At 57.0% G+C, this 57,227-nt stretch carries 54 protein-coding genes and 3 tRNA genes (1 of these 57 running past the window's edge); 34 read left to right on the plus strand and 23 right to left on the minus strand.

Translation table 11 applies throughout. The features are described 5' to 3' along the window. Positions 1-96: IS3 family transposase (locus JHC09_RS10140; RefSeq protein ID WP_199530998.1), on the plus strand; the 96-nt coding region annotated here is incomplete at its 5' end. A 2-nt stretch (positions 97-98) separates the two neighbouring features. After that, complete coding sequence (locus tag JHC09_RS10145) at positions 99-539, plus strand: hypothetical protein (protein WP_199531859.1); 441 nt, start codon at positions 99-101, stop codon at positions 537-539. A gap of 399 nt (positions 540-938) precedes the next feature. Here the strand turns inward: JHC09_RS10145 and JHC09_RS10150 are convergent, their stop codons facing one another. The 5 genes from JHC09_RS10150 to JHC09_RS10170 all read right to left on the minus strand — a co-directional run bounded on the left by JHC09_RS10150 (position 939) and on the right by JHC09_RS10170 (position 6,495). After that, positions 939-1,916, minus strand: a complete 978-nt coding sequence (locus JHC09_RS10150) for a site-specific integrase (RefSeq protein WP_199531860.1) — start codon at positions 1,914-1,916, stop codon at positions 939-941. A gap of 846 nt (positions 1,917-2,762) precedes the next feature. Then, positions 2,763-2,838 (minus strand) — tRNA-Phe (locus JHC09_RS10155). 204 nt (positions 2,839-3,042) lie between these two features. Continuing rightward, on the minus strand, positions 3,043-4,002 hold the full coding sequence (locus JHC09_RS10160; protein WP_199531861.1) for an ABC transporter permease: 960 nt from the start codon (positions 4,000-4,002) through the stop codon (positions 3,043-3,045). A gap of 1 nt (position 4,003) precedes the next feature. Continuing rightward, positions 4,004-5,527 carry a sugar ABC transporter ATP-binding protein gene (locus JHC09_RS10165; RefSeq protein ID WP_199531862.1) on the minus strand — a complete coding sequence of 508 codons (1,524 nt, stop codon included), beginning with the start codon at positions 5,525-5,527 and terminating at the stop codon, positions 4,004-4,006. Positions 5,528-5,568: 41 nt separating this feature from the next. After that, on the minus strand, positions 5,569-6,495 hold the full coding sequence (locus JHC09_RS10170; RefSeq protein ID WP_169195397.1) for a substrate-binding domain-containing protein: 927 nt from the start codon (positions 6,493-6,495) through the stop codon (positions 5,569-5,571). 125 nt (positions 6,496-6,620) lie between these two features. Between JHC09_RS10170 and JHC09_RS10175 the strand changes: the two genes are divergently transcribed. The 4 genes from JHC09_RS10175 to JHC09_RS10190 all read left to right on the plus strand — a co-directional run bounded on the left by JHC09_RS10175 (position 6,621) and on the right by JHC09_RS10190 (position 10,445). Further along, positions 6,621-8,069 (plus strand): FGGY-family carbohydrate kinase, encoded by a 1,449-nt coding sequence (locus JHC09_RS10175; protein WP_199531863.1) that lies wholly within the window; start codon positions 6,621-6,623, stop codon positions 8,067-8,069. Positions 8,070-8,236: 167 nt separating this feature from the next. Next, the gene (locus tag JHC09_RS10180; protein WP_169195395.1) at positions 8,237-8,959 is read left to right on the plus strand and encodes a Bax inhibitor-1/YccA family protein; all 723 of its coding nucleotides are present in this window, start codon (positions 8,237-8,239) and stop codon (positions 8,957-8,959) included. 62 nt (positions 8,960-9,021) lie between these two features. Then, positions 9,022-9,657 carry an exopolysaccharide biosynthesis protein gene (locus tag JHC09_RS10185; protein WP_169195394.1) on the plus strand — a complete coding sequence of 212 codons (636 nt, stop codon included), beginning with the start codon at positions 9,022-9,024 and terminating at the stop codon, positions 9,655-9,657. A gap of 44 nt (positions 9,658-9,701) precedes the next feature. Continuing rightward, entirely contained in the window at positions 9,702-10,445 is a 744-nt protein-coding gene (locus JHC09_RS10190; protein WP_199531864.1) for a fumarylacetoacetate hydrolase family protein, read from the plus strand. A 338-nt stretch (positions 10,446-10,783) separates the two neighbouring features. Here the strand turns inward: JHC09_RS10190 and JHC09_RS10195 are convergent. The 6 genes from JHC09_RS10195 to JHC09_RS16920 form a co-directional block, all read right to left on the minus strand. Then, positions 10,784-10,859, minus strand: a tRNA-Phe gene (locus JHC09_RS10195). A gap of 95 nt (positions 10,860-10,954) precedes the next feature. After that, positions 10,955-12,379 (minus strand): FAD-binding oxidoreductase, encoded by a 1,425-nt coding sequence (locus tag JHC09_RS10200; RefSeq protein WP_199531865.1) that lies wholly within the window; start codon positions 12,377-12,379, stop codon positions 10,955-10,957. Positions 12,380-12,574: 195 nt separating this feature from the next. After that, positions 12,575-12,651: transfer RNA gene (locus JHC09_RS10205), tRNA-Met, on the minus strand. Positions 12,652-12,688: 37 nt separating this feature from the next. Then, positions 12,689-14,185: a UdgX family uracil-DNA binding protein gene (locus JHC09_RS10210; RefSeq protein ID WP_199531866.1), complete on the minus strand. Its 1,497-nt coding sequence runs from the start codon at positions 14,183-14,185 to the stop codon at positions 12,689-12,691. Between the two features lie 5 nt (positions 14,186-14,190). Beyond that, a complete protein-coding gene (locus tag JHC09_RS10215; RefSeq protein WP_199531867.1) occupies positions 14,191-15,438 on the minus strand; it encodes a putative DNA modification/repair radical SAM protein in 1,248 nt (415 codons plus the stop codon). A gap of 222 nt (positions 15,439-15,660) precedes the next feature. Further along, the gene (locus JHC09_RS16920; RefSeq protein WP_248305980.1) at positions 15,661-15,915 is read right to left on the minus strand and encodes a hypothetical protein; all 255 of its coding nucleotides are present in this window, start codon (positions 15,913-15,915) and stop codon (positions 15,661-15,663) included. 87 nt (positions 15,916-16,002) lie between these two features. On the opposite strand from JHC09_RS16920, the gene JHC09_RS10225 reads away from it, so the two are divergent. From JHC09_RS10225 to JHC09_RS10240, 4 genes are all read left to right on the plus strand, one after another. Continuing rightward, on the plus strand, positions 16,003-16,359 hold the full coding sequence (locus JHC09_RS10225) for a DUF2200 domain-containing protein (RefSeq protein WP_199531868.1): 357 nt from the start codon (positions 16,003-16,005) through the stop codon (positions 16,357-16,359). A 138-nt stretch (positions 16,360-16,497) separates the two neighbouring features. Further along, positions 16,498-17,499: a DUF4344 domain-containing metallopeptidase gene (locus JHC09_RS10230; protein WP_199531869.1), complete on the plus strand. Its 1,002-nt coding sequence runs from the start codon at positions 16,498-16,500 to the stop codon at positions 17,497-17,499. Positions 17,500-17,519: 20 nt separating this feature from the next. Continuing rightward, positions 17,520-18,524 (plus strand): DUF4344 domain-containing metallopeptidase, encoded by a 1,005-nt coding sequence (locus JHC09_RS10235; RefSeq protein ID WP_199531870.1) that lies wholly within the window; start codon positions 17,520-17,522, stop codon positions 18,522-18,524. 184 nt (positions 18,525-18,708) lie between these two features. Further along, positions 18,709-19,659 (plus strand): ring-cleaving dioxygenase, encoded by a 951-nt coding sequence (locus tag JHC09_RS10240; RefSeq protein WP_199531871.1) that lies wholly within the window; start codon positions 18,709-18,711, stop codon positions 19,657-19,659. A gap of 41 nt (positions 19,660-19,700) precedes the next feature. Here JHC09_RS10240 and JHC09_RS10245 read toward each other — a convergent pair whose 3' ends face one another. From JHC09_RS10245 to JHC09_RS10260, 4 genes are all read right to left on the minus strand, one after another. Continuing rightward, positions 19,701-20,423 (minus strand): hypothetical protein, encoded by a 723-nt coding sequence (locus tag JHC09_RS10245; protein WP_199531872.1) that lies wholly within the window; start codon positions 20,421-20,423, stop codon positions 19,701-19,703. Positions 20,424-20,511: 88 nt separating this feature from the next. Then, complete coding sequence (locus tag JHC09_RS10250; protein WP_199531873.1) at positions 20,512-20,937, minus strand: hypothetical protein; 426 nt, start codon at positions 20,935-20,937, stop codon at positions 20,512-20,514. A gap of 45 nt (positions 20,938-20,982) precedes the next feature. Continuing rightward, on the minus strand, positions 20,983-23,013 hold the full coding sequence (locus JHC09_RS10255; RefSeq protein ID WP_199531874.1) for a VWA domain-containing protein: 2,031 nt from the start codon (positions 23,011-23,013) through the stop codon (positions 20,983-20,985). Further along, positions 23,010-23,561: an RNA polymerase sigma factor gene (locus JHC09_RS10260; RefSeq protein ID WP_199531875.1), complete on the minus strand. Its 552-nt coding sequence runs from the start codon at positions 23,559-23,561 to the stop codon at positions 23,010-23,012. The genes JHC09_RS10255 and JHC09_RS10260 overlap by 4 nt, the downstream gene beginning before the upstream one ends. Positions 23,562-23,666: 105 nt before the next feature. On the opposite strand from JHC09_RS10260, the gene JHC09_RS10265 reads away from it, so the two are divergent. Next, positions 23,667-23,861: a hypothetical protein gene (locus JHC09_RS10265; protein WP_169195368.1), complete on the plus strand. Its 195-nt coding sequence runs from the start codon at positions 23,667-23,669 to the stop codon at positions 23,859-23,861. Between the two features lie 45 nt (positions 23,862-23,906). On the opposite strand, the gene mnmA is transcribed toward JHC09_RS10265, so the two are convergent. Continuing rightward, positions 23,907-25,058: a tRNA 2-thiouridine(34) synthase MnmA gene (gene mnmA, locus JHC09_RS10270; protein ID WP_199531876.1), complete on the minus strand. Its 1,152-nt coding sequence runs from the start codon at positions 25,056-25,058 to the stop codon at positions 23,907-23,909. A 250-nt stretch (positions 25,059-25,308) separates the two neighbouring features. Here mnmA and JHC09_RS17185 point away from each other — a divergent pair, with 250 nt between their 5' ends. From JHC09_RS17185 to JHC09_RS10325, 11 genes are all read left to right on the plus strand, one after another. Then, positions 25,309-26,814: a flagellar hook-length control protein FliK gene (locus JHC09_RS17185; RefSeq protein WP_199531877.1), complete on the plus strand. Its 1,506-nt coding sequence runs from the start codon at positions 25,309-25,311 to the stop codon at positions 26,812-26,814. Between the two features lie 10 nt (positions 26,815-26,824). Then, positions 26,825-27,517 (plus strand): flagellar hook assembly protein FlgD, encoded by a 693-nt coding sequence (locus JHC09_RS10280; RefSeq protein WP_182394347.1) that lies wholly within the window; start codon positions 26,825-26,827, stop codon positions 27,515-27,517. 139 nt (positions 27,518-27,656) lie between these two features. Further along, positions 27,657-27,935 (plus strand): DUF1153 domain-containing protein, encoded by a 279-nt coding sequence (locus JHC09_RS10285; RefSeq protein ID WP_035085775.1) that lies wholly within the window; start codon positions 27,657-27,659, stop codon positions 27,933-27,935. Positions 27,936-28,241: 306 nt separating this feature from the next. Next, complete coding sequence (fliF, locus tag JHC09_RS10290) at positions 28,242-29,870, plus strand: flagellar basal-body MS-ring/collar protein FliF (RefSeq protein WP_199531878.1); 1,629 nt, start codon at positions 28,242-28,244, stop codon at positions 29,868-29,870. A gap of 5 nt (positions 29,871-29,875) precedes the next feature. Next, complete coding sequence (gene fliG, locus JHC09_RS10295; protein WP_199531879.1) at positions 29,876-30,952, plus strand: flagellar motor switch protein FliG; 1,077 nt, start codon at positions 29,876-29,878, stop codon at positions 30,950-30,952. Between the two features lie 2 nt (positions 30,953-30,954). Continuing rightward, positions 30,955-31,641, plus strand: coding sequence for a FliH/SctL family protein (locus JHC09_RS10300; RefSeq protein WP_199531880.1), 687 nt, complete (start codon positions 30,955-30,957; stop codon positions 31,639-31,641). A gap of 41 nt (positions 31,642-31,682) precedes the next feature. Then, on the plus strand, positions 31,683-31,973 hold the full coding sequence (fliN, locus tag JHC09_RS10305) for a flagellar motor switch protein FliN (protein ID WP_248308976.1): 291 nt from the start codon (positions 31,683-31,685) through the stop codon (positions 31,971-31,973). Positions 31,974-31,983: 10 nt separating this feature from the next. After that, on the plus strand, positions 31,984-33,348 hold the full coding sequence (locus JHC09_RS10310; protein WP_199531882.1) for a sigma-54 dependent transcriptional regulator: 1,365 nt from the start codon (positions 31,984-31,986) through the stop codon (positions 33,346-33,348). A 98-nt stretch (positions 33,349-33,446) separates the two neighbouring features. Next, positions 33,447-35,609, plus strand: a complete 2,163-nt coding sequence (gene flhA, locus JHC09_RS10315; RefSeq protein WP_199531883.1) for a flagellar biosynthesis protein FlhA — start codon at positions 33,447-33,449, stop codon at positions 35,607-35,609. A gap of 33 nt (positions 35,610-35,642) precedes the next feature. Continuing rightward, entirely contained in the window at positions 35,643-36,098 is a 456-nt protein-coding gene (locus tag JHC09_RS10320; RefSeq protein WP_199531884.1) for a GNAT family N-acetyltransferase, read from the plus strand. Between the two features lie 364 nt (positions 36,099-36,462). Then, positions 36,463-37,137 (plus strand): PRC-barrel domain-containing protein, encoded by a 675-nt coding sequence (locus tag JHC09_RS10325; RefSeq protein ID WP_248305979.1) that lies wholly within the window; start codon positions 36,463-36,465, stop codon positions 37,135-37,137. 68 nt (positions 37,138-37,205) lie between these two features. Here JHC09_RS10325 and fliJ read toward each other — a convergent pair whose 3' ends face one another. Together fliJ and fliI are read right to left on the minus strand one after the other, a co-directional pair. Continuing rightward, entirely contained in the window at positions 37,206-37,616 is a 411-nt protein-coding gene (gene fliJ, locus JHC09_RS10330) for a flagellar export protein FliJ (protein ID WP_199531885.1), read from the minus strand. Between the two features lie 60 nt (positions 37,617-37,676). Further along, a complete protein-coding gene (gene fliI, locus JHC09_RS10335) occupies positions 37,677-39,005 on the minus strand; it encodes a flagellar protein export ATPase FliI (RefSeq protein WP_169195358.1) in 1,329 nt (442 codons plus the stop codon). Positions 39,006-39,442: 437 nt separating this feature from the next. On the opposite strand from fliI, the gene ctrA reads away from it, so the two are divergent. Both ctrA and JHC09_RS10345 read left to right on the plus strand, forming a co-directional pair. Then, positions 39,443-40,150 (plus strand): response regulator transcription factor CtrA, encoded by a 708-nt coding sequence (ctrA, locus tag JHC09_RS10340; RefSeq protein WP_169195357.1) that lies wholly within the window; start codon positions 39,443-39,445, stop codon positions 40,148-40,150. A gap of 131 nt (positions 40,151-40,281) precedes the next feature. Next, the gene (locus tag JHC09_RS10345; RefSeq protein ID WP_199531886.1) at positions 40,282-41,415 is read left to right on the plus strand and encodes a hypothetical protein; all 1,134 of its coding nucleotides are present in this window, start codon (positions 40,282-40,284) and stop codon (positions 41,413-41,415) included. On the opposite strand, the gene JHC09_RS10350 is transcribed toward JHC09_RS10345, so the two are convergent. The 3 genes from JHC09_RS10350 to JHC09_RS10360 form a co-directional block, all read right to left on the minus strand. Beyond that, positions 41,412-41,780: a response regulator gene (locus JHC09_RS10350; protein WP_182394349.1), complete on the minus strand. Its 369-nt coding sequence runs from the start codon at positions 41,778-41,780 to the stop codon at positions 41,412-41,414. The genes JHC09_RS10345 and JHC09_RS10350 overlap by 4 nt on opposite strands. 64 nt (positions 41,781-41,844) lie before the next feature. Next, positions 41,845-42,549: a histidine phosphotransferase family protein gene (locus tag JHC09_RS10355; RefSeq protein WP_169195354.1), complete on the minus strand. Its 705-nt coding sequence runs from the start codon at positions 42,547-42,549 to the stop codon at positions 41,845-41,847. 68 nt (positions 42,550-42,617) lie between these two features. Next, positions 42,618-43,118: a YHS domain-containing (seleno)protein gene (locus JHC09_RS10360; RefSeq protein ID WP_199531887.1), complete on the minus strand. Its 501-nt coding sequence runs from the start codon at positions 43,116-43,118 to the stop codon at positions 42,618-42,620. A gap of 96 nt (positions 43,119-43,214) precedes the next feature. Here JHC09_RS10360 and JHC09_RS10365 point away from each other — a divergent pair, with 96 nt between their 5' ends. Together JHC09_RS10365 and JHC09_RS10370 are read left to right on the plus strand one after the other, a co-directional pair. Beyond that, a complete protein-coding gene (locus JHC09_RS10365) occupies positions 43,215-43,784 on the plus strand; it encodes a DUF1134 domain-containing protein (RefSeq protein ID WP_199531888.1) in 570 nt (189 codons plus the stop codon). Between the two features lie 163 nt (positions 43,785-43,947). Beyond that, positions 43,948-44,844 (plus strand): hypothetical protein, encoded by an 897-nt coding sequence (locus tag JHC09_RS10370; RefSeq protein ID WP_199531889.1) that lies wholly within the window; start codon positions 43,948-43,950, stop codon positions 44,842-44,844. A gap of 3 nt (positions 44,845-44,847) precedes the next feature. On the opposite strand, the gene JHC09_RS10375 is transcribed toward JHC09_RS10370, so the two are convergent. Continuing rightward, on the minus strand, positions 44,848-45,195 hold the full coding sequence (locus tag JHC09_RS10375) for a hypothetical protein (RefSeq protein WP_169195350.1): 348 nt from the start codon (positions 45,193-45,195) through the stop codon (positions 44,848-44,850). Here JHC09_RS10375 and JHC09_RS10380 point away from each other — a divergent pair. The 5 genes from JHC09_RS10380 to JHC09_RS10400 all read left to right on the plus strand — a co-directional run bounded on the left by JHC09_RS10380 (position 45,194) and on the right by JHC09_RS10400 (position 51,806). After that, complete coding sequence (locus JHC09_RS10380; protein ID WP_199531890.1) at positions 45,194-46,222, plus strand: RluA family pseudouridine synthase; 1,029 nt, start codon at positions 45,194-45,196, stop codon at positions 46,220-46,222. The genes JHC09_RS10375 and JHC09_RS10380 overlap by 2 nt on opposite strands. A 220-nt stretch (positions 46,223-46,442) precedes the next feature. After that, entirely contained in the window at positions 46,443-47,312 is an 870-nt protein-coding gene (gene rpoH / locus JHC09_RS10385; RefSeq protein ID WP_169195348.1) for an RNA polymerase sigma factor RpoH, read from the plus strand. Between the two features lie 212 nt (positions 47,313-47,524). Next, a complete protein-coding gene (gene ftsH / locus JHC09_RS10390; protein ID WP_199531891.1) occupies positions 47,525-49,453 on the plus strand; it encodes an ATP-dependent zinc metalloprotease FtsH in 1,929 nt (642 codons plus the stop codon). Positions 49,454-49,573: 120 nt separating this feature from the next. Next, positions 49,574-50,917, plus strand: coding sequence for a phosphoglucosamine mutase (glmM, locus tag JHC09_RS10395; RefSeq protein ID WP_199531892.1), 1,344 nt, complete (start codon positions 49,574-49,576; stop codon positions 50,915-50,917). Between the two features lie 151 nt (positions 50,918-51,068). Beyond that, positions 51,069-51,806, plus strand: a complete 738-nt coding sequence (locus tag JHC09_RS10400) for a hypothetical protein (RefSeq protein WP_199531893.1) — start codon at positions 51,069-51,071, stop codon at positions 51,804-51,806. A 93-nt stretch (positions 51,807-51,899) separates the two neighbouring features. Here the strand turns inward: JHC09_RS10400 and JHC09_RS10405 are convergent, their stop codons facing one another. Beyond that, on the minus strand, positions 51,900-53,198 hold the full coding sequence (locus JHC09_RS10405) for a sorbosone dehydrogenase family protein (protein ID WP_182394353.1): 1,299 nt from the start codon (positions 53,196-53,198) through the stop codon (positions 51,900-51,902). Between the two features lie 186 nt (positions 53,199-53,384). Between JHC09_RS10405 and JHC09_RS10410 the strand changes: the two genes are divergently transcribed. From JHC09_RS10410 to serA, 3 genes are all read left to right on the plus strand, one after another. After that, on the plus strand, positions 53,385-54,389 hold the full coding sequence (locus JHC09_RS10410) for a YihY/virulence factor BrkB family protein (RefSeq protein ID WP_199531894.1): 1,005 nt from the start codon (positions 53,385-53,387) through the stop codon (positions 54,387-54,389). Positions 54,390-54,537: 148 nt separating this feature from the next. Then, positions 54,538-55,719, plus strand: a complete 1,182-nt coding sequence (locus JHC09_RS10415; protein ID WP_199531895.1) for a phosphoserine transaminase — start codon at positions 54,538-54,540, stop codon at positions 55,717-55,719. Between the two features lie 163 nt (positions 55,720-55,882). Continuing rightward, positions 55,883-57,227 carry the 5' portion of a phosphoglycerate dehydrogenase gene (gene serA, locus JHC09_RS10420; protein WP_169195341.1) on the plus strand. The gene runs 239 nt beyond the window's last position, so only the first 1,345 of its 1,584 coding nucleotides appear in the window; it begins with the start codon at positions 55,883-55,885; its stop codon lies beyond the right edge, outside the window.

Raw genomic sequence — 57,227 nt, forward strand, 5'->3', positions numbered from 1 at the left:
GACTATATCGAGCGCTTCTATAACCCGAGGCGCCGGCACTCTACACTGGGTTATCTGAGCCCCGTAGACTACGAAGAAAAAGCTAAGTTAGCCTAACCGTGGGTCCACCGAACCGGCAGCAGCTCAAGCACACCGTTCCGGTGAAGGTTCTGACGGACCGTTGGAAGGCGTTTCGGGCAGAACGTGCGCCAATGCTAGTTGATGTCTACGCGTGGACGCTTGTGCACTCGGTCTCTGCTGGTGTGCACATGTCCGAAAAGGGCGGCCTCGGCCCCTATGAAAAGAAGACAGACGCCTTCACAGCAGATCACGCGCACGTCGGTCTGCCATTCATGCGCTATAGTTATCACGCAGCGCCGCCAGTGATTTGGAATGTGATGACGGGTGAGAGGGTTGAGTCGGCGAGGTGGACTTTCAGAGACCATGTTGAGAGCATTGAAGCGCTGCTGAGAGAAGTTTGCGGCGATCAGTCAGAAGTAGTCCAGCTAAGGGCGCGGATGCAGGAGCTGCTGACGATTTTGCCGGGTGGTGGAGCTTAAGCGAAATCGAGATGTATTAGGTATGAATGGAGTATTGGTGCCTATGAATGCACCAACAAGCTTCTGCAAGCCTGCTGACGGGCCGGAGAACGGACCTTACTCCTCGCAATAGCTGTCATTTGATGAGCGCATGGTGTCCCTTAGCAGCCTCTACTCTGCCGTTTCAGAAAATCTAAGACCAGAGTATCCGTTGGCCGTGACGCCGCTGGCAAAAGCGGTCTGTCGGCATACGTTGCCACCCGCGCCGTCGGCGACACGGGACCGAATGGCTGCTTTCCATCATGCGGTCACAGAGAGCGGACAGGCTGGTTACGGCCCCATAACTGCCGTCGGCGAAATCTGCTATAAACAATTCCACGACGAGCATTGCGGAGAACACCGCAGCCGCACACCGTTGACTCAAATCCTGAAAATTGACTTATTCCTGTTTGCAGCGACGCTTTCGTCACGTGACGTTCGGTATGCGTCATCTTGCACCGCTAGCACGCTTTCTGCCGACGGGCGTGCGATAACCTTGCTCTTCCAACCACTTGAACGCTTCGCATAGTGCCTTGTTGCGGTTACGCAAGATGCATGTCCAGCAAGCGCCGCTACTTGCCTTACCGACAATTCTCGTTTTGCAGTCGCCAGCGCAACATGTCGTATCGTGTAGAGACAAACGCGTTTTATTCTCAGCCTTGCGCATACACGCGCCAAACGTGCTGAGAGTCGATTGAGCAGCGCTCGGCCAGAACCGGCAGCGATCGAGGCCTGCTTTAAATTTTCCAAGAAAGCTAGTAACGGCGCCATCAGGTTGTCACTAAACGAAGAAAGGTCGAGTGTCCTCGTCACACCGTTACCGCGCCCATTCGAAGACTTAGCATTGAGGACCACAAGATACTTTTCCTCGACTTTCGCAGTCAAATATTCCATCGGCCTCAACCCAAGTCGCCGGCCAAGCTCCAGAAAGCAGGCAATCAGGAAATCATCCTGCTTACTCTTGTTCAAAGACCGCAGAATAAGTTGATGCTCATCTCGTGAAATAGACTTCCGTTTACCGCTCGCAGTCCCCTTATTCGCCTTCGCCACGGGTTCAACCTGAGTATCAAGTAAATCCATAATCTGGGAGTAACGTTCAGGATTTGAGACACATCTCTCGACTGCCCATTTCAGAGCGCGTCGGTATGACTTGATTGTTGATTTAGCCCATATCGTATTTTGAGCAACAAACCATCGGGTTGCACTTTCAAGACGAAAGGCCGTCCAATCTTTCTCAGAAATATCGTTTTCATTGGGCAATGCGAAAGCGAGCAATGTTCTGACGTATCCCGCGTATTGTTGTTCGGTACCCTTAGATCTAGTGACAGCTGCTCCTGTCACATCAGTGAGCGTCTCCATGTTTCTCTACCTGCGTTAGTCGACGAAACATGAGTATCTTTTAAAACCATGAAAGTAACAAACGAGCGACGATCTCGGAGAAACTAAAAAACAGAAATGCATTTCGCCGTACTAGAAAATTTCATCAACGCCGAAAACAAACATACTCACCAAAGACGACACTTTTGATCTTCACGTTGCACCAAAATCTCGAAGTATGACTTAGAGCAACCAAACATACAGCTCAGGCTTTCAAGCCACACTCCGTCACAACGCTCACCCGAGCATGTCTACAGGATGCAAACATGCCCTACGGCACCTACACCGTATCGGGAGGACGACCGTAGGAGTTAGAGACTACTGCCGCGCAGCACACAGCATTCCTGAAGGGTGTCCCACGAGATATTGATGCCCGGAACCTTTGACACAGAATTGCTAGTTGAAGGCTTTGCCGGCTCGCGGAGATGAACTGTCTCGTCATCATACATTTGGAGACTGGCCCAAAGGCCCAGCTAGACAAGTCACGCATCTTACAATCGGCAGAATTAGTAGCCGCGCGTAGATTCTAGAAAACAGCACAATTGGGAAACAGACTGAGGTTTCTAGCTTCCCGCAGTGATAGGTCGACAGGGGCGATGATAATTAGATAATCGGCAACCTCGAGGGTGCATTCAATCGCAGTAGAAACACAATCGACCGCAACAACAACTCGAAGTCTGCCTGTCGCAGTTTTGCTGCACGGCGGTTCTGGCCGTATTTGTCTATTGCAGTCTCAGCAAGGACTTAGCCGACTGTGACAGACAGCAACATGCCTAAGCTCTGAAACAAGCCAGCAATCACTAACATATTCATGTTTAGGAGGAAAAGTGGTGCCCGGAACCGGAATCGAACCAGTGACACGCGGATTTTCAATCCGCTGCTCTACCAACTGAGCTACCCGGGCAACCTGCTCGCCTTACGTCTGCGAACACCCGCTTTCTAGGGCATCATTTCGCGCTTCGCAATTGCTAGACGCGTGTGTGAACACAAGTTTTTTCGCTGTCCACAGGCTTCCATCATTTTGCCGCCCACAACGCCGCCAACTGCCCCGCAACCAACAAAAAACGCCGCGTCATCAACGCGGCGTTTGGTTCGTGTCTGCGCTGGCTTAGCGTCGAGCCTTGCTCAGCGAGCCCATGCCCACCGCCAGCAAGATGAGCGCCCCCACCAGAATCTGGCGGATATAGCTATCAACGCTCATCTGCGTCAGCCCATTGTCCAACACCCCGAGCACCAACACGCCTACAACTGTCGCCAAAATGCGCGGTTCGCCGTGGCGCGACATGGTCGAGCCCAAAAACACCGCCGCAATCGCATTGAGCATCAGCCCCGAGCCCTGCACCGGATTGGCCGATGCCACGCGGCTGGCATACATAATGCCCCCCACCGCCGCAGCAAAACCGGTGAGCGCAAAGGCAATCGTGCGCAACCGCTTGACCGGAATGCCACCCAAATGCGCCGCTTCCATATTCCCGCCAATGGCATAGAGGCGACGACCGAACGTTGTCTGCTCCAACAGCACCCACACCGCAAAGACCACCAAAATCGCGATAATGGAGAGGTTCGGCAGGTTGATCGCCACCCCGCCCCATTCACCCAGCGGAATGCCCCCACGCGCAAACGTGCCAAACTCTTCCGGAATAGCCCGTCCCGAAATCGTCTTACCGCCACTGACGACAAAGGCGAGCCCTGAGAACATGGTCATGGTCGCCAGCGTCGCGATGAAGGGCAAAATCCCGACAAAGCTCACCATCACGCCATTGACCACCCCGCCAAGCAAGCCGATCGCCAGCGCCCCGAGCACAGCCATGCTCACTGGCATCCCCGCCGCCATCATCAGCGCGGCGACAATCCCCGCCAGCGAGGCAGTCGAGCCCACCGAGAGGTCAAAATCCCCCATGGTCATGACAATGGTCATGCCCGCCGCCACCACCATCAACATCGACACCTGCTGGGTGATATTGAGCCAGTTGCGCGCGGTCGGGAATGTACCCGGCAGCATGATCGAGAAGAACAGAACGATAGCGATAAAGCCGATCAGCGTGCCGTAGCGACGAATGTGCTGCATATTAGGCCACCTTCACGCCGGAGGCCCGGCCGTAGCAAAGATTAATAAGAGTATCTTCCGCGAGCCCTTGAGCCTCGACAATGGTGTCGAACTGCCCCTCGCGCATCACCGCGATCCTGTCGCTCATGCCCAAAAGCTCAGGCAGATCGGTCGACACCAGAATAATGGCAGTGCCCTTGGCCGCCAAATCGCGCAGGATGGTGTAAATATCGAATTTTGCGCCCACATCGACGCCGCGCGTCGGCTCTTCCAAGAGCAGCAGTTTTGGCGGCCCCGCCACCACGCGGCCAAAGACAACCTTCTGCTGATTGCCGCCTGAAAGCTCATAAACCGGCTGGCCAACACTGGCCGCCTTAAGGCGCATCGCCGCGCCGGTTTCGCTCGCATAGGCTTTCTCATGCCCCGGCTTGAGCCACACGCCCGCCGCGCTATGGCGCTTCAAATGGGCAACGGTAATATTCTCATAGATCGGGCGCTGCATGAACAGCCCCTCAGCCCGTCGCTCGCGCGGCACATAGGCAACGCCCGCTTCCCAGGCCGCCCCCGGCGATTTCGGCGCATAGGCCACTCCGTCGAGAGTTAAGCGCCCGCTCGTGATCTTCTGGTCGCCAAACAGCGCCCTGATCAACTCCCCCTGCCCGGAGCCCGACAGCCCGGCAATGCCGAAAATCTCGCCGGGACGGACCGCAAATTCAATCGGTCCAATACCCTTGGCCATCAGCCCTTTTGCAATAAATGCCTCGCCCTCGCCCGGCTGCGACACCGCCTTTGGGAAAGCCTCGTCCACCCGCCGTCCGATCATCATGGCAATGAGATCGTCCTGCGTAATATTGCTCATCGCGCCGCTGTCGATGGAGGTGCCATCACGCAAAACCGTGGCCTTGTCACACAGCGCCATAATCTCATCGAGCCGGTGCGACACATAAAGGACCGAGCTGCCCGATGCGCGAATCTCGCGCAAAACCTTGAACAGCCGCTCGCTCTCGTCGCGCGTCAGCGCCGCCGTTGGCTCGTCGAGCACATAGACCTTGGCGTCATCGAGCAGCGCCGCCGAAATGCGTACGAGCATCTGATCGCCCAGCGACAGCTCGCCAAGCGTACGGCGCGGATCAATATGGTCGATCCCCAGCCGCGTCAGCGCCCGCTGCGCTTCCGAGTTCAGCGCGGCCCAATCGACAAAAACACCCGCCCGGCGCGGATAGTCGCGGCCAATGAAGATGTTCTCGGCCACCGACAGGGTCGGCACAACATTGAATTCCTGATGGATAAATCGCAGGCCCAGATTATAGGCCGCCTTGGTGCTTTCGATGCTCACCAGCGCGCCATCAACACGGATCTCAGCGCTATCGGGCGTCACCACCCCAGCGAGAATTTTGATGAGCGTCGATTTCCCCGCTCCATTTTCGCCCATAAGCGCATGGATTTCGCCGGGAGCGACCACAAGGTCCGCCCCTTTTAACGCAGGCACGCCCGCGTAGGATTTCGTAACTCGGGTCGCGGAAAGAAGCGGAGTGGGAGAGGCCATAATGGCCACTCCCTTAACGCGGAAATTTGAGCCCGCGCAACTTATTCGGCAGCGTTTGCCGAAGTTACGAGCTTGGTTGGCACATAAATCGCCGACTGACGGATGTCTTCGCCGGCAAGAACACGCGCAACTGCGTCAGCCGTTGCCGCGCCAATGCCCGCAAAGTCCTGCGCCACCGAGGCTTCGAAATTGCCACCAGCAGCAATCGCTTCCTTGGCCTGTGGGTTGGCGTCGATCCCGGTGATGATGATGCCTTCGCCTTCGCGCCCGGCCGCTTCGATCGCCTGTAGCACGCCCAGTGCTGGCTGATCCCAAGCCGCCCACACAGCCTTGATGCTGCCTGGCTCTGGGTTTGCCGCAAGGATTGCTTCCATCTTGGCGCGGCTATCGGCGATACCACCGTCCGACACGTCTGGGGTTACGCGGTCGATCACCTTGATATCGGGGAAGTTCCCAAACACGGCATCAGCCACAACGCCACGCACCTGCACCGGTGGGAAGGCTTCAAAGATGAACATCACCACATTGCCTTCGCCGCCGATACGATCAGCAACATAGGTCGAGGTTTCGGCCGCCATGGCGTAGCCATTGGAGGTCACATTGGTCACGAGCAGGCTATCTGCGCCCGCATCCATGCCGAACACTGGAATGCCAGCGTCCTTGGCGGTCTGCAGCCCTGCGGTCACCTGTGCCGGGTCAACGTTGATCACAATGGCATCAACGCCCTGAATGACGAGGTCTTCAATGCGGCTAATGACAGCGGCGACGTCGCCTGCAGTGTCGATGACGTTGACATCCCAGTCCTGCCCCTCGGCATAGTCTTGGAAGGCTTCAACGTAAAATTGCGTGCCCGGCTGCGCCATATAAGGGGTGACAATCGCCACCTTGCTCGCGGCGAATGCGGCACTCGAAGACAAAACTGCAAGCGTAAGAGCCAAGCCGGATACGGCGAGCTTTGTGCGCGACATTGGAAAAATTCCCTCCACATAATTTCCGGAGGCAAACCAATTGCCTACGGTTGTTTTCCTTTGTGGTGGGGGCACTATATGAGCCAAATAGCGCTGAGCAAGTAGCGAATTGGACGGAGACGAGCATGGCCCTGACCCTAATCGGTATTGACGTCGGGACAACCGCGACCAAAGCCATCCTCATTGATGCCTCCGGCCAGCAAATTTCGAGCTTTTCGCGCCCCCACCCAATGGATCGGTCAGAGGCTGGCAAGGCCGAGCAATCCCCTGATACTTGGGTCGAAAGTGTCCTCGCCGCCCTCGCCCAATTTGCCAAGGTAGCGGATTTGTCTGAGCTAGCGGGCATTGGCCTCACCTCGCAGGTCAACTCCCATGTGTTTGTTGGCAAAGACAGAAAGGCACTGCGCCCAGCCCTCACGTGGCAAGACACCCGTGCCGCCGACGATGCCGCCAAGCTCGACGACGCCGTCACCACCGAACAGAAAACCCGCTGGTTCGGCGGCCCCGTGCCGATTGACGCCAGCCACGCTCTCTCGCGCATGGCCTATATTGCCCGCACCGAACCTGAAGTTTGGAACCAGACTTGGCAGGTCCTGCTCCCCAAAGACTACATTGCTCTCCAGCTCACAGGCGCACTCGCGTCCGATCCTGTGGCCGCTGTCGGCCTCGTCAACGAGGCTGGCGCCTATGTCTCCGAGCTGCTCGATCTGCTCCCCGGCGCAGAGGCGCGCCTCCCCCCGCTCTTTTCCTATGAACACGTCGTCGGCACGGTAAAGTCGGACCTTCCCGGTGCTGGCGCGCCGGTCTGCGTTGGCGCCATGGATGCTTGGGCAGGCATGTTCGGCTGCGGCGTCGTTGAACACGGCGACGCCATGTATCAATCCGGCACCAGCGAAGTCATGGGCATTGTCTCCAACACAATTGTGCCAACCACCGGCGTCATTCTCTTCCCGCCCTATCAGGGCATTCGTATGCATGCTGCCCCCACCCAATCGGGCGGCGCTTCGCTCACATGGCTTTCGGGCCTCCTCAATCGCCCCATCGGCGAGTTGGCGGCACTGGCGAAAGATGTCGACATCACCGCCCAAACCCCGCTTTTCCTTCCCCATCTGGCGGGCGAACGCGCCCCGATCTGGGATGCGCAATCGCGCGGTGTTTTCGCCAATCTCTCCTCGGCCACAACGCCCGGCGACATGGCCATTTCCGTACTCGAAGGGGTCGCCCACTCGGCCCGCTGGGCCCTTGAAGCCCTCATCAGCTCAGCCGATTTCGCCCCCCAAACCCTGCGCATTGGCGGGGGTGGCGCACAGTCCGATTTGTGGTGTCAAATTCGCGCCGATGTCTTGGGCATCCCGCTTGAGCGCGCCAACGGCGACGCCACTGCAGCGCTCGGGGCAGCAATTATCGCTGGCGTTGGCAGCCAGGTTTTCGCCTCCCTGCCTGCGGCCGTCCGCAGTCTCGTCCACTTCGACAAAACCTTTGTGCCCAATGCCGAAAAGTCAGCGTTTTACGCTGCCCGCCACAACCAATTCCGAACGCTCTACCAGCAGATGAAAGCGCTCAATTTCGCGTAAGCAAGGGTCTGAAATGGCGCGACACAGCGCGTGCCGCCGGAAAATCCAAATTTCTGAACTTCCGCGCGCCTTTAGCCTATGCCCTTGTCAATTCACGAGATAAACCAAAACCAGTGATTGCGGCGCTCACACGCGCTGAAAGCATATTTGAATGGAGTACCAATAAGATGTCATCTCAGCCCAATATGCGGTGGGGCACTGCGGCCGCGACCCAGAGCAACGCCGCTTTTGACGAAGGCCTCCGCCAGCACATGCTGCGCGTTTATAACTACATGGGTCTGGGCTTGGTCATCACCGGGCTGGTTGCCTTCTTCGTTGGCAATACGCCAGCGCTCTATGTCCCGATCTTCTCGTCGCCGCTCAAGTGGGTTGTGATGTTCGCGCCACTGGGCTTCGTGATGTTCTTCTCGTTCAAGATCAACACGCTCTCGGCCAGTGCGGCACAGGCCATGTTCTGGGCCTTCTGCGGCATCATGGGCCTTTCGATGGCCTCGATCTTCCTCAACTTCACCGGCGCGAGCATCGCCCGCACCTTCTTCATTTCCGCGGCCATGTTCGGCGTGATGAGCCTTTATGGCTACACCACCAAGGCAAATCTGGCCAAGTTCGGCTCCTTCCTGATCATGGGTCTGATCGGCGTGGTCATCGCCTCGATCGTCAACATTTTCCTCGGCTCGAGCGTCCTGCAGTTCGCGGTCTCGATCATCGGCATCTTGGTTTTCCTCGGCCTCACCGCTTGGGATACCCAGTCGATCAAGGACCAGTATTCCGAACATAACGGCGTTGAAGGCAATCAGAAGCTCGCTGTGATGGGCGCGCTCTCGCTCTACCTCAGCTTCATCAATATCTTCCAACTGCTGCTCAGCCTGACCGGGCAACAAGAGGACTAATCTTTTGGCGCGCTGTAGGGTATTGATCTTACAGCGCTCCTCCTTTCGGCCAAGGATTGCCAATGTTGAATGAAGATCCCAGCGCGCGCGTTACCGACGAAGCCTATAGCCTCTCTACCGCTCTGCAGCGGATCGCGGACCGCACCGACCGTGACCGCATCTTCATTCGCGATCTTCTAGCCGAACTCGACCAGCGGGCCATTGCGGCCATGCTCTTTGTTTTCGCCGTCCCCAACACCATCCCCGTGCCACCCGGCGTTTCGGGCGTTTTGGGTGCGCCGCTGCTGTTTCTGGCCGCGCAGCTCATGCTGGGCCGCGCCCCTTGGTTGCCTGCCCTGATCGCTGACCGCTCGTTTGCGCGGGCCGACTTCGCCCGCATCCTCAATAAAATTGGCCCGTGGCTGGCAAAGGCCGAACGCCTTATGCGCCCGCGCCTCACTGTCCTGACCAAGCCGCCCGCCGAATACATCATCGGCGCGATCATGCTCGTTCTGGCGATCGTGCTGTTCCTGCCGATCCCGCTCGGCAACATGCTCCCCGCCATTGCCATCTGCATTCTGGCGCTCGGGCTCATCCAGCGTGATGGCCTTTGGGTCATCGCAGGCACGGTCACAGCCATAGTTTCAGTCATTATCGTTTCAGGCGTCGTTGCAGCCTTTGCCTTCGCCGCCTGGCTGGCCTTAACGGCCATATTCTGATCGCAAAACCTGCTCCCCCGCGCGCTAGACCACGAGGAAATTCTATGTCGCTTGCCTTGTCCAATCTTCTGCTTGCCCAGCATAATGCCGGAACACTGATCGAAACCCTCGACGAAAACCTCGTCCCCAAAGACCGCGCTGAGGCCTATGTGGTGCAGTCCGAAGTCGTCGCCTCGCTCGGGCCGATTGGCGCATGGAAAGTGCAGCCTTATCCTACCGACGCTGAGCCGCTCGCCTCCCCTATTCCTGCCAGCTTCGTCTTCCCAGCGGGCGACTCAATCGCGCTCAACACCAAAGCCGCTCTGCTAGTCGAGGCTGAAGTTGCGGTGACGCTCAAGAGCGACCTACCAGCGTTTGATGGCACCTATGGCCCCGCGGACGTGCTCGCCGCCATTGGTACCACGCAGCTGGCCATTGAAATCCTCGCACCCCGCTTTGCCAATCCAGCAGCCACCCCATCGCTCGCCGGCATTGCCGATCTGCAAAGCAATGGTGCCGTGATTTTCGGCGCGTCCCGCTCCTTTGATGATCTGGCTGAACTGGGCACGCTGGAAATGGCTCTGCTGGTTGATGGCGCGTCCATCGGCAAGGTCACCGAAGGCCCAACCACCGAACGCACGCTGCGCTCGCTCGCTTGGCTCGCCAACCACGCTGTTTCGCGCGGCACCCCACTCAAGGCAGGCGACGTGATCATCACCGGCGCGCGCATTGGCGCTCTGCCGCTCAACGGCAAGGCCATCACCATCACCGCGCCGGGTTTTGAAACCATCACCGCAACGCTCGTCTAATCGAGTTTAGACGTCACGCATTTTCTCAAGGGCTGCACCTCGGTGTAGCCCTTAGTTTTGAGCGCCATCCCCGCCCTATCAATGTGAGGTATTATCGAGAAATCGCCAGTCGAATTTCGACGGCCAGCACCGCGCCAGCTGCGCAGTTTGAAATCCCCAACATGTCTCAAGCTTTAGCGCACGTAGCCGCCTCGTTTGCGGCCATCAACAAGCCCCCAACGGCCTATCCCGCGCCCAAGCTCAAGCCCATAAGTGCCAGCCAAAAGCCACAGAAACGCCCATGCGTGCCGCACGAGCGACCAGCGTCACTGATCATGTTTTCAATTTAGGAAAATAAGTGGTGCCCGGAACCGGAATCGAACCAGTGACACGCGGATTTTCAATCCGCTGCTCTACCAACTGAGCTACCCGGGCAACCATAATTCGCAACATTGCTGCGAACCGAGGGCCTTATAGGACATGTCTTTTTTCCGCGCAAGCAAGAACACCCGCTGTGGAAAAGAAACATTTCATCCCGCAGTGATCCGCGCCAATTCAAAGTTCTTGGCGTTAATTTTCGGCACATCCCCGGCGACCAGATCCGCCATAAGCTCCCCCGCGCCAAGCCCCTGCGTCAGGCCGAAAGTGAACCCGCCCATGACAAACAGCCCCTGCGTGCTCGGCACCGGGCTGATGACCGGAATCTCGTCCTTGGCGACATCGACCATGCCGCCCCAACGCTCGATAACACGCCCCTCCCTGAACGCCGGAAACTCGTCTTTCAGCCAGCCGAAAGAGGCATCCAGCGTGCCATCATTATGCGTCGGCGCCACAATGCGCGCCCGCTCAAACGGCGTTTGCTGATCGAGCTTCCAAGAGCGCTCAATGCCAAAAGATCGAGGCAAATCAGAGCCTAACGTCATATCAAGCGGCGTATCACCGGAGAGCATTTCCGGCAGCACCGGCAGAAAATCAAAGAGCAGCGAGAAGCTATCGCGCAAGATCGGAGCGGTCATGAAACGGGGCCCGTTTGAATAGCTCCCGTCCACTTCCTTGCGCCAAACCACCCTTCCCGCAGCGCCCACAGCTGGCGGCCCCTCAACGCCCGCAATGCGTTGCTGGGATAGGTAAACCGGCAGAACCGGGAAGTTGATATCGGCGTTACCGAGGAACAGCCGCGACCAGCTCCCACCCGCAACCACCAAGGCCTTGGTCCGCACCACCCCCTTTTCGGTGATGACATGGGACACCGCTCCACCCTCAGTTTCAAACCCACGCACCGCACACTCGGTAACAATTGTCACGCCCCGCGCCATCGCCCCTTCGGCAACAGCAGGCGCAGCAAACGCAGGCTCCATCCCGCCATCATCGTCTTGATAATACCCAGCTTTCCACTCCGATTGCGCCCCGGGCAACAGTTGCTCCAGCTCTGCTCCCTCGACAAATCGCGCCCGAATAGGAGCCTGAACAGGCGCCACGGCTTCGGCCTTTGCCAGCCACGCACGCGCCTCTTCGATCTCGCTGTCTTCCTTGAAAGCCTGCACCCGCCCGTAGGCCCGATAGCTCGTATCTTGCCCAATCCGGGCGTTCATCCCCTGCCAGAGAATTTTGCTCTGCTGACCAAGCTCGACAACCTCCTGCGGCAGGCCAAAATTGGTGACCTGCCCATAGGCTCGACTCGATTGCTCCGCGGCCACTTGACCCTTTTCGCAAACGACGACGGAAAGGCCTTTTTCGGCCAGAAAGAATGCCGTGGAGACGCCCATGATCCCCGCGCCGATAATGACCACATCGGCTTCCGCCGGCAGGGTTCGTTGCCCGCTCACAGGCCGGGCGCGCGACGTGGACGCCTGCAAACTGCCCGGACGCAACGCCATGGGGATTGTGATCACGCCAGCACCCGCCAGAAGAAGAGCTCCCGATCCGAGCAACACATTCCGTCGCGTCAGCTTCATCCCGACCATCCTAAAATCACGTCATGACAACAAAACCTCAGGCGACGTGGGTGGTTCCCCCTGATAACAATTGTGCAAGTTTGAGCAGCGCATAGCGTCGTCCCCTGCCGCGAAAACCGCAGCATAAGCCGACCAAAAAACAGAACGCTGAATACCAAAAGGCCCCGAAAACTTTCGTTTTCAGGGCCTTAAAATTGGTAGCGAAGCCCAGATTTGAACTGGGGACACACGGATTATGATTCCGCCGCTCTAACCAACTGAGCTACTCCGCCTCAAGGGCATCAGCGTTGTGCGCCGATGAGCGACTTACTAAAACCGTCTGCTTTTGAAGTCAAGCGCTTCAGCACCAAGGCTGTGAATATCCTTTTCCATCATGAGGTTTCGCACAAGTGTCAGATCCGATTGGAACTTTTCCAGTTCCTCCTGCCGCACTGCAGGGTCCGGCAGCCTTAGGAGATAGGAGGGGTGATTGGTCACAAAAAGGAGCGCACCATTGTCCAATGCGAACGGCTTCCCGCGGCTCTCGGCAATAGAAACGCCGCGCCGACCGAGCAAGCTCTCGGCCGCTGTCGCGCCCAAGGCCACGATTACTTTGGGCTTCACCATAGCAATCTCCATATCGAGCCAGAACCGACACGCTTGAACTTCGCCAGCGTTAGGCCTTTGGTGGATCCGGCGCTTGCCCCGCGGTTCAAATTTGAAATGTTTGACCGCATTGGTCACATAGATCTTTTTTCGGTCGATCCCGACCCGACCCAAAACCTCATCAAACACTTGCCCCGCAGGCCCAATGAAGGGTTTTCCCGCCAGGTCCTCGCTGTCGCCGGGCTGTTCCCCGACAAACAAAAACTCTGCGTTTTCCGGACCTTCGCCAAACACGGGCTGGGTGGCGAATTCGTGAAGCGGACAGTTTTTACAAGAATGAATTGCCTCCCGCGCGCCGGCCAAGGTTTCAATATCCACCGGCTGCGTCGCCACAACGCGGTCCTGCATCCGCATATGGCGCGCTGGCGGTTGCGAGCTTGCCTGCGCAATCATCTGCAATTCCATTGCCTTGGCATCACGGATGAGGCTTCCAATCTCTTCGGCCTCAGGCAGGTTCTTCCAATATTTGACCGGCATCTCCGATTTCATCATCGACACCTTCAACCGCGCCGGATTGAAAATGGACCGATAATAGGTGCGCCAATCGTCCTCGACGCTATCCTCTTGCGGAACATCGCTCTTTTGGCCACCGGGCCCAAAAGTGAGCGTCTCCGTATCCCAAAAGGCGCTGGCAGAGGGTGTGATAATGGCCCAATCCATGCTGGCAAAGCGGCGTACGAAAAAGGGCGCCGTCGCCTCGAGCACAAAGTGTTCCGGCTCAAACCACGAGACAAAATGTTCGCCATTGGCGCAGCTCTCGTCTTCGAGCCGCCGAAACCGCACAAAGGCTTTCATTTTGTGGCTGTCTCGTCTCACCCCGGAGGCGAGCCGCGTCAGCAGAAGCATGTCGCGATCAGAGGCGACATGCACCAGAGAGCGGTCTTTTTGCAGCCGCCACAACAATCGATAAAGCCCGTCGAACCGCGCAGGATCGGAGTGCTGTATCGCGCCACGCGCCAGCTCAATAAATTCCTTCGGCACGGATCCCACGGGGCCATTGCCTTCCGGCAACAGCTCCTCCCCCGCTTCGAACAGCCCGTTTTGGTCTGTCCCATAGCGCCAAACAACGTCATGCGGCGCAACGCCTGCCGCCAACAGGCGACGCGCCTTGCCGCGCCATTCTTCAAGATCGTTGGGCTTGCTCAGTCGGATCGCCAACATAGCGCTTAAAACAGGCTCATTTGCTCAGGATGCGGGGCGAGCCTTTCGCGAAGCTTTGCGTCGTCGGTCAGCCCGCTCGGCGTCCAATCGGAGGCAGCGATGAAGGGGCGAACCTTGTCGATAGACGCGGCCATCCTCGCCACATCTTCAAGCCGGAGGCGCTGGAACCGACGCGAAGCGATGATGCGATCGACGCTACGCACGCCAAGCCCAGGCACGCGCAGCAACATTTCCCGATCGGCGCGGTTCACATCCACGGGAAAATTCTGTCGCTGTTTCAGGGCCCAAGCCAATTTGGGGTCAATCGCAAGATCAAGCAGCCCCTGATCATCCCCACCCGAAACAATTTCAGGAACATCAAATCCATAAAACCGAATAAGCCAATCGGCCTGGTAGAGCCGATGTTCCCGCATCAGCGGCGGTGCCTTCAGCGGCAGGCGCGACGATGCGTCGGGAATGGGCGAAAATGCAGAGTAGTACACCCGCTTCAGCCGATAGCCCGAATAAAGCCCGGCCGCGCGGGTAAGGATTGCGCTGTCATTGGCCCCGTCTGCGCCCACGATCATCTGCGTGGACTGCCCGGCAGGCGCGAATTTCTGCTTTTTGGCCTTGCTCAACAGCGGCTTTTTATCGGGCTTGGCCTCGTCCAATTTGCCCCGCAAATTGGCCATGGCCGTGCGGATTTCCGATGGTCGCTTTTCGGGGGCCAAAGTTTCCAGCGCCACGTCGGTCGGCAGCTCAATATTGGTCGAGAGGCGATCGGCCCACCGCCCTGCCTCAATAAGCAGTTCCGGCGCGGCATTTGGGATCACCTTAAGATGGATATAGCCCTTGAAATGGTGCACTTCGCGCAGCGCTTTGGCCACGCGCACCATCTCCTCCATCGTATGGTCCGGCGATTTAATTATCCCCGATGATAGAAAAAGGCCTTCAATATAGTTGCGACGATAAAAATCGAGCGTGAGGTTGACCACCTCTTCGACAGAGAACCGCGCGCGCTGAACATTGGAGGACGAACGATTGATGCAATAAGCACAATCATAGATGCAGAAATTGGTCAGGAGCAGCTTGAGCAGGCTAATGCAGCGGCCATCGGGTGCGTAGGAATGGCAAATGCCGCTCCCCTCGGTCGAGCCAAGCCCCTTGCCGTCCGAACTATTGCGTTTCTCCGTGCCGCTCGACGCGCAAGACGCGTCATACTTGGCTGCATCGGCGAGAATAGCGAGCTTTCGGTTGAGAGTCAGCGGAGCCATTGTTCATCCTTTGTTCTCACTCTTGTAGCGCGACAAGCGGCGGGATGAAAATAGGATTGCAGGAATGTGAAGTGGACTTATCCCCTCCCCTTCACAGCCTGTCAGAATGTCGACCCACAAAAAGACGCAGGATCAATCAACCGAAGTCAGAACCACAATTCAACGACATTACCGGCGCGAATGGAATGGTCAGCCGGCCGATGTCACGAACTATAGCCGCCTTCACACCTTCGATCGACGCCAGCCTGCGGCCCGAGCTTCTTGTTCGGAACAAAACCAGCGCTCTCCATGCGACGCGCTAATGCGGGTCTCGGCGTAATAACGCTGCCCGGGAACGTGGTAGATCTTCTCGCCACGAGTGCTGACGTTGCCCTTAATGTTGCAACGCGTTCCTTCTTGCGCAAAGCTGTCAGATACCGGAAAACAGAAAACAATCGCGATAAGCGCGAGAGCCACAATAGAAATATTCTTCGTCATGAAATCCTCCGCAGGGATTTCATCATAGCCAATAATGTCTCGCAAGTTTTGTGAAACACCATACTCTTAACTGGGACGAGCCAGAACATGGATAGCGATCACACACGCCTATTTAATTACACATTCGGCAAAATCTATGTGCTCTATCTGCAAAAAATTGAGCGTAAAGGACGCTCGAAAGAGGAACTCGACCAGGTCTTGTTCTGGCTCACCGGCCACAATGCGCAGAGCCTGGCCGAGGCGATAGCAGATGAACGCACGCTTGATGCTTTCTTTGCCCGAGCGCCAAAACTCAATCCTGCTAAGTCACTCATAACGGGCGTGATCTGCGGTATCCGCGTTCAAGACATCGACAATGAGACAGTCCAGAACATCCGCGTCATGGACAAATTGGTCGATGAATTGGCCAAGGGCAAAGCACTCAATAAAATCATGCGAAGCTAAGCCAAGCCCGTACTCAATCCTAACACACTGCATACCGGCAAAAATCAGTAAGTACTATTTACAGAACATCCTTGACCGCGCCCTAGGCGATCAGCGTAAATCACTGAGCGAGCACAAATTGCGGGCAGGAGAATAAGTATGAGACTTGCGTGTTTCGGCGCAGTGGGGATGTTGGCTTTGGCCCTAAATCCGGCTTTTGCGCAAGCAGAGCCAAGCGAGACCAATCAAGATTTCATGGTTTTAGAAGCCGGTGTCCCGCTCGAACTACTCCCCGGGGAAGTCGTCGGTGATGCACTTGGCCAATATAGATTCACCTTAGAGTTCGCTCCGACACAAAATAACGAACTCGCTCTGATCAAAAATATGCTTGAACGAACAGGCGTTTTTGCCAGCGTTCTCGATGAGCTTTCTGACCAGATCGCCCTTCCTGAAACCGTGCCCGTGATTTTCCAAGAGTGCGGCGAACCCAATGCCTACTGGAGCCGCAACGACCATACCGTAACCATGTGCTACGAACTCGCGGCCCAGTTTTTTGATGATTATTCGACGCTGGACAACAAGTTCGCACCAATTTTCCCATGGGCGGACCACCGCCAAGTCACCATTGGCTCAACGCTTTTCGTGCTCCTGCACGAAATCGGCCATGGAATGGTGACACTCTTCGACCTGCCCATCACCGGCCGCGAAGAAGATGTGGTCGATCAGTTTGCAATCTTTATCGTCACCAACTCCGATGAGGAGGATCAGGCTCTGGCGGAGCGCCCGTCGCGCTTAGCCCTCTTGGCCGCCTATGGGATGATGAGGACAGAACTGCCGATGGAACGTGCGCCGCGCCACTACTGGGGCGATGAGCACAGCTTAGCGCAACAGCGCGGCATGGACATGCTCTGCATGGTATTTGGCTCCGATCCCGACGCTTACTCCCTACCAGTAATGCCCGGTTTCACCATGATCGCCGACTACGCCGAGCAGAACCCAGACGCCTTCACAGGTCCTGCACTGGTTGAAGCGCTGAACCGAGCGGACGATCTCAATCTCATCCCGTGGATGCGCGCTCGGCTGTGCCCTATGGACTATGCCAAATATGAGGCGAGCTGGGACTATTTGATTGAAACTTTCATGACCCCGAAGTCGAACTGAGCGGGAACGAGGAGACACACATGAAACTCACATCTCTCGTTCTTGCCACAGCAGTTCTCTCCCTTGGCGTAACCGCAGTCTTGGCTCAGGACCCCGGCGCCGCAGATAATGTTGAAACGCCAACCCTGATCGAAAAAGCTGACCTTGAGGCTCTCGAACCTGGTGCAGCGGCCGGTCAGCAACTCGGCGAGCACCGGTTCATCGTCTCCTTCGAGGAACCGACAACGCGCGCAGAAGCGCTCGTGCGCACGACGCTACAGAACGAGCCAGCCTTCACTGGCTTGCTGGACTCTCTTGCCGATCAGATTGCCCTACCGCAGGACGTGCCGGTCCGATTCAAGAACTGCGGGGAATCCAACGCGTACTGGAGCCCGGCCCTAAAAGAAATAAATATGTGCTACGAGCTCTTAACCGGGTTCAACCAGAGCTTTCAGGAGAAAGAGGACGCCTATCGGAACGCCTTTAAGTGGGCCGACCAGGTCGAAGTTCTTCTCGGCTCAACGGCATTCGTAATGCTTCACGAGATCGGCCACGGCATGGTCGATTTGTTCGAACTACCCGTCACGGGCCGCGAAGAAGATGCCGTAGACCAGTTCGCCACCTTCCTTTTGCTCGCGGCAGATGAACCCGGGCAACCCCTGCAGGAGCGCTCCTCACGCCTCGCTCTACTGGGTGCCTACTTCTTTGAAAGCTTGCTTCCGATCGGGGTGGAGGTGAACCAAAAATATTGGGCCGATACCCATACGTTCGGTGCCAAGCGCAGCATCGACATCATGTGTCTGCTCATGGGTGCCGCCCCGGAAACCTATGCCGAGATCGTGGTCTCGGGCGGCACGATGCTCAATAGTTTCTACAATGACCATCCCGAATTCATCGTCGGTCGTGAAGCCGAATGGATCGCTAAAACGGATGATCTCAATCTTGTCCCGTTCAGCCGTGTCAGCAAATGCGCTCAGGAATACGCGCGCTACTCTGGCGGCTGGAAATATCTCATTGAGACGTTCATGACCCCACAGGCGAACTGATCCGTCTCATAGTCCCCAATCACAAAGCCCCGGCCTCGGTCGGGGCTTTTCTGTTTCTGATGCGCCCGACTGTTCATCAATCGACACCAATCCGTTGCTTATTACGCAGTTTCTGAACCCCTAATCCTGACATACATTCAGTCTCGAACAACGGCGCACTGGCGCCGCGCTAGGAGAATACAAAATGACCCTGGAACTTGGCGGCATTCACCATCTGACGGCAGTGACGGCAGATGCACCGCGCAACCTGAAATTCTACACGAAGACCCTGGGCATGCGTCTGATCAAGAAGACGGTCAATCAGGACGACACCTCGTCCTATCACCTGTTTTATGGTGACGGCGTTGCCTCGCCGGGCGCAGACCTGACCTTCTTCGACTTCCCCACCATGCGTGAACAGCGCGGCAATCACACCGTCGGCCGCACCGGCCTGCGTGTTGATAGCGAAGCGACCTTGCAATGGTGGAAGGAGCATCTGGCTGATCAGAATGTTGCGACCAGCGGCATCAAAGAACGCTTTGGCCATGTCTCGATGGATTTTGAGGATTTCGAAGGCCAACGCTTCCGCCTCCTCGTCGACGACAAGAACAAGGTTGTTCCTTGGGCGAAGTCGCCGGTCCCAGCCGACAAGCAGATTATCGGCCTTGGCCCGATCACGCTATCTGTGCCGGAGTTGGCGCCAACCGATGCCATGCTGACCCGCGTCATGAACATGCGTCAGGTCCGCAACTATCCGGCCCGCGACAGCAAGGGCGAGGTCTTCGTCTACGAAATGGGTCCCGGCGGTCCGGGCGCTGAAGTGCATGTCTCCGTCAACCCAGATCTGCCACGGGCTCGCCCGGGCGCTGGTGGGGTGCACCATGTCGCCTTCCGCACCAAGGATCAGGATGATCTGCGCGCCTGGATCGATCGCATCAACAGCTTCGGTATTCGCTCGTCGGGCGAAGTGGAACGCTTCTACTTCACCTCGCTCTACTTCCGTGAGCCGAACGGTATCCTGTTCGAACTGGCGACAGACGTTCCCGGCTTTGCTGCCGACGAACCAATGGAAACTCTGGGCGAAAGCTTAGCGCTACCACCATTCCTTGAGCCGCACCGCGCTCAAATCGAGGCGGGCCTGAAGCCGCTCGAATAAAAACGAAAGGCCGGAGGAAACTCCGGCCTTTGCTTTTGGCCCTATGGCCGAGCGGGCGGGAGCCCATCGTCTGCAGCGCGCCCTCCCATGCCAAGTCCCATTCCCATCCCGCCGCCAGTGCCACCGGCGCCCCCTCCCCCTTGGCCACCACCACCGCCTCCTTCACGTCCACCTTCTGAACCCGCGCCACGCCCGCCACGAGCACCGCCAGCGGCAGGACGTGTGGGTCCTTGCATTGGAATTTCGAGGTCTTTGGGAATGGGATCCAGGTCAAGCGCATCGCGAATATAATTGCGCAGCGACACCACAAGGTCATGGGTATGGATTTGATTGCCAGCGACCAACTCTCGCGCCGCCTTCTCGGCAAGCCGAACCTGTTCATCAGTGCCCAAAAGAATAATGTCCGACAGTGCGGCCTCCACCGCATCGCGCACCTGGCGCACCCGTTCGAACATTTCGTCACTCATCGTACGCGGAGAGCTTTCGACCTCCCCACTTTCGGCAGCGGCTTTTTCTGCTGCACGGATGTCACGCAAATGGCGCGGATCAACCGATAGGCGTCCCGTAAAGGAGCCACCCAAAACCTTATAGGCAGCGATCAGCGTTTTAAGCCGCTCATTGATTTGCCGGTTCATTCGCTGCTGGCGCTGCTGAATAGTCGTCATCATCACCAGCCGAATGCCAATACCAACCAGAGCAAACAAAGCGATGCCAATCAGACTTGTGAGCACTCCCTGCCAAGTCGAAAAATCAAATCCCCGCACAGTCCGCTCTCCTCCGTCTAGGCTTCTGCCAGCATAACCAAAAAACAAGGGGCCGGTTTGTCTGGCCCTTATATTTTGTGACGAACTGTCAGCATTTTGCGACCAAAGTGGCCACCTTGGGAATTAGTGTTCCAACCTTTTGGCTGGACCAGACCACGATACGATCTTGCAAGTCAAAGGTGTATATATCCGCGTACGATCCAATCAAAATGGCACTGACCATTACAAATCTTTCGGTGATTGCGAGCGGTATAACGGTTGCTCCATCCTTACGATAACTACTCCCACCAATGGTATCGTCGAAGCCAATATCCCATTCTTCGCCCAAGCGAATGAGCGATATTTTGCCATTGCCAATCCGATCCTCCTCCCACCCCGGACCTTCTGGATTGAGGAAATTATCCCGGAAGAAATATCCATGACCTTCGGAATGACCGCATGAAATAAGGACCCCGTCTTGCGCTAGTACTTGAACCGGAAAAACCAAAAGGAAAATCGCAATAATGAAGCGCATATCGACGCCCTCATAAAACCGTTAAACTCTGACCTTCTCAAAGTTTTACCTAGAAGAAATATTTCGTTCAACCTCTCCACGGTCTGGCTGTAGCGCTGCCGCGTCGCCGATGAGGCGGATAAACTCAGCACGATACCCGCCCTCGTCATTGCCTCGCCCAGCTTGCGCGAGGGTTTTGATCTCATCCCAACTCATGGTTTTTCCATAAGATGAGCCTCGCAGCTTCTGACCAAAGGCGGCAACAGCGGCGGAAAACTGTGCATCAACGCCAGCATCGGCAATGTCGCCATAAACCACCTCGGGCGTAATCGGCACTTCGATTAGCTCGGAAACCGCGCCCTCAGGCGCCTTATAACGCATTTTCAAAAAGGCGATTTCCTCGGCCGCCCCAGTTGGCGAGGTCTGCCCATAGCGCAACGGGTCAACGTGCTCCCCACCCGATCCCACCGGGGTAATTTCATAAAGCGCAGTCACGGTCGTCCCAGCACCAACCTCGCCCGCATCCACCGCATCATTATTAAAATCCTCGCGGTTCAATGCACGGGTCTCGTAACCAATCAGACGATACTCAGCGATGACTGCTGGATTGAACTCGACCTGAACTTTGACGTCCTTGGCTATGGTGTGGAGCGTTCCACCCACCTCCTCGACCAACACTTTTCGAGCTTCAGCAAAGCTCGAAATATAGCTGGCATTGCCGTTCCCATTTTGGGCGAGCGCCTGCATGGTCGCATCATCTAGATTGCCCCGCCCGAACCCCAAAACAGACAGGCTAATGCCACTGTCGCGCTTGATCGCGATGAACTTCTCAAGGGCACGCGGGTCATCAATACCCACGTTGAAATCACCGTCCGTGGCGAGGATCACCCGATTGGTGCCCCCTGCAATCTTGGCTTGCTCAGCCAGCTTATAGGCGAGCTCAATCCCTTCTGCCCCAGCCGTACTGCCTCCGGCGTAGAGCTGATCAAGTGCGTCCATGATCTTGGCTTTATTGTTCGCGCTCGTAGGCTCGAGCGCCACGCCAGCAGAGCCCGCATAGGTGACGATGGAGACCGTATCGTCACCCGACAGCTGATCCAGCAAAAGCGCTAAGGCGCGTTTGAGCAGCGGGAGCTTGTCGGCATATTCCATTGATCCAGACGTATCGATCAGAAACACCAGATTACTGCTGGTTTCTTCACGCACCACATCGCTACCCTTGATGCCGATCTGCATGATCTGGGTCTTATTGTTCCACGGCGTCGGGAAGATTTTGACCTCAGAGGAGAACGGCGCGCCATCCGCCTCCGGCACGGGGTAATCATAAGGAAAATAATTGATCAGCTCTTCGATACGAATAGCGTCCGCTGGCGGCACGAAGCCATCGTTGAGCGCCCGGCGCGTGAAGGCATAGCTGGCCGTATCAACATCAAGGGAAAATGTCGAAACCGGCTCTTCAGCCGCGACCTTGAGGCGTTGCTCGTCAAACTCGGTAAAACTGCCACCTACAGGGTTTTCGGCCTTTGCGGCCATAGGCGCACCGCCCTGCACCATTGGCGCCGCTTGGCGGGTGGCGATGGCGCCAACCGATGGAGCTGGCGCGCGCATGATCGCCTCTGATGGCAATGGCGCTGGCGGCGGGGCAATGGCCATGTCGAGCGCTGGCGCCGCAGGCGCTTCTTGCGCAATAGCGGGCGCAGCTTCTGCCAATACCTCTGGCACAACAGCGGGCTCGGCCGGCACCACTTCAAGCTTCTGCGTGTCTGCTTCGGTTTGAGCGACAGACGGGGCTTGAGTCAGCGCCGTCGAGTTATAAAGATGATACCCGAGTGGCAGCACAACGAGGGCAATGGCCAAACTGCCGATAGGAAGACGCATATCCATGATCGAACCCTTCGAGAGGTTTTTGATGATGGACATAAGACGGCCACCCCAGGCAGAACCTTGGGTCGGTTTTTCGTTTTTTTGCGTGTCCTCGGCCTGAGCAGCGGCAAAGGCAGCGCTCGCGGCGGCCAAAGCACGAGCGCGCGCATCGTCTCGCGGTGCTGGCGGCTCTACGCGGTTCAACGAGGAAAATGGATCGTTCTGGTGGCTCATAAGAACCCCCTCAAAGTCTTGCGGGCTTCGTGGACATGGAAGGACACAGTGGCCTCCTTGATACCCATAATTTCTGCGGCTTCGGCGTGGCTCAGCTCTTCGGCGTAGACCAAGAGCACAGCGTCGCGTTGTTTCTCAGGGAGTGTACGCACCGCCGCCCAAAGCTCATTGCTTGTGGTGGCCATTTCCTGTTCGGCGGGCTGACCATCGAGTGAGACCTGCGAATATGCTTTGGCATAGTTCCCACGCGTTTGCCGAGCGCGTTGAAAGTCGCGCACGGCATTGAACGTAATGCGATAGGCCCAACTTGAAAAAGCGCTGCGCCCGTCAAACCCGGCAATGGCCTGGCCGATCTTGACGCAAACCTCCTGAGCGATGTCTTCGGCGTCATCTCGATTTCCGCACCACCTCCACGCGGTACGGTAGATTGCATCATAGTGCTCAGCTATAAGCACGCCAAAAGCCTCAGGATCACCATTACGCGCGCGGATCGCGAGCGCATGGCTGGTCGCTGAAGTATTTGGCTCTGGTGCGGCGGACAGTCCCATCACTTGAGCATGCACATTTTTACTCGAACAGCTATTGTGCAGAGTAAGACGCCCCACAAGCACCACTCCTTGGGTGTGTGCGGTAAAAAAGTTTGGAACGAGCCAATGACCGAGAAAAAGCCCCTCCCCTTCGGCCTAACCAGTGGACGCATTCTCATTCTTTGCATGGGCGCGCTGCTGGCCATCATCACCATTTCGATGTCGATGGGTGGTCTGCACACCTATGAGGCGCTGAAGGAAGCGAACAACGCTGCCAAAACGGCAACGCCAGCCCAGGTCGAAGTCGCACCAGCCCAATAAACAAAATGGGCCTACCGAATTGATGAGGCCCACTTCAATTTCAAACTATGCGACCAGCGCCTGCGGCACGGCTTCAGCGATAAAGCCGCCGCCGAGGACTTGGCTGGTTTGGCTATCGTCAACGTAGAAGACGCAAGCCTGCCCGGGCGAGATGCCGTATTCGCCAGTGACCAAGGTCACATAAACCTCGCCGTCACGCATTTGAATGACGCCGGGCTGCGGACCACGGGTAGACCGCACCTTCACTTCCACAGGGGCGCCATTACCCGACGCTGCTTCGGCCAACGGCACCGAACCCAACCAGTTCACATTGCGCAAACGCACGGTATGGGTCTTGAGCGCTTCGCGCGGACCCACAATGACGCGCCCGGTCTTGTGCTCGAGCTTAATCACGTAAAGCGGCTCCCCGGCGGCAACGCCGAGCCCCTTACGCTGACCAATGGTGTAATTGACGATACCGTCATGTTCGCCGAGCACGCGCCCGTCCAAATGCACAATCTCGCCCGTAGAGAAGGCTTCCGGATGCATCTTGCGGATGATGTCGGAATATTTCCCCTGCGGCACAAAGCAGATGTCTTGGCTGTCGTGCTTTTCCGCAATCTCAAGGCCGAGCTCACGCGCGAGTTCACGCACCTGCGGCTTGCCCATACCCCCCAGCGGGAAGCGCAAGAAGTCGAGCTGGTCCTGAGTGGTGGCGAAGAGGAAGTACGTCTGGTCGCGGTCACTATCGACCGGACGGTAAAGCTCGCGCCTGCCGTCGGCCCCAATACGGTCCTGCACATAATGCCCCGTTGCCAAAACATCGGCACCAAGGTCACGCGCGACCGTCATGAGATCAACGAACTTCACCGACTGATTACACGCAATGCACGGCACCGGCGTTTCGCCCTGCTGATAGGCATTGGCGAAGGGCTCAATCACCGAGCTTTTGAAGCGTTCTTCGTAATCGAGAACATAGTGCGGAATGCCGAGCTTAGCGGCGACGCGACGCGCATCATGAATGTCCTGGCCAGCGCAGCACGCACCCTTACGGTGGGTGGCTTCGCCATGGTCATAAAGCTGAAGCGTAACGCCAACAACTTCATAGCCCTGACGGGCAAGAAGGCCAGCAACAACGGAGGAGTCTACGCCACCGGACATCGCGACAACAACGCGAGTGTCTTCGGGGCGCTTGGCAATATCAAGCGAGTTCAACATTTCTCTTTTGTGTCCGGATGGGTTCAAGGGCCAGCGGAAACTGTGGGGCGCGTTCTACGCCGAAGCGTTAGCCCTGTCCATTCCTACCCGGCAGCTTTTGCCCCAACACGGTAGTTCTTACTCAAACACCCAGAGCAGTTACCGCATAACAATCTGGCTACACCCCTGAAATCCTTGAGTTTATTGGGCATATCTCAAAATGGCAGGGGTTTTGCATCACAACGCTCAGTATTGTGTATTGAGGCTCCCAGTGGCTCCTAATTCTTTCGCTATCAATGGTGGCAGCTCCAGTGCGGCGGCTCAGGCATTTGCAAGCCAGCAGAGCCAGCCCAGCAATGGCAAAAACTCAGGCGGCAGCGATTTCGCAGCGCTGCTTTCAGGCACCAATACGAGCAAAGCGGTGGAACCTGCTCCCAAGAAGGATGCCCCGCCTCCTACTGAGCCGACTAATTCTGCCGCTGACCAGCACGAACCCGCTCCTATTGAAGACAACGAAGAAATCGAAGTCGTTGATCCCACAGCTGCGCCGGTGCCGCCGCCTATCGACACCACACAATTGGTTGCGTTGAGCGACGCTCTGGCGCAGCTCCGCGACAGCTTGGAAAGTGGCCAGGCATTGGACCCGGAATTACTGGCGCAAATCAACAACACGTTGAGCCAGCTGGCCAATCAGATGGGCGTCGATTTTGAAGCTTTGACCGCTTCAGCTGATCTCACAGCGCTGCTCAATGGCGTGCCGAACGATGCGACCTCGGCAGAAGGCTATTTCGCCACGCTAATCCGGTCGCTCGGGGGCACCAACGGCCTCGATAAATCTGCGGAGGCCGCGGAAGCTATCGCGCAGATCAATGAGAAATTGGCCAAGCTGCTTGCCGCTATCGAGGCTGGCGAAGTCGACGCAAACAAGCTCACTTCTTTGGGACTTGCCGCTGACAAGCCGCGCCCCAATGACGTCGAGCAATCTCTTCTCCGCCTCGCCAAATCAGCAGCAGACCAACCCACCGGCCCGGTATTAGCTGTTCCGTCGCTCAAAATGTCCGACCAGCTTCTGGCAGGCAGCGCTGAAGACACGTCTTCGGCGACGACGACATTTTCCGAGCCCAAGTTTGCCGAAACCAGCACGGCATCTTCAGGCGATGACAACAGTGACGCCAAGCAGTCGAACGACGGCGCACCGGCTGACCGTCGCCCTGTGGCTGCCCCCACCACTGCCAAGCTGGCAGATATAATTCCAGCGTCGACCCAGATCGTTGACGTTCCAACTGCGCAAACCGCAGACATAAAAATTGAAGCTGCCGCCCTGCGCACTATTCCGCAGACCTATTTGTCGAGCCAACAACAGCTCAACATTCCGGCGATAGCCTTTGAAATGTCCAGGCAGATGGAGGGCGGCATCTCCCGCTTCCAGATTCGCCTAGATCCAGCCGAGCTGGGTCGCATTGATGTGCGTCTCGACGTGGACCAGAATGGTCAGTTGAACGCCAAACTGATTGTCGAACGGCCAGAAACCCTCGACATGATGCAACGCGACCAGCGCGCACTTGAACGTGCGCTGCAACAAGCTGGCATCGATGCCCATCGCGCTACGCTCGAATTCTCGCTCAAGCAGAATGACCAGCAAGCCAATCGCGACGGCAGCCCATTTGATCGCGCAGAAGCGTTGCTCGAATCCGACGATACGACATCCGAACCTGTTCCACAGGTCACGCTCTACCGCGGCTCACTCCAAGCTAGCGGGCTCAACATCCTTGCTTAGGTGAACTCAAATGGCTGTAAACGGCGTTACTGGCTCATCAACCACGTCGGCCTCGTCAACTGCGCGATCAACGATCGCGCAGAACTTTGACACATTCCTGTCGATTCTGACGACGCAGCTAAGAAACCAAAATCCGCTCGACCCCTTGGATACGAACCAGTTCACCCAACAACTGGTTCAGTTCACTGGGGTAGAGCAGCAGCTCAAGACCAATGACTTCTTAGAAGCTTTGCTGGCCAATACGCAGAATCAGGGTCGCGTCGATGCGGTCTCCTATATTGGCAAGGAAGTGACCGCCTCGGGCAAAACTGGGGAGCTCAAAGAAGGCGGGGCGATGTGGACGTACAACGCCGCCTCACCCGTCGCCAACGCGACGGTCACCATCAAGAATGCGACAGGCAGCGTGGTCTATGTGGAGCAGGGCTCGCTCAATGCGGGCGTCGGCAACTTCCTCTGGACCGGAGCGGGTTCGGACGGCAACAAGCAGCCCGACGGCGTCTACACAATCGAGATCACCGGCACCAATGTGAGCGGCAATGCCATTTCGATATCGACCTCCAGCGTTGGAGTCGTCACCGCCGTCGATTTTAGCGGTGCTGAGCCAGTCCTCACCGTTGGACGCAACAAGGTCGCCCTCAAGGACGTCACCAGCGTGCGCAGCACCGGCCAAGTGACGACACCGCCACCCGCCACTGGCAGTTGAAATAGACTGCCGTGTGCAGGCCAAAAGCTGTCCGCAATCACACGCTACTGTTAACCTATTGTAAGTTTCCCCTTAGGGGTATTTTAAGGCCACTGCCCTACTCTCACCATCATATGGTCAGGTTTGAGTAGAGAGTAAAATGACCGTACAGATGCGTCCTCGCGTGAAGTACGTTATTGGCCCGGATGGCAGCCCGCTAACTATTGCGGATCTGCCCCCAGCCAATACACGACGGTGGGTTATCCGTCGGAAGGCCGAAGTTGTTGCTGCCGTTCGCGGTGGGCTGCTAAGCCTAGAAGAAGCATGTGAGCGTTATACGCTCAGCGTCGATGAGTTTCTCAATTGGCAGGCAGCCATCGACAAGCACGGCCTTGCGGGGCTGCGCACCACTTGGATTCAGCATTACCGAGAGGGATAAAATGCGTAGGGCTCCGGCCCAACTTGGGTTTCCCACAGTTGCATCTTCCCTAGACCCTCAAAAAGGGTCAGTCACAAGTCTGCCACAAATCTTAACCCGCCGGCGAAAGCTGGCGGGTTTTCGCATTGTAAATCCACAGCTTATGACGAACGTGCCTCCCCAGCAAATGCTTGGGTGGCAGGCAGTTATTGCCGGGTATTTGCAAAATGCGGCAATCGGTTAACACCTTGTTAACCATCAAATAGGTAAATTTTGCCCAGCGGTTGGTGGGGGCTCCAGCGACCGAACGAGTCGCAGAGTGAACGCGTGGAAACCTTAACTACATTTATCAACCGGATCGGAATGGCCCGCCTTGCGGCGATGGCTCTCGTTGCGGTTCTCATGCTCGGATTTTTCGGGTTTCTTATCATGCGCGCCCAGACCCCAAATCTGGCGCCCCTCTATTCTGGGTTAACGTTAGAAGATTCATCGGCAATCATTACCGAGCTGCAGACGCTCAACATGCCGCACGAAATTCGCGGCGACGGTGACACTATTCTGATCCCGCGCGATCAGATCACCACCGTCCGTATGCAGCTTGCTGGCGAAGGTCTGCCGACCCGCGGCCAAGTGGGCTATGAAATTTTCGACCAGCAGTCGACGCTCGGCGCGACTAGCTTTGTCCAGAACATCAACAATGTTCGCGCCCTTGAAGGCGAACTCGCACGGACCATCACGTCCTTGACCCGCATCAAAAGTGCGCGCGTGCATTTGGTTCTGCCAGAGCGTGAACTATTCCGTCGCGAACGCAAGGATCCTTCAGCCTCCATCGTACTTTCGGTCCGCGGTCAACTTTCGAACAACGAAATTCGCGCCGTTCAGCACATGGTCGCCTCGGCCATTGAAGGCCTGAACCCGACGCGCGTCTCCATCGTAGACGACCAAGGCAATCTGCTGGCCTCGGGCGCCGAAGGCGACGAAGGCAGCCTCGTCACGGCCAAGAATGAAGAGCGCACGCTTTCATACGAAAACCGCATGCGCACCCGCATCGAAGACATGCTGGCAAACGTGGTTGGTGCAGGGCGCGCCCGGGTTGAAGTTGCAGCAGAGCTCGACTTCAATCGCCAGACCGTAACGCAAGAAACATTCGATCCTGAAAGCCAAGTTGCACGTTCTATCCAGTCGCGCGAAAGCGAGACCCTGTCGAACGGCGCAAATGGTCAGGTCACGGTTGCAAACGAGCTTCCAGGCGCCAGCGAGAACGCTGCCAATGGCTTTGCCGAACAGGGCACCTCGCTCGAAGAGACCACCAATTACGAAATCAATCGTACGACCCAGGTAGCCACCACTGAGCCGGGTGCTGTTAAGCGCCTCTCCGTCGCCGTGGTTGTGGACGGCAGCTATGCCGACGATGGCAACGGCAACCTCGCCTACAATCCGCGTAGCGCCGACGAAGTCAGCCAGATTTTGACCCTTGTTCGCTCAGCTGTCGGCTTCTCGGCAGAACGTGGCGACACTGTTGAAGTGGTCAACATGCAGTTTGCCGAACGCCCAGGCCTTGCTGGCGTCGGCACCGACAACACCGCAGGCCTTCTCGACTTCACCCGTGATGACCTGATGAATGGCGCAGAAATGGCCGTCACCCTGCTCATCGCTCTGGCCCTCGTGTTCTTCGTGATGCGCCCTCTGCTCAAGAAGGTTCTGAGCCCAGAAACCGAAACGCTTGCTTTGCCCGAAGCAGCTGAGCTCGGCAACCACGCCGTCCTCACTGCCGACGGACAGCTGCTCGACGAGCAGTTGCTCCAACCCAAGGACAAAACCCCAGCGTGGGTGGCCAACGCCAAGTCCATGGGCGAAACCCAGCTGCAGACGCTCAAGACCGTCGGCACGCTCGTTGAAGAAAACCCCAAGCAGGCCGCACTTATCGTGCGTGACTGGCTCGGCAGCGCGGCGTAATCGAAATGACCCTCGTTTCTCAGTCTGGCAAAGATCAGAACCTACAAATCGGCGCCGGCGCACTCTTGCAGGTTGGCGGTCAGCAGCGCACCCTTAAGGGCGACGAGAAGGCCGCAGCCCTCGTCCTCGCGCTCGGTCCTGATTACGGTAAGCCCATTTTTGACGAACTCGACGAAGTCGAAATCCGTCAGCTTTCCCGCGCCATGGCTCGTCTTGGCCCGATCACGCAGGAAATGCTCGACGATTTGATGATCGATTTCGTCACGAACATCTCCTCGCACGGCAATCTGACCGGCACCACGGACTCGACTGAACGCTTGCTTCTCTCTTTCCTGCCGCAGGAACGTGTGGACGCGATCATGGAAGAAATCCGCGGTCCGGCTGGCCGCAATATGTGGGAGAAGCTGTCGAACGTTCAGGCGGATGTCCTGGCCGCCTATCTCAAAAACGAATACCCGCAGACCATCGCTGTGGTGTTGTCCAAAATCGATCCGGACCACGCCTCCAAGGTCCTCGCCGTTCTGCCAGAAGAATTGGCGATGGACGTGGTGCAGCGCATGCTTGGCCTAGACCCTGTGCAGAAGGAAATTCTCGAGAAAATCGAGAACACGCTGCGCGTCGAGTTCATGTCCACGCTCAACCACCAGAAGCGTCGCGACAGCCACGAACAGATGGCTGAAATCTTCAACGCATTCGATCGTCAGACTGAATCGCGCTTCATTACAAGTCTTGAGGAGATTAACCGAGACGATGCCGAGCGCATCAAAGCGCTCATGTTTACCTTTGAGGATCTGGCGCGGCTCGATACGTCGGCCATCCAGACCCTGCTTGCACGCCTCGACAAGCGTGACCTCGGTATCGCCCTTAAGGGGGCCAGCGATACCGTCAAGGATGTATTCTATCGGAACATGTCCGGTCGCGCCGCCAAGGTCTTGCAGGACGATATGCGTGATATGGGCCCGGTCCGGCTCAAGGATGTTGACGAAGCCCAGACCCGCTTGGTGGCAACGGCAAAAGATCTCGCGGCCAAGGGCGAGATCGTCATCCTTAAGTCCAAAGCCGACGACCAGATGGTGGCTTAACCATGGCCCAACCGGTCCGCTATCTTTTCGATCTCGATCTGGGCGAAGAACCCGGACACGTGATCAGACATGTGCCAGCCGAAGCGGAAGCACCCGCTCCGCCACCAGTTCCCTCAATCCCCGAGGATTTGGTGGCGCAGCTGATAGCCGACGCCAAACGCGAAGCGTTCGCTGAGGGTGTAACACAAGGCGAACGCAATGCTGCCAACACCGCAGCGCAGACGATCGCCGCACTCGGCACGACACTAGCGACCCAAGTGGCACCCTACGCCCAGGCGCTGGATGAAGCCATTCTGCGCCACCAGTCAGAAGCCGCAAGCTTGGCACTGGCTGTTAGCAAAAAGCTCGCGCATCAACTCGTCGCACGCCAGCCGACGGTTGAGCTCGAAGCTTTGATAGCAGAGTGCCTCGAAGGCTTAGGGGCCGTTCCGCACCTTGTGGTGCGGTGCCACCCCGAAATGGCCGACGCTATTCGCGAGTCAGCCACCCAACACGTCAATGCCACGGGTTTTGCCGGGCGTTTGGTAATCATGGGTGACGAAGACATTCGCCTTGGCGATGGCCGTATGGAATGGGTCAATGGCGGTATCGTACGCGACATCGGCCAAACAACCATCCAAATGGAACGCCAAATTTCTGACTATCTTGCTGCGCGTCAGCGCAACCCGAATGCGAAGGAGAGCGGTTAATGGCCGATCCTGACAACACACTAGAGAGCCTGCTCGACGAAATGGATGCGCCCGAGCGCGCCGAACGCGACGTCACCTATGTCGAACGGACCGCGGGCGACCTCGAGGCCGTTTTTGACGTACCAGTACGCGTTTCGGTCGTTCTCGGCCGGACCAAAATGCCTGTTTCTCAGCTGCTCAAACTCGATACCGGGACGGTCATCGAGCTCGACCGCCAAGTTGGCGAAGCCGTAGAAATCTATGTCAACGACCGCTTAATTGCTCGTGGTGAAATCGTGCTGGTCGATGACCGGCTGGGTGTCACCATGACCGAAATTATAAAGCCACAATAGGAGCTCTGCCATGCGCCTTCTCATTATCGGTGCGCTTGAGGGTCAGCTCTCGACGGCAACCAAAATGGCTATGGATGGGGGAGCCAAAGTCGCTCACGCCCCCTCGGTTGAGATTGCGCTGGCTTCGCTTCGTTCAGGCAGAGGAGCCGATCTGCTGCTGGTCGATGTCATGATGGACATCACCGGCCTAATCGCCGCTCTGGAAGCAGAACGCATTGTTATACCGGTTGTCGCCTGTGGCGTCGAAGCGAATGCCGCAGCAGCCGTCAACGCGATCCGCGCCGGAGCCAAGGAATACATTCCTTTGCCACCCGACGCGGAGCTCATTGCCGCTGTCATTTCCGCAGTTGCCCGCGAAAGTTCCGACTTCCTCTTCCGCGATCCATCCATGGAACGCGTTGTCCGCATGGCCGAGCAGATCGCTGGCTCGGAAGCCTCGATCCTGATCACAGGTGAGAGCGGCACGGGTAAGGAAGTTGTGGCCAAGTTCGTCCACGCTCGTTCCAAGCGCGCCAACAAGCCGTTTATCTCGGTCAACTGCGCGGCGATCCCAGAAGCTTTGCTGGAATCCGAACTTTTCGGCCACGAAAAGGGCGCCTTCACCGGCGCAGTCGCGCGCCGTATTGGCAAGTTTGAAGAAGCCTCTGGCGGCACATTGCTGCTCGACGAAATTTCAGAAATGGATGTCCGCCTGCAGGCAAAGCTGCTGCGTGCCATTCAGGAGCGCGTCATTGACCGCGTCGGTGGCGGCAAGCCAGTCCCGGTCGATATCCGCATTCTCGCGACTTCGAACCGCAACCTCAGCGACGCTGTGCGTGAAGGCTCGTTCCGCGAAGACTTGCTCTTCCGCCTCAACGTTGTGAACCTCAAGCTGCCTCCACTGCGCGAGCGTCCGGGCGACGTTGTCATTTTGTCTGAACACTTCGTCGCGAAGTACGCCAAGGCAAATGGCATTCCGCCGCGCCAGCTGTCGCCTGAAGCCCGTGACGCCCTCGTTCGGGCTCCATGGCCAGGCAACGTCCGCGAATTGGAAAACACGCTTCACCGCGCGGTGCTGCTGTCTTCTGGCGACACCATTGGTCCCGAGTCGATCGTTTTGCCAGATGGCATGGGCCTCGCTGAGGCAGCCCGTGCTACCTCCCCGGCACAGATGGCGGCTCAAACGGCCCAGGCTATGAATCGTGCGATTGTCGGCCGCACCGTTGCCGACGTTGAACGCGACCTCATCCTCGATACCTTGGATCATACGCTGGGTAATCGTACCCACGCGGCAAACATTCTGGGGATTTCTATCCGCACGCTGCGCAATAAGCTCAACCAGTACACCGATGAAGGGTTACATGTTCCTGAGCCAGGCGAACGGCGGAGCGCTTAAAGGAGCGGTTGTGCAGAACCACGAGTTAATCGGAATGCAGCGAAACGAGCGCTATGCGCGGACTTCGTTTATCGCGGCCAAGCCGTTCGTGAGCGAGCATGACTGACCAATCCACGAATTCGCGTAACAATTTTGGTCTGCCCGATCTCGGGCAGATCCTACAAGTCCTGCGCTCGGGCGACGTTGCCCTAGCCGCCGGCGTCATGGGTCTGATCGTTATCCTGATCGTCCCACTGCCCGCTATTCTGGTCGACCTCCTCCTTGCCATCTCGATCGTCTTCTCTGTGATGATCCTGATGACTGCCCTCTTCATCCAGAAACCACTCGAATTTTCGGCGTTCCCGACGGTTCTGCTGATCGCGACCATGTTGCGCTTGGGCTTGAACCTAGCGACAACGCGCTTGATCCTGTCGGAAGGGCACAACGGTACCGATGCAGCTGGTCACGTTATTGAGGCCTTCGGCAACTTCGTTACTCGAGGCAATTTCGTCATTGGTACGGTGATCTTCATCATCCTAGTGATCGTGAACTTCATCGTTATCACTAAGGGTTCTGGCCGTATCGCCGAAGTGGCGGCTCGCTTTAGCTTGGACGCTATGCCGGGCAAGCAAATGGCGATCGATGCGGACTTGTCCGCCGGTCTGATCGATGAAGACACTGCCAAAAAGCGCCGTGCTGAACTTGAGGGAGAAAGCTCCTTCTTCGGTAACATGGACGGTGCGTCCAAATTCGTGCGCGGCGACGCCATTGCAGGCCTCATCATCACCTTTATCAACGTGTCCGCCGGCATTCTCATCGGCGTCATGCAACAAGGGATGGACTTTGGCGAGGCTGCGAATGTTTATACGCTCCTGACCATTGGTGATGGCCTAGTCTCCCAGATCCCCGCTCTGATCGTTTCGACCGCAGCTGGTATTCTGGTTTCTAAGTCGGGCGTCACCGGCGCCGCTGACAAGGCCCTCAGCAGCCAGTTTTCAGGCTACCCACGCGCACTTGGCATGTCGTCCGCAGTCATGGCCATGCTCGCCATGCTTCCAGGCATGCCAATCTTGCCGTTTCTGGCGCTCGCAGGCGGCGTGGGCTACGCCGCGTTCCGCGCCTCAAAGTCAAAAGCTATCAGAACGGCCGATGACGCTGCAAACGCCCTTAAGAAGTCAGCGCTGCCCGGACAAGGCGGCGCACCAGGCTTACCGGCCAATGCTGCAGGGTCACCTTTGGCGGAGGCTCCTATCAGTGACAGCCTCAAAATCGACGATCTCAAGCTCGAACTGGGCTATGGGCTCCTCAGCCTCGTCCGCGACGACGGCAATGGTTCGGATCGCCTGACCGAGCAAATCAAGGCTCTGCGTCGTCAGCTCGCGATGGAGCTTGGCTTCGTCATGCCGCCGGTTCGTATTCTCGACAACATGCAGCTTGAACCCAACGACTACAAAGTTCGGATCAAGGAAGTTGAAGCTGGTTCCGGTCAGATCTTTGCCAACCAGTTGATGGTGATGGATCCGTTCGGCAACAAGATCGACCTGCCAGGCCATTCCACTGTCGAGCCGACCTTTGGCCTTCCCGCCACTTGGATCGATCCAGCGCTGCGCGACGAAGCGGAGTTGCGCGGCCTCTCGATCATTGATCCTTCCACCGTGATCTCGACGCATTTGACCGAGATCCTCAAGGCTAACGTCTCGGATCTTCTCAGCTACGCCAACGTGCAGTCTCTGCTCTCCGGCCTTCCGAAAGATCAGCAAAAGCTCGTGGAAGACATTATCCCGAGCCAGATTACGGTTTCGGGGATCCAGCGCGTCCTGCAGGCCCTCCTTGCCGAACGCATCTCGATCCGCGATCTGTCGACCATTCTCGAAGGTATTGCAGAAATCTCGGGTGCCGGTCGCTCCGTGCAAACCATTACCGAGCATGTTCGCTCGCGCCTTTCGCGCCAGATCTGCGCTGCTAATTTAGGCCCGGATGGCAGCTTGCCGCTTTTGACCCTCTCGCCCCAGTGGGAACGCGACTTCGCTGAGGCCATGGTTGGTGATGCTGATAACCGTCACCTCGCTATGGCCCCATCCAAACTTCAGCAATTCATCTCCGGCGTGCAGGCCGCTTATGAAAAGGCAGCGCAGGCGGGCGAGATGCCAGTTCTGATCACATCGCCTTCAATTCGCCCGCACGTTCGCTCGATTGTAGAGCGCTTCCGCCCGCAGACATTTGTGATGAGCCAGAACGAAGTTCATCCACGCGTTCGCCTGAAAACAGTCGGCAGCGTCTAGCGCCATGCCCCTCTTGGTCGTTACAAGAGGGGCATGAGCACCACTATTCTTTCCGTTCCGGTTTTTTCCACCCTCTGTAACGCCGCTTTCGGCCTGCGCAGGGAAGTTTTCGTATGGGAACAAAAAGTCCCCGAAGAAGACGAAATGGATGACTATGATCTCACCGCAACCCATTTCGTCGCCATTCAAGAGGGCGAAGTTGTGGGCACACTGCGGCTGATCTTTCTTGATGAGCACGTCAAAATCGGCCGGGTGGCCGTGCGACAGAGCTTCCGGGGACGCGGGATAGCCAAGGCCATGCTTCGTACAGCCATGAGCGCCGCATCCGAACAAGGGCACGACCGGTTCTTCCTTGGCGCCCAATCCGACAAACTAGGTTTTTATGAAAGCTTGGGATTTGTTGCGTTTGGACCCGAGTTTGAGGATGGCGGCATGCCGCACCGGGCCATGCGCACCTATGACAAGGATACTGCGCAGCTGATCGATTAGCGGATCGTTAATCATTAACACGCCCTTGAGGTGCTGCTTTAGATAACTTCCGATAAGCTAAGGATGTCGATGCAATGTCGGCTCCTAAGAGCACAAACATTGCGCGCGTCATAATCATCCCCTGCGCTAGCGCAGGCGCGGAAGATTAAATGATATGAGCCCGTTAACGGGAGGCAGAGAAGGCCGGCGTTGGCATCCAACGACCGGCTTTTTCATTTTCGCTGAACCGACAAAGTAAATTTTAACGGAACGGCTGCCGCCGAAGACGCGTTGTTTCAAACATAATGGGCCGCACGGTGCGCCACAGCCAAGTTTTGCACCGCACGGCCCTGTTCATCGCAACGACGAACCATTGGAGCTTACAATGATCCGCACGCTTTTTGCTACTACCGCACTGACCGCTGTTTTGAGCATGGGTGCTATTGCCCAGGACGCCGTAGTGGTCGCCCCAGCAGAACCAACCGTTGGCCAGAAGGTCGACAATGCTCTTGATGCGGCCGGTAACGCCATGCAGAACGCCGGCGATGCAGTTAAGGACGCTGCACAGGACGCGGGCGCCGCTGTCGATAACGCCGTAGACAATGCAGGTGCCGCCGCGAACAATGCTGCTGCCAATGCCTCGGCTGCCGCAAACAATGCAGCAACCGACTTGGCGCATGCAACCCGCCAGCCAATCGATCTGGCGACCGGTTACGTCGTGCTCGACGGTGATGCCGTTGTCAGCAAGCTGATTGGCGCGCCAGTTTACTCAGACACCACCGACACTGCTGAAGAAATCGGTACGGTGAAGGATCTCGTGATCGGCCTTGATGGCTCGATCCAGGCCGTTGTTCTGGGCGTTGGCGGTTTCCTCGGCATCGGTGAAAAGAACGTTGCTGTCGATTTCACCGCCCTCGACCACGCGATCGCCTTTGACAACACCGAACGTTGGGTCATGCCAACAACCGCTGAAGCGCTGACCAGCGCCCCAGACTTCGTTTGGGAAACCGATGCTGTTGTTGCTCCAGCAACCGAAGTGACCCCAGCACCAGCGATGTAATTTGATCTCGAGAGATCAAAAGCAATAGGCCCGCTACGGCGGGCCTATTCGTATTCTTTAACCTGTATTTAGCGGCGATAGCGCAAGCGAGCGACTTCGTCGTATTCAGCCTGCTCGAGCTTGTTCTGCTCATCACGTTCACGCTGGTGCTCGCGCTGATCAAGCAGCTCGATCTTCTTGAGCTCCTCGAGCGCCTCAGCCAGCCCATCCTGCGCCGCTTCCAGTTTCACGCGCATATCGTTTGCCGAGGCGAGCAGATTGTCTCTACGACCCATCGCTGCCTTAGCAAAGGTTGAGTATGCGAAGTGAGCAATATCGGTAATACCGGTTTTGCTTTGTTCGATCTCGATCTGCTGATCGAGTTCGGTGGCCATGCGTTCGAAGTCGGCGATCATCATTTCGATCTGGGCGACTTGGCGACGCTTCTCATCCACCTGAAATTTCTTGAGTCTAATCAGACTCTCATTGCGCGACTTCACGACCTGTACTCCTTACACACCAAGTCAGTTCCGGAGCCCTGCCATACACGCATTGCTCCATCAGCCCCGTGCATCCGCTTCAGCGATAATCTCAGCCAGCCCGGCATAACCGTCCTGGATCGATGTCACCTCATCCCGTCGCTGGCTCAAAAAAGCCTCAAGCTTCGGGTTGATAGCGATTGCGCGGTCCACAAGCGGATCTGACCCTTTCCGGTAAGCCCCCAGCCGGATCAGCTCCTCCATGTCCGAGAAAATGGACATGAGTTCTCGCGCTCGTGTCAGGGTTGGTCGCACCTCTTCAGGCACGCACCCCGGCATTGTACGCGAGATGGACCGGAGCACATTGACGGCAGGGTAACGTCCCCGCTCGGCAATGCCGCGCTCCATCACAATGTGCCCATCGAGAATCCCGCGCACGGCATCCGCAATTGGCTCGTTGTGATCATCACCTTCCACCAAAACGGTAAATAGACCTGTAATAGAACCGGTCAAAGGCGTTCCTGGCCCCGCTCTTTCGAGCAAACGAGGCAGTTCTGTGAACACTGTGGGCGGATAACCCTTCGCGGTCGGCGGTTCACCAACAGCTAGCCCGATTTCACGCTGCGCCATAGCAAAGCGCGTCAGACTGTCCATCATGCACAAGACGCGTTTGCCCTGATCGCGGAAATACTCCGCCAGAGCCATAGACATATAGCATGCCTGACGCCGCATCAGCGCCGCTTCGTCAGACGTCGCCACTACAACGATAGCGCGCTTGAGCCCCTCTTCGCCGAGATACTCGCCGATAAACTCATGCACTTCGCGCCCACGCTCACCGATCAAACCGATGATGGAAACATCCACATCCGTATTGCGGGCCAACATCGACATGAGCACCGACTTGCCCACGCCCGAGCCAGCAAAAATACCCATGCGCTGCCCTTCACACATGGTGGTGAAGGTATTGAGGCATCGCACGCCAAGTTCGATAGGCTCACCAACACGGACACGGTCGTGAGCGGCCAGCGGTGACTGACGCAGCGGATAGGACATAGCCCCGCGCGGCAAAGGCCCCTTGCCGTCGATCGGCTCGCCATTCGCGTTCACAACGCGCCCTAGCCAGGCCTCACTCGGATTTACCGCGCCATCATGGCGCCGGAAAATCGCCTTGCAGCCTAGCCGCACCCCACCGAGCTCGCCAAATGGGAGGCAAAGCGCATGACCGTCCCGAAACCCGATGATTTCAGCGAACAGCACTGTGCCGTCGCTGTTGATGATCTCAACCCGACCACCGACGCGCAATTCACGCACAGGGCCGGCAACCTCGATGAGCAGGCCTTGCACGGATTTCACCCGCCCAAAAACCTCCACTTCCTCGACCGCGTCTATGGCTGAGATAAGGGCCTTCATATTTCCTATATGCGCTCCATATGGCCGTCGCGCGGTAAAGGTTACCGGGGAGAGCGAATCGGCATGCGTAATTCCTCACGAGGGTAACTGAACGTTAACTGAAAATCGCTATCAGCATTCATGATTGGGGATATGTGTCCCCTGCCCAGACTTGGGCGAAACCCTTACCCCCACCGCCAAATGCCTGAGTCGAGAGAGTCCATTGAAGGGCTTTCTTAACGTAATGCTTTAAGAATTTTTCGGGCAATTTTCCTAAGTTTTTCAACGATTTAAACTTAATTCACCCTAACGCGTTTTGCGTATTGCGGATCAGAATTAAACTTTGTTAACTAATTGCACTTAGGGTTCAGTCATATCCAGTAGGGTTGGAGCGGAAAGGGCAATCTGGCCTTGCCTACCGCAAGTTCCAGCAGGAACGACATGACAAGGGGATTATAATGCGGGTACTCCTTATTGAGGACGACAGCGCGACAGCGCAGAGCATCGAACTGATGCTGAAGTCCGAAAGTTTCAACGTCTACACCACCGACCTCGGTGAGGAAGGCGTGGATCTTGGTAAACTCTACGACTACGACATCATTCTTCTGGACCTGAACCTGCCCGACATGAGCGGGTATGAGGTTTTGCGCACGCTTCGCGTCGCTAAGGTCCAGACGCCAATTCTGATCCTTTCGGGTCTGGCTGGCATCGAAGACAAGGTCCGCGGTCTCGGCTTTGGCGCCGACGACTACATGACCAAGCCTTTCCACAAAGACGAACTCGTGGCCCGCATCCACGCCATTGTCCGTCGTTCCAAGGGCCATGCCCAGTCGGTCATCTCGACCGGTGACCTGCTTGTTAACCTCGACACCAAGACCGTCGAAGTTCAGGGTCAGCGCGTTCACCTGACCGGCAAGGAATACCAGATGCTGGAACTCCTTTCCCTGCGTAAGGGCACGACCCTGACCAAGGAAATGTTCCTCAACCATCTGTACGGCGGCATGGACGAGCCCGAGCTCAAGATCATCGACGTGTTCATCTGTAAGCTTCGCAAGAAGCTGTCGGTTGCCACCGGTGGCAAGAACTACATCGAAACCGTTTGGGGCCGTGGCTACGTGCTGCGCGAGCCCGATGAGGCAGACGTTTACAGCGAGAACGTCGCTTAAATCTGATCCCCCAGATCGTTCCAAAAACCTCGTGCTCAACAGCGCGAGGTTTTTCTTTATGGGCACCGCCATCGGAACTAGCGCGCGCCTGATGTCGTTCCGCTTTCAAAGACGCTGTTGAGAGCAGAACCATGACCGACCTATCGCGCCGCCTCCGCGAACCTCTCCCCCTTGTGCTACTGGTCTTAGCTGTCGCTGGCTGGATTGCTTTCGTAGCCATGTGGATCAACGCAGGCCTTTCGGACCGCCAACAGCAGGGGACACTTGCCCTGCTCACAAGCGAGCGTGATCAGCTATCCGCCACCTTGGCGGAGCGTGACCGCACCCATGGGCAAATTGCGCAAGCCAATGCCAAGCTTTTGGATGTTGAACAACAGTTGGGCTCGGTGAGCACCGCGTTCACGGCAGCTTCAACCGAACTCGAAGCCCGCCAGAATGAGTTGGCACAGGCGGTCACACACCTCGAGGACACCAAATCTGCAACGCAGGGCCTGATCGAACAGGCTGACGCCGCCAAACAATTGCTCAATGAAGCTGCGTCGCGGCAAGCCTCTATCCAGGCAGAGACGGAGTCTGCCTCACGCCAACTCAGCGAAGTGGACACGCGGTTGACGGAGGCGCGCCGACAGGAAGAGACGGCGACAACCAATGTTGCGCAAATGGCCCAGGAGGTCGCTACGAACTCAGCAACTCTTGCGGACCTTCAGTCAGAACTACAATCCTCGCGAACCGAGCTCCTTGAGGCTCAGGACCGCCTCGCGCAGGCAAAGCTCGCGACGGAAACGGCGAACACGGCTGCACAAGAGGCTCAGGCTAAGCTGGCAGATCTAACGCAGGCAAAGACCACTCTTGAAACACAGGTCGCGGCCTATTCCGAGCAGATCACAATGCTCCAACCGCAGGTCGAAGAGCTAACACGCAACCTTACACAACGCTCAACGGCGTTGCAGAGCGTCGAAACCAATATCGCTCAGGCCATAGCGCCGAGCCTAAATGGCACGACATACGAAACACAGAGCGGGCTCAAACTGACATTGCTCGATACCGGCAGCTTCACGCTCTCCGATAGTCTCAACCGCCAAGTTTCTGGACGCTTTGTTATGGCAGAGGGAGAATTGACCTTAAGCGAGGCCAGTGGACGGCTGGGCGCAGCTCAGTTCCCCATGACCTGCCCTTACTCAGAAACCGAAGATGGCTTCACACTCGGCCAAGCTGAGGGCTGCGTCTTGTCTGATCTTACTTTTACCAGAGCAGACCCGCTCTAAGCCGAGAGCAATTGCGGGTCGAATTTGATTTCGAGGAACTGCCGATCAAAGGGCTTCATCATGTAGTCATTGGCTCCCGCCTTTAGGGCGAGGGCAATGGCCCCAATGTCGTGTTCAACGGTGCAATAAATCACCCGAGGCTTTTCACCACCGACATACGTGCGCAACAGTTTGATGAATTCGAGGCCACTCATGATGGGCATGTGCCAGTCTACCAGCACGGCATCAGGCATGGTCTCGCGACATTTCTCGATTGCCTCCTGACCATCCTCGGCCTCGTCGACAATATAGTCGAGATCTTCCAGGATCCTGCGGGCAACCTTACGGACGACGCTAGAGTCATCAACGATTAGGCACGTGCGCATAAAAAAGCCCCGGAACGAATGTTGTTCCGGGGACTATGCAGTCTAACTGGTTGGCGAAAGGTTATTAAGCCTGCTCAGGCGCCGTATTTCCTGCAGTCTCAGCCGATTTCATCTTTGGCGTTGCAGTAAAATAGAACTGCTCATTTTCAAGACCGATCGTCAGTTCCATATCGGTCATGCGCGCGAGGAGGCCCGTATAGAATGGCTGAATGCCACGCGCATCAACATAACCCTCTTCAGGAATGCCCATAACCAGACCCGCGGCTCCCGCAGGGACCAATGTGCGCTGACGCTTTTCGGTGTCGCTCTTAGAATAAAACTCAAACTTTTCTTCGCCGGTCCCACCAGAAATCTTGGCGGTCACCTGACCACCGCGCGGCACCGAACCTGCTGCGATCAGCAGCATGTTCATGAAGAGCTTTGCCTTGTGCTTTGGCAGCAGGATCAGTGGCACATTCCACTCAAGATCGGCCTTTTCGACTTCGAACAGAATGCGCGCAACGCGTTCGCATTCGCGTGTGTCGATATCGGTGCCCGAAGTTGACGACGCGCCATAAGCCAAACGAGCGAACTCAAGCTTTGCTCGGCTCTGCGTGGCCGCGTTGGCGATCAAATCGCGCGCGCCTTCCGCCATTTCACCCTGCGAAGGGTCTGCAAGCACTTCTAGGCCATTACCAATTGCGCCAATGGGATTGATGAGATCGTGGCAAACGCGCGAGCAAAGCATAGCCGCCAGATCAGTTGCATTGAGCTCAATGATATCGGCCATGCGCCTATGCTCCAAAGCTTTATGAGGAATCAGTTCAGGGGAAGAATAAAGGTCGTTTGTCGAACGCACTACCGTATTGAAAGCGTTTTGGACAATGTGACCCAATGTTCAGCGCCTTTTAAGGCTGCTGCATCTGGGGCTAAGAGGAATGCTTCCCGATTAGCCGCCGAATAGAATAAGAACAACCGCCCTTTAAAAACGGTGTAGATTTTGGGATCGGCATCAGAAACGAAGCCTCGTGCCATGCTCATGCCACCATGCCCCCCATATTGCGGGGAGTAGACTTCGGGATGGCCCATAAACACCTGCATATTTGCCTCGTTGGCAAACTGCCAGGGCACCCCCATCCAAGTGTACTCATACTGAGGCTGACCTTTTAATGGTGCAGGATCAGTAAAATAGGAGACAGGATCCATGCCCTCAATGGCAACGCCAGTGAGGGGATCGGTGAGAATATAGGTGACGAGTGATTGCGCCTGTGCAGGCGCAAAAACGGCCGAAACCAGCCAGAAGAATGGCAGGAAGACGGCGATCATGGTTAAGTTTTGTTTAGAGGTTTGCTTCATCATGAGGACGATCGAGTGGCAGGCCGGCGCATCTCCAGTGTGGCGGCAAGACCTTAAAGTCTTCGTAAGACGCATGCCTCGAATAAGGGAGTTTTATGTATGTTCAAGCGCCTAACCCAGCTGGCAGCGTTTTTAGCCGCAGTGGCGCTGTCCCCCGCTCCCACTTATGCACAGGGTTCTCTCAGCGATACTTACTCTGGTCAGGAACTTGTCGAGAGCGGACAGCAATTCTTTGGCAGTGCCGCCCAGGGCCTCGCCTCGGTTGTTGAGAAGGCAGTGAGCCAGTTTGGCCTGCCAAATGGCTACGTTCTCGGCGAGGAAGCTGGCGGCGCACTGTTCCTCGGCGCTAAATATGGTGAGGGTGTCGTTCACACCCGCAATGCCGGTCAGTTCCAGATCTATTGGCAGGGTCCAAGCATCGGCTTCGACATTGGCGGCGATGGCTCCAAGGTCATGATGCTGGTCTATAACCTCAATGATGTTCAGGAAATTCTTGGACGTTATCCGGGCGTGGATGGCTCCGCCTATGTGTTTGGCGGCTTCGGCATGACTGTCACCAAGCGCGACAACGTTGTGATCGTTCCAATCCGCTCCGGTGTCGGTGCGCGCCTTGGAATTAACGTTGGCTATCTCAACTTCACAGCCCAACCCACCTGGAATCCCTTCTAGATAGGCCCCTCCCCTTTAATCAAGCCGAAGCGCGCTTTGGCTTGATCGTGACGGCGGCTCAAATTCTCGCTAAGATTGGGGAACGCCAAAGGCTATAACGCCTTGTAGAATTGCTGTGTCCGGGTGCACCTCGAGCTCTCAGCGCAGCCGGAGAGTTGGCTTTATGTTGGTCGAGAATATTATGTACTTCGTTTTAGGCCTGCTGATTGCAGGGTTGATGGCCTTGGTCATCATGCCCGCAGTCTGGCGCCGCGCAGTACGCCTGACCAAGCGCCGGATTGAAGCTGCCACGCCAATCTCCATGGCCGAGTTTCGGGCTGATAAAGATCATTTGCGCGCCGACTTCGCCCTACAAACGCGCCGCCTTGAACTCACAATCGAAAGTCTGCGCCAGCGTCTTTCTGAACAATTGGGCGACGTTGCTCAAGCGCGTGTTGACGCAGTTCAGATCAGGACGGAACGCGAGCAACACGCAGCCTTCAGCGCTGAAGGCGAAAAGCGGGAGTCCCTGCTGCGGGCGCGCGTCGCCGAGCTGGAAAAAGAAGTCGCAAGCCTCAATCTTGATCTAAGACGCTTTAGCCGTGGCGAAACTGAGCCCCGTGAGCAAGCCACGCCCATTGAGCTGAGCGAAGCCGAGGCCAGCCTAAATCGCGCAGAAATGCGCCTGAACGCGATTTTGACCAAGCCCTCAAAGGCCAACGAAGTCGAAACAGGGCAAAGTCTGCTGGCGGACGAATTGTCGAGCCTTGAGGCGTCCGACGCATTGCGCAAGCAGGTCTTGGCACTCGAAACCAGCATTAACGAAACTTGGGCGAGCGATGATTTCGATGAAGCGGTGCTTCGCCGCGAATTGATGGATGTTGCCAGCGGCATCAGCCGCTTGGTCTATGCCGCCGAAGAAAAACCAGCTGCTACCGTCATCGAAGAAAGCCTGTTTGATCGTATCAAACGCTTTGCCGACGATGGCGAAACCGAAGATCTCCTGCCCGCACCAGCTGTCACCCAGCGCGGAACAGTGACTGATCGATTGGCCGCACTGCGCGAGCTGCGCGGCAACTAAACCTTAGAGCTTTGCGATCTCGATCGTGCGCAGCAGTGTGCCAGTGCTCGAATCGTAAACATTGAGCAGCGTGCTTTCGCCTGCGCGATAGGTCACCTGAACTGTGCCGTCGATATTAAGTGAAGAGAGAACTTCGCTGCCGACAGGCACGCTGACAGTGGCGACGGTGGCAGGCGGCGGTGCGTCGCGCATCACGCGATAGACAATTGCAAAGCCAATCGCCATAAAGCCCAACAACATTATGCTGATCGACCATGCGAACGATCGGCGTGCTTTGCCAAACGCAGCCTTGGCTTCTGGCGACAATTCCATGTCGGCATTATCGGGCTGGTTCTGATCAGGATTACTCATGGCTGACGATACCGATTTCGAGGTTGAGGGCGAGCCCGTAGAAATTTCTATAGACGAAACACTTGCCGGTGGTCGCCTCGACGCTGTTCTGGCCAAGGAACATGATGTCCTTAGCCGTAGCCGCATCAAAGAACTCATTCTCGGCGGCGCTGTTTCTATCGACGGCAAGCCCGTAAGCCAACCCAATTATCGGCTAAAAGCCGGTGAAACTATTGTGCTTCAGGCCCCGCCTCCGGAAGATCCAGAGCCACAGGGCGAAAATATCCCGCTCGAAATCCTGTATGAGGACAATCACCTCATCGTCATTAACAAGCCAGTTGGCATGGTTGTGCACCCAGCGCCCGGCTCACCGAACGGCACGCTGGTCAACGCGCTGATCTACCATTGCGGGGACAGTCTCAAAGGTATTGGCGGCGTCAAGCGGCCCGGCATTGTCCACCGTCTGGACAAAGACACGTCCGGCGTCATGGTCGCCGCAAAAACCGAGAAGGCGCACAAGCACCTTTCCGCCCAGTTTGCGGACCACGGGCGCACCGGCCCCCTTCACCGGGCCTATATCGCCTTCGCTTGGGGCACCACCCAATCGGGCCTGGGCACTGTCGATGCTCCATTGGGCCGCGATCCGGGTAATCGACTGAAACAGGCTGTGTTGAAGAGTGGGCGCGAAGCGATCACCCATTACGCTGTGGAAGCGCGCTATGGCGGCGAAGGCTGGGATGTGACGCGCATCCAGTGTCAGCTTGAAACGGGCCGCACCCATCAGATCCGTGTGCACATGACCCACATCGGCCATCCCCTCGTGGCCGATCAGCTTTACGCGCCCGGCTACGCGACCAAAGTCAATCGTTTGCCCGAAGAGTTGGCAGATATCGTCCGCAATTTAGGTCGACAGGCGCTTCACGCGGCCGAGTTGGGCTTTGAACATCCCGCCACTGGCGAGGAAATGATGTTCGATGCCGAACTCCCTGATGATTTGGCTGAACTGGAAGAAGCGCTGCAAGTCTATGACAAGGCGCTAGCGCGATAGTCACCAGACTGTGTCGGAACAATATCCAAACACTAGGAGTTCTGCCTAGTCGGCAAAGTTCGGTTCGCATTGAGAGGATTGTGCGCGGCATCGCGTTCAGTCCTCTTAAATTTGCCAAACTGTGTCCTATATTGAGGCTACATCCACTTCTGTGCCGACATGGATGGGAGTGGTATTTCTGCCCGCGATAAGTGGGGGATGCTGAAAGGGGTGCGTATAAATGGCCCAGACCAATTTGCCTGTACTCTCGTCTGAGGGAGGCTTGAGCCGCTATCTTCAAGAAATTCGGAAGTTCCCAATGTTGGAACCCGATGAAGAATACATGCTCGCCAAACGCTATAAAGAACACACAGATCCTGCCGCGGCGCAAAAGCTGATCACCAGCCATTTGCGCCTCGTCGCCAAAATTGCCATGGGTTACCGCGGCTACGGCTTGCCAATTTCGGAAGTAATTTCAGAGGGCAATGTCGGTCTGATGCATGCGGTTAAGCGTTTTGAGCCCGAAAAAGGGTTCCGCTTGGCCACCTATGCCATGTGGTGGATCAGAGCTGCGATCCAAGAATATGTCTTGCGCTCTTGGAGCTTGGTCAAAATCGGCACGACCGCTGCTCAGAAACGCTTGTTCTTCAACCTTCGCAAGGTCAAGGGACAAATTGCGGCGCTCGAGGATGGCGCGCTCCATCCTGATCAGATCAAGCAAATCGCGACAACACTCAAGGTCACTGAAGCCGATGTGGTCCAGATGAACGCTCGCCTTTCCGGTGATGCGTCGCTGAACTCGCCCATGCGCGCTGACGAAGGTTCTTCAGAGTGGCAGGACTGGCTTGTCGACGACACGCCAGATCAGGAAACCACGCTTGGCGAGACCGAGGAATACACCGAACGCATGGGCTATTTGAACCAGGCGATGGAAGTCCTTAACGATCGCGAACGTGCCATCTTCCAGGCCCGCCGCCTCAAGGAAAGTCCCTCAACGCTTGAGGAATTGGCCCAGCAATATGACGTGAGCCGCGAGCGTATTCGCCAGATCGAAGTGCGTGCATTTGAAAAAGTGCAAGAAGCAGTTCAACAGGCTGCTCGAACTCAATAATAAGCAGTGCCCCTTGCTTTGGGGCACTGATCAACAAGGGTGCACGATCCGAAATACCGGCGAGTTGCGATTTTCATTAACGCTCTCGCTACAAAAAGACTGGACATCTCGTCCAGAACGGAACAGGCATCACCCTTGTAACACCCCACGCGGGGACTTACATTTGCCCAATACCCGGCGCTCTCCGCGTCGGCCTCTCCGGGACAGGATTAATGAACGGAAATTTCCGCAACTTTGCCATCTGGCTGGTCGTACTCTTCATGTTGATGGGCCTATTTCAGGTCTTTCAATCGACATCGCGGACCTCGAACGTCGGCGAAAAGAGCTACAGCCAGTTCGTCTCGGATGTTGATGCGGGCCGTGTCACCAATGTGACCATCACAAATAACGTCGTTTCCGGCGTTTTGAATGATGGCACGCGCTTTGAGACGATCATTCCTCAGGGCGCAGACCTCGTGACGCGCCTCGAAGAACGCAATGTCGGCATCACTGCTCGCTCCCCTGAATCGAGCCCATTCTGGTCCATCCTCCTGTCCAGCTGGCTGCCGTTCATCGTCATCATTGGCGTGTGGTTCTTCTTTATTCGCCAGATGCAGGGCGGCGGTCGTGGCGGCGCGATGGGCTTTGGTAAGTCGCGCGCCAAGCTCTTGACCGAAACCCAGGGCAAGATCACCTTCGAAGACGTCGCTGGCGTTGATGAAGCCAAGCAGGACCTCGAAGAAATCGTCGAATTCCTGCGCGATCCAGGCAAGTTCCAGCGTCTGGGCGGTCGTATACCGCGCGGCGTACTGCTTGTCGGCCCTCCAGGGACTGGTAAGACCCTGCTCGCCCGTTCGGTGGCAGGTGAAGCCAATGTGCCGTTCTTCACCATTTCCGGCTCTGACTTCGTTGAAATGTTCGTCGGCGTGGGCGCATCGCGCGTTCGCGACATGTTCGAACAGGCCAAGAAGAATGCGCCGTGCATTATCTTCATCGACGAAATCGACGCCGTCGGCCGCCAGCGTGGCGCTGGTCTTGGCGGCGGTAACGATGAACGCGAACAGACCCTCAACCAGCTCCTCGTCGAGATGGACGGCTTTGAAGCCAATGAAGGCATCATCCTGATCGCAGCGACCAACCGTCCGGACGTTCTCGATCCTGCACTTCTGCGCCCAGGCCGCTTTGACCGTCAGGTCGTTGTGCCGAACCCAGACGTTTCGGGCCGTGAAAAGGTCCTCAAGGTTCACGTCCGTAAGGTGCCACTGGCTCCTGACGTTGACCTCAAGGTGCTCGCACGCGGTACTCCGGGCTTCTCGGGTGCGGATCTGATGAACCTCGTCAACGAAGCTGCCCTGATGGCCGCTCGTAAGAACAAGCGCTTCGTCACCCATCAGGAATTCGAAGACGCCAAGGACAAGATCATGATGGGCGCAGAGCGTCGCACCATGGCCATGACCGACGACGAAAAGAAGCTGACCGCCTATCACGAAGCTGGCCACGCCATCATCGCTCTCAAGGTTGCTGGCATCGATCCGATCCATAAGGCGACCATCATCCCACGCGGTCGCGCGCTGGGCATGGTGATGACCCTTCCAGAAAACGACACCTATTCCTTCAGCCGAGAAAAGGCGCTTGCGCGTCTGACCATGCTGTTCGGTGGCCGTGAAGCGGAAATCATCAAGTTTGGTCCTGAAAAGGTCACATCGGGCGCGTCTGGCGATATTCAGATGGCAACAAGCCTAGCGCGTTCCATGGTTATGGAATGGGGCATGAGCGAACGCCTCGGTCGTGTGCGCTACAAGTCCAATGATCAGGAAGTCTTCCTCGGTCACTCGGTCACCCAGTCGACCAATATGTCGGATGAAACCGCCAAATTGATCGATCAGGAAGTACGCAAGCTTATCGAAGACGGCGAAGCGTCTGCTCGTGACATTCTCACGACCTACCACGACCAGTGGGAAGCGATTGCACAGGCCCTTCTCGAATTCGAAACCCTCACCGGCGACGAACTCCGAGCCCTGATGGATGGCAAGCAGCCCGTGCGCCCAGATGATGGCCCATCGGCTCCAAAGGCTTCCGGCGTTCCCGCCGCTGGCAAGGGTGCAAAAAAGCACAATGACGGCGGCGAAGAACCAGGCATGGAACCGCAGCCTGAAAGCTAACGCTTAATCTCTACGCCTTAAAAGGGTCACCTAAGGGTGGCCCTTTCTCTTTGTGGCCGTCTCGGCTATTCCACTCCAAGTGGTATTCTAAAAACAACACCAGTGAATCGGGAGCGAAACATGGCGCGCAAATATTTTGGTACCGACGGCATCCGCGGTTTAGCCAATGGCGACAAGCTCACTCCTGAACTCGCGCTCAAGGTCGGCATGGCGGCTGGCACCAAGTTCGTGCGCGGCGATCACCGCAATCGCGTCGTTATCGGCAAAGACACGCGCCGCTCCGGCTATATGATCGAACAGGCTTTGACGGCGGGCTTTACCGCTGTCGGCATGGACGTCTATTTGCTGGGCCCAATGCCCACACCTGCTGTTGCCATGTTGACCCGATCCCTGCGCGCCGACTTGGGCGTGATGATCTCGGCCTCGCACAACCCCTATGACGACAACGGCATCAAGCTTTTCCGCCCCGACGGCTACAAGCTCTCCGACGAGTTAGAAAAAGAAATCGAAGCGCTGATCGACAGCGACATGTCCCGTCACCTCGCCAAGGGCCGTGACATCGGTCGTGCGCATCGTGACGAAGAAGCGCGCACGCGCTACATCGAATACGCAAAGCGTACCCTGCCCCGCAGCATGGATCTGTCAGGTCTGCGGATCGTCGTCGACTGCGCCAATGGCGCTGCCTACAAGGTCGCCCCGGTCGCGCTGTGGGAGCTGGGTGCAGAAGTATTCACCATCGGGGCCGAACCCGATGGTTTTAATATCAATCACAAGGTGGGCTCGACCGCGCCAGACGCTGTTGCCGCCAAGGTCAAAGAAGTCCGCGCTGATATCGGCATCGCTCTCGATGGCGACGCCGATCGCGTGATCATCATTGACGAGAAGGGCCGCGTCGTCGATGGCGACCAGTTCATGGCCGTCATCGCTGAAAGCTGGGCAAAGCGCGATATGCTCGTCGGCGGCGGCATTGTAGCCACCATCATGTCGAACCTTGGCCTAGAACGCCACCTAGCCAAGCTCGGCCTCAAGCTCGAACGCACTCAAGTCGGCGATCGCTACGTTCTCGAAACCATGCGCTCCAAGGGCTACAACGTCGGTGGCGAACAGTCCGGGCATATCATCTTGTCCGATTTCACCACGACGGGCGATGGCCTCGTTGCCGCGCTCCAGCTGTTGGCGGTCCTCAAGGAAGAAGGTGGCAGCATTTCCTCGATCTGCGCACGCTTTGAAAAAGTCCCACAGCTCTTACGCAGCGTCAAATTCAAGTCCGGCAAGCCGCTCGAAAACAAGCAGGTTATGCAGGCCATTGCAGATGGTCAGGCGACGTTGGGTGAAGGTGGCCGAGTGATCGTCCGCGCCTCCGGCACAGAGCCGGTCATTCGCGTTATGGGCGAAGCCGATGACGCCTCACTGGTTGAAACCGTCGTCAGCCAAATTGAGACAGCAATCAAACAAGTCGCCTAAAGCATTTAAGGGCGACTCAGAAAGTATTTGTATTTTTATTGAGCCCCAGCACTTTATAATTTTGCATAGTTAAGCGGTTAGGTTAAGAGCGCTTTAATGAGTTCTGCGCATATTGCAGGAGACAACTGGTCTCGTGGCAACCGAGGAACTTATGATGCGTACCCTAACCGCTGCGCTGCTATCAGCAGCTGCCTTTGGCATGGCGGCACCAGCCAATGCCGCCGATATTTTTATTCCGCCCCCAAGCGCGGGCATCGACATCCCGGATGTTGACTACGGCTATGCTGGCTCGATGTATTTGCGCGGCAGCTTAGCCGGCAATTTCCTTTGGGCGCGCAATGCCGATCACTACACCCTGCCTAACAGTCGCTATGAAACGAACAAAACCGGGTTTGGTTTCTCGGCAGGCGCCGGTGTGGGTTACGAAACCGGCACAGGCCTGCGCATGGACGTCACGGCCGATTACCTGCATAACGACGGCTTGGGCATCACTGTCCCAGCGGGTCATGCAACCCTTGCCGCGGGCGACCACCAGCTGAAGCTGCGTTCGACGCTTCTGCTTGCCAACGCCTATTACGACTTTGGCTTCGGCGATGGCTTTGGCGCGGCTGGCGGCACGTTCGGTTATGTTGGTGCCGGTGCCGGTGTGGCGATCAACCGCCTGATCACCGAAGGTCCAGGTCTCCCCGACGCCTGGGGTGGCAACACCAGCTTTGCCGCAGCAGGCATGGTCGGCCTTGGCTATGACTTCGGCCAGGTGGTCGCAGACGTTGGTTACCGCGCGGTCTACATCAACCGCATTGAAAACACAGCGACGACCAATCCCTATCGCATAGACGACAGCTGGACCCATGAGGTTCGCGGAACTGTTCGTTATCGTTTCAACTAAAAAATAATCCAATCGCGGCTGCCACACCGCATCGGAAATAAAAAAGACCGGCGCCTCGCAGCGCCGGTCCTTTCATATGAGCAGCTGGAACGCTTAGGCGCCTGTTACGCGCCAGATCACGTCACCAACGTCATCCGCCATCAGCACCGCGCCATCAGCAGCCAATGCCACGCCCACCGGACGGCCATACGAGTACTTCTCATCAGCCGACAGGAAATCGGTGAGAATATCGCGCGGCATGCCGACAGGCTTACCGTTTTCAAAAGCAACAAAAGTCAGCTTATAGCCAGACAACTTGGATCGGTTCCACGAACCATGCTGGCCGATAGCCATACCCTGCGTATACCCAGGCAAGGTGCCTTCCGGCAACCAGCACAGCCCCAGCGACGCCGTATGCCCACCGAGGGCATAATCAGGCTGCAGTGCACGCGCCACGAGATCTGCATTCTGCGGCACGCGCTCATCGACCACGCGATCCCAATAGCAATAGGGCCAGCCGTAAAAGCCGCCATCAACCACCGAGGTCAGATAGTCCGGTGGCGTTTCATCGCCCAGACCGTCACGTTCGTTGACCACAGTCCAAAGCTGATTGGTCTGCGGCTCCCAAGCCATGCCAACTGGATTGCGCAGACCGGCACCAAAAATACGCGACTGACCTGTGACAAGATCCAGCTCGTGGATCGCCGCGCGGTCTTCTTCAACTTCCATGCCGGCGTCGGCAATATTGCTGAGCGAACCAACAGCGACATAGAGCTTCTTGCCATCAGCGCTAGCGATGAGGTTACGGGTCCAGTGACCGCCCGCCTTCATCGTCATCAAAACCTTGCCAGCACCAGTTATCTTGGTCTGTCCAAGCTCATAGGGGAAGGCCAAAACCTTGTCGCTGGCACCAACGTACAGCGTGCCATCAAGATAAACCAACCCATAAGGCTGGCGGACATTGTCAACGAGCACATGGCGCTCTTCGGCCACGCCGTCGCCATCAGCATCACGCAACAGCGTCACGCGGTTGGCGCTTGAACCAGAGGCCTTAGCGCGCTCCATGGTCACATGCATTGCCCAGTCAAAGATGTTGGACGGCTTACCAGCCTCACCCATGGATTCTGCGACCAGAACGTCGCCATTGGGCAGCACCAGCATGTTGCGCGGGTGATCAAGACCAGTCGCAAACGCATTGACCTTCAGCCCAGCAGCTGCAGTCGGCTTATGGTCCCCAATCCAGCCTTTGCCCGTCGGCATTTTGAGCGTCGGCACAGTGCCCTGCGCCTTTGCGGTTGGGATAGCGGGATTGAGGCCGAACGAACGTGTGGTCAGATTGTCGTTACGGTGACGCAGCGAAATCGCGGTTGCGCCGATAACGGCAACGACTTGGGCAAAGGCTTGCTTGATCATGGAGCACCTCTATTGGGGCAGTGACCATTCTTTTGTCACCCACCCGCCGGGCAGGCAAGCGCTAGCACGCCAAGAGGTGTGGTTTTGTCGATTAACTGTCATCCAAGCTCCCGCCCAGCGCACGGAACCAGCGACCAGCATTCCACATTGACCCAAACACGACACAGCTGACTGGTGGGGCACTTAATGGACGCTGCGGAAACAACATCAGGGGCAGCTCTGGGCCGTCATGCCAACGCGCCTTGGCACATTCCATTGTCGGGCTGGAAAGAGATTATTTTCCGTGTCGTCAGCGACTTTCTCGACAACCGCATCTTGCTCACCGCAGCAGGCGTAACCTTTTTCGTGCTGCTTTCGCTCGTACCTACACTCTCGGCCGTGGTCACGCTTTATGGCCTGTTTAACGACAGCAACAGCGTTCTCAATCACATCCAATTGCTGTCGGGCTTCATGCCCCCAAGCGCGCTGGACCTGTTGAACGATCAACTCACGCGCCTCATTTCCGCATCAAATGACAGCCTGGGTTGGACGTTTTTGCTCTCGCTCGTCATCGCCCTGTGGAGCGCCAGCGCGGGGGTAAAAGCCCTCTTTGAAGCGATGAACGTAGCCTACAAAGAGAAAGAACGGCGCTCCTTCATAGCGGTCAACGCGCTGGGGCTGTTTTTCACCTTCGCTGGCGCAATCGTCACCGTCGTCGTGCTCACCGTTGTTCTCGTCATGCCTGCGGTGCTGCAATTTTTTCCAGCATTCGGTCTCGATTGGGCCGTACGGCTCGGCAGTTATACTGTCATGCTCGCCACACTCGCCTTTATGGTTTCGGCCTTCTATCGCTGGGGCCCAAGTCGCCGTCAGGCGAAGTGGCGCTGGATCATGCCGGGCGTGCTCATATCGCTCGTCCTCTTGGCCGCGACCTCGGTCGGGTTTTCTTGGTATGTTACCAATTTCCCGCAGCACAACGCAGCTTCCGGCTCACTGGGCGCCGTCATCGGCCTCATGACGTGGATTTGGCTCTCGAGCACCATCGTCATTGTCGGCGCAGTCTTGAACGCATCCATTGAGTTACAAACCGGCCGAGACTCGACCCTAGGCCCCGCGCGCCCTCTGGGTTCACGTGGGGCTTATGTTGCCGACACCATTGCGGGCGCACCAACACCCAACATCGTGCAATTGGACGGTAGTCCAAGCGCTTAAGCCAGAACTGCTCAGTCCAGCCACATTCGCTAGGAAATCGACGCGCCTCTAAAATTCTGTTTGACGACTCTGCCATGCAAGGCGTATTGGCGGCCTCAGGACATCTCGCCCTAACGCGAGACCATAGGCCTGGGAGGGCCGCTAGAAGATGGCTAATTCGCCCCTGACTGCACCGGCAGTAAAACCGGCAAACCCAAATTTTTCGTCGGGCCCGTGCTCGAAGCGTCCAGGTTGGACCATCGCTGCCCTTGAAGGCGCGCTGACCGGTCGTTCGCACCGCGCAAAGATCGCTAAGGCTCGCATCCAGCAATCCATCGACCTGACCCGTGAACTGCTTCAGGTTCCGGCTGACTACCGTATCGGTATTGTTCCTGCGTCCGACACAGGCGCGGTCGAAATGTTCCTCTGGAGCGCTCTGGGCGCTCGCGGCGTTGACATGCTCGCTTGGGAATCCTTCGGCGCTGGTTGGGTCACCGACGTGACCAAGCAGCTCAAGCTTGAAGACGTCCGCACGCTGGAAGCTCCATATGGTGAACTGCCAGACCTCACCCAGGTCGACTTCACCCGTGACGTCGTCTTCACCTGGAACGGCACCACTTCGGGCGTTCGCGTACCAAACGCAGACTGGATCCCAGCGGACCGCGAAGGCCTAACCATTTGCGACGCCACCTCGGCCGCGTTTGCCCAGAACCTCGATTTCGCCAAGCTCGACGTTGTCACCTTCTCTTGGCAGAAGGCCCTCGGCGGTGAAGCTGCCCACGGCATTCTGATCCTGTCGCCACGCGCTGTCGAACGCCTCGAATCCTACAAGCCAAATCGTCCTCTGCCGAAGATTTTCCGCATGACCAAGGGCGGCAAGCTGATCGAAGGTATCTTCAAGGCCGAAACCATCAACACCGTCTCCATGCTCTGCATCGAAGACGCGATTGACGCGATGCAGTGGGGTCTTGAAATCGGTGGTCTTCCGGCCATGCAGGCCCGCGCCAATGCGAACTACAAGGTTCTGGCCGATTGGGTTGCCAAGACCGACTGGGTCGACTTCCTCGCCAAGAACGAAGACCAGCGCTCGAACACATCCGTGTGCCTCTCGATCGTTGATCCAGAAATCGCAGCGCTCGACGCCGACGCTCAGGCAGCCTTTGCCAAGGCCATCGTTGCCCGTCTCGATAAGCTCAAGGTCGCTTACGACTTCGGTTCCTATAAGGACGCTCCGGCTGGCCTGCGCATCTGGGCAGGTTCGACCATTGAAGCTTCCGATCTTGAAGCTCTGACCCCATGGCTCGATTGGGCCTTCGCTGAAGAAAAGGCCGCCCTCAAGGCCGCCGCTTAAGCTCTCGCTTCCCCCTCCCTTCCTCCCCCGCCCGCGGGGGAGGGGCTGATCGAGTTGGCACCGACACATTTCCCAAACTCGGAGCCATCCCTCCCCCGCTCGCGGGGGAGGGTAGGTGGGGGTGGTTCACCGCAAGCACACCAAATTCAGGGACGTTCCCCAAATGCCAAAAGTTCTCGTTTCCGATAAGCTGAGCCCAACCGCCGTCCAGATCTTTAAGGACAATGGTGTTGAAGTTGACTACCTGCCGGACCTCGGCAAGGACAAGGAAAAGCTCCTTGAAGTCATCGGCAACTACGATGGCCTTGCCATCCGTTCGGCCACCAAGGTCACCGAAAAGATCATCGCTGCAGCAACCAATTTGAAGGTTGTTGGCCGCGCCGGTATCGGTGTCGACAACGTCGACATTCCGGCTGCGACCAAGAAGGGCATCATTGTGATGAACACCCCCTTCGGCAACTCGATCACCACGGCAGAACACGCCATTGCTATGATGATGGCTCTGGCCCGCCAGCTTCCAGAAGCGGACGCATCGACCCGCGCGTCGAAGTGGGAAAAGAACCGCTTCATGGGTGTTGAAGTCACCAACAAGACCCTCGGCCTCATCGGCGCTGGCAACATCGGCTCGATCGTTGCCGACCGCGCACAGGGTCTCAAGATGAAGGTCGTCGCTTTCGACCCCTTCCTGACCCCAGAACGCGCACAGACCATGGGTGTTGAAAAGGTTGAGCTTGAAGACCTCCTCGCTCGTGCCGATTTCATCACCCTGCACACTCCGCTAATCGACGCGACCCGCAATATTCTCAATGCGGAAACCATCGCCAAGACCAAGAAGGGTGTTCGCATCATCAACTGTGCGCGCGGCGGTCTCATCGACGAAGCAGCCCTTTACGACGCTCTCAAGTCCGGCCACGTTGCTGGCGCCGCTCTCGACGTGTTCCTCGAAGAACCAGCCGAGAACAACCCGCTGTTCGAACTGCCAAACGTCATCTGCACGCCACACCTTGGCGCGTCGACCACCGAAGCTCAGGAAAACGTCGCCCTTCAGGTTGCTGAACAGATTTCGGCTTACCTGATGACCGGCGAAATCACCAATGCGCTGAACTTCCCATCGATCTCGGCAGAAGAAGCACCGCGCCTGACCCCATGGGTCAAGCTTGCTGAAACTCTGGGCGGCTTTGCTGGTCAGCTGACCGAAACCGCCATCAAGGGCATCCGTATTGAGTTCGAAGGCTCGGTCGCTCAGCTCAACACCAAGCCAATGATCGCCGCCGCCATCAACGGCGTTCTCAAGCCATCGCTTGGCGACATCAACATGGTGTCGGCTCCGCAAATTGCTAAGGATCGCGCGATCGTGGTGGAAACCACCAACCGCGACCAGCAGGGTTCTTATGAAGGCTACATCCGCCTGACAGTGATCACCGCCGAGCAGGAACGCGCCATCGCCGGCACCATCTTCGCCAACGGCAAGCCACGCGTCATTCAGGTCAAGAACATCAACATGGAAG

This window comes from Devosia sp. MC532 (assembly GCF_016461625.1).
Taxonomy (GTDB): Bacteria; Pseudomonadota; Alphaproteobacteria; order Rhizobiales; family Devosiaceae; genus Devosia.

Excerpts from the sequence above, each read along its gene's own strand:
- JHC09_RS10150 (WP_199531860.1), bottom strand. The coding sequence starts at position 1,916 with ATGGAGACGCTCACTGATGTGACAGGAGCAGCTGTCACTAGATCTAAG.
- JHC09_RS10160 (WP_199531861.1), bottom strand. The coding sequence starts at position 4,002 with ATGCAGCACATTCGTCGCTACGGCACGCTGATCGGCTTTATCGCTATC.
- JHC09_RS10165 (WP_199531862.1), bottom strand. The coding sequence starts at position 5,527 with ATGGCCTCTCCCACTCCGCTTCTTTCCGCGACCCGAGTTACGAAATCC.
- JHC09_RS10170 (WP_169195397.1), bottom strand. The coding sequence starts at position 6,495 with ATGTCGCGCACAAAGCTCGCCGTATCCGGCTTGGCTCTTACGCTTGCA.
- JHC09_RS10175 (WP_199531863.1), top strand. The coding sequence starts at position 6,621 with ATGGCCCTGACCCTAATCGGTATTGACGTCGGGACAACCGCGACCAAA.
- JHC09_RS10180 (WP_169195395.1), top strand. The coding sequence starts at position 8,237 with ATGTCATCTCAGCCCAATATGCGGTGGGGCACTGCGGCCGCGACCCAG.
- JHC09_RS10185 (WP_169195394.1), top strand. The coding sequence starts at position 9,022 with ATGTTGAATGAAGATCCCAGCGCGCGCGTTACCGACGAAGCCTATAGC.
- JHC09_RS10190 (WP_199531864.1), top strand. The coding sequence starts at position 9,702 with ATGTCGCTTGCCTTGTCCAATCTTCTGCTTGCCCAGCATAATGCCGGA.
- JHC09_RS10200 (WP_199531865.1), bottom strand. The coding sequence starts at position 12,379 with ATGAAGCTGACGCGACGGAATGTGTTGCTCGGATCGGGAGCTCTTCTT.
- JHC09_RS10210 (WP_199531866.1), bottom strand. The coding sequence starts at position 14,185 with ATGTTGGCGATCCGACTGAGCAAGCCCAACGATCTTGAAGAATGGCGC.
- JHC09_RS10215 (WP_199531867.1), bottom strand. The coding sequence starts at position 15,438 with ATGGCTCCGCTGACTCTCAACCGAAAGCTCGCTATTCTCGCCGATGCA.
- JHC09_RS16920 (WP_248305980.1), bottom strand. The coding sequence starts at position 15,915 with ATGACGAAGAATATTTCTATTGTGGCTCTCGCGCTTATCGCGATTGTT.
- JHC09_RS10225 (WP_199531868.1), top strand. The coding sequence starts at position 16,003 with ATGGATAGCGATCACACACGCCTATTTAATTACACATTCGGCAAAATC.
- JHC09_RS10230 (WP_199531869.1), top strand. The coding sequence starts at position 16,498 with ATGAGACTTGCGTGTTTCGGCGCAGTGGGGATGTTGGCTTTGGCCCTA.
- JHC09_RS10235 (WP_199531870.1), top strand. The coding sequence starts at position 17,520 with ATGAAACTCACATCTCTCGTTCTTGCCACAGCAGTTCTCTCCCTTGGC.
- JHC09_RS10240 (WP_199531871.1), top strand. The coding sequence starts at position 18,709 with ATGACCCTGGAACTTGGCGGCATTCACCATCTGACGGCAGTGACGGCA.
- JHC09_RS10250 (WP_199531873.1), bottom strand. The coding sequence starts at position 20,937 with ATGCGCTTCATTATTGCGATTTTCCTTTTGGTTTTTCCGGTTCAAGTA.
- JHC09_RS10255 (WP_199531874.1), bottom strand. The coding sequence starts at position 23,013 with ATGAGCCACCAGAACGATCCATTTTCCTCGTTGAACCGCGTAGAGCCG.
- JHC09_RS10260 (WP_199531875.1), bottom strand. The coding sequence starts at position 23,561 with ATGGGACTGTCCGCCGCACCAGAGCCAAATACTTCAGCGACCAGCCAT.
- JHC09_RS10265 (WP_169195368.1), top strand. The coding sequence starts at position 23,667 with ATGACCGAGAAAAAGCCCCTCCCCTTCGGCCTAACCAGTGGACGCATT.
- mnmA (WP_199531876.1), bottom strand. The coding sequence starts at position 25,058 with ATGTTGAACTCGCTTGATATTGCCAAGCGCCCCGAAGACACTCGCGTT.
- JHC09_RS10280 (WP_182394347.1), top strand. The coding sequence starts at position 26,825 with ATGGCTGTAAACGGCGTTACTGGCTCATCAACCACGTCGGCCTCGTCA.
- JHC09_RS10285 (WP_035085775.1), top strand. The coding sequence starts at position 27,657 with ATGACCGTACAGATGCGTCCTCGCGTGAAGTACGTTATTGGCCCGGAT.
- fliG (WP_199531879.1), top strand. The coding sequence starts at position 29,876 with ATGACCCTCGTTTCTCAGTCTGGCAAAGATCAGAACCTACAAATCGGC.
- JHC09_RS10300 (WP_199531880.1), top strand. The coding sequence starts at position 30,955 with ATGGCCCAACCGGTCCGCTATCTTTTCGATCTCGATCTGGGCGAAGAA.
- fliN (WP_248308976.1), top strand. The coding sequence starts at position 31,683 with ATGGATGCGCCCGAGCGCGCCGAACGCGACGTCACCTATGTCGAACGG.
- JHC09_RS10310 (WP_199531882.1), top strand. The coding sequence starts at position 31,984 with ATGCGCCTTCTCATTATCGGTGCGCTTGAGGGTCAGCTCTCGACGGCA.
- flhA (WP_199531883.1), top strand. The coding sequence starts at position 33,447 with ATGACTGACCAATCCACGAATTCGCGTAACAATTTTGGTCTGCCCGAT.
- JHC09_RS10320 (WP_199531884.1), top strand. The coding sequence starts at position 35,643 with ATGAGCACCACTATTCTTTCCGTTCCGGTTTTTTCCACCCTCTGTAAC.
- JHC09_RS10325 (WP_248305979.1), top strand. The coding sequence starts at position 36,463 with ATGATCCGCACGCTTTTTGCTACTACCGCACTGACCGCTGTTTTGAGC.
- fliI (WP_169195358.1), bottom strand. The coding sequence starts at position 39,005 with ATGAAGGCCCTTATCTCAGCCATAGACGCGGTCGAGGAAGTGGAGGTT.
- ctrA (WP_169195357.1), top strand. The coding sequence starts at position 39,443 with ATGCGGGTACTCCTTATTGAGGACGACAGCGCGACAGCGCAGAGCATC.
- JHC09_RS10345 (WP_199531886.1), top strand. The coding sequence starts at position 40,282 with ATGACCGACCTATCGCGCCGCCTCCGCGAACCTCTCCCCCTTGTGCTA.
- JHC09_RS10350 (WP_182394349.1), bottom strand. The coding sequence starts at position 41,780 with ATGCGCACGTGCCTAATCGTTGATGACTCTAGCGTCGTCCGTAAGGTT.
- JHC09_RS10355 (WP_169195354.1), bottom strand. The coding sequence starts at position 42,549 with ATGGCCGATATCATTGAGCTCAATGCAACTGATCTGGCGGCTATGCTT.
- JHC09_RS10360 (WP_199531887.1), bottom strand. The coding sequence starts at position 43,118 with ATGATGAAGCAAACCTCTAAACAAAACTTAACCATGATCGCCGTCTTC.
- JHC09_RS10365 (WP_199531888.1), top strand. The coding sequence starts at position 43,215 with ATGTTCAAGCGCCTAACCCAGCTGGCAGCGTTTTTAGCCGCAGTGGCG.
- JHC09_RS10370 (WP_199531889.1), top strand. The coding sequence starts at position 43,948 with ATGTTGGTCGAGAATATTATGTACTTCGTTTTAGGCCTGCTGATTGCA.
- JHC09_RS10380 (WP_199531890.1), top strand. The coding sequence starts at position 45,194 with ATGGCTGACGATACCGATTTCGAGGTTGAGGGCGAGCCCGTAGAAATT.
- JHC09_RS10375 (WP_169195350.1), bottom strand. The coding sequence starts at position 45,195 with ATGAGTAATCCTGATCAGAACCAGCCCGATAATGCCGACATGGAATTG.
- rpoH (WP_169195348.1), top strand. The coding sequence starts at position 46,443 with ATGGCCCAGACCAATTTGCCTGTACTCTCGTCTGAGGGAGGCTTGAGC.
- ftsH (WP_199531891.1), top strand. The coding sequence starts at position 47,525 with ATGAACGGAAATTTCCGCAACTTTGCCATCTGGCTGGTCGTACTCTTC.
- glmM (WP_199531892.1), top strand. The coding sequence starts at position 49,574 with ATGGCGCGCAAATATTTTGGTACCGACGGCATCCGCGGTTTAGCCAAT.
- JHC09_RS10400 (WP_199531893.1), top strand. The coding sequence starts at position 51,069 with ATGATGCGTACCCTAACCGCTGCGCTGCTATCAGCAGCTGCCTTTGGC.
- JHC09_RS10405 (WP_182394353.1), bottom strand. The coding sequence starts at position 53,198 with ATGATCAAGCAAGCCTTTGCCCAAGTCGTTGCCGTTATCGGCGCAACC.
- JHC09_RS10410 (WP_199531894.1), top strand. The coding sequence starts at position 53,385 with ATGGACGCTGCGGAAACAACATCAGGGGCAGCTCTGGGCCGTCATGCC.
- JHC09_RS10415 (WP_199531895.1), top strand. The coding sequence starts at position 54,538 with ATGGCTAATTCGCCCCTGACTGCACCGGCAGTAAAACCGGCAAACCCA.